The sequence below is a fragment of the Acidithiobacillus sp. genome, assembly GCF_027322205.1.
Lineage (GTDB): Bacteria > Pseudomonadota > Gammaproteobacteria > Acidithiobacillales > Acidithiobacillaceae > Acidithiobacillus.
This window is the reverse complement of record NZ_DAHVHY010000008.1, coordinates 1-51,280: the sequence shown is the minus strand read 5'-3', so window position 1 is coordinate 51,280 and position 51,280 is coordinate 1. Positions and strand designations below refer to the sequence as shown.

Annotated in this window: 50 protein-coding genes; 44 read left to right on the top strand and 6 right to left on the bottom strand. The window is 58.3% G+C overall.

The window, feature by feature from the left end:
* Positions 1–1,429: PAS domain S-box protein (locus tag M7F93_RS02710; protein ID WP_298168671.1), on the bottom strand; the 1,429-nt coding region annotated here is incomplete at its 3' end.
* 358 nt (positions 1,430–1,787) lie between these two features.
* Here M7F93_RS02710 and bufA1 (M7F93_RS02705) point away from each other — a divergent pair.
* From bufA1 (M7F93_RS02705) to tetH, 5 genes are all read left to right on the top strand, one after another.
* On the top strand, positions 1,788–2,240 hold the full coding sequence (gene bufA1 / locus M7F93_RS02705) for a BufA1 family periplasmic bufferin-type metallophore (protein WP_298168668.1): 453 nt from the start codon (positions 1,788–1,790) through the stop codon (positions 2,238–2,240).
* A 70-nt stretch (positions 2,241–2,310) separates the two neighbouring features.
* Positions 2,311–2,760, top strand: a complete 450-nt coding sequence (gene bufA1 / locus M7F93_RS02700) for a BufA1 family periplasmic bufferin-type metallophore (RefSeq protein ID WP_298168665.1) — start codon at positions 2,311–2,313, stop codon at positions 2,758–2,760.
* Positions 2,736–3,605 (top strand): MNIO family bufferin maturase, encoded by an 870-nt coding sequence (bufB, locus tag M7F93_RS02695; protein ID WP_298168663.1) that lies wholly within the window; start codon positions 2,736–2,738, stop codon positions 3,603–3,605. Before bufA1 (M7F93_RS02700) ends, bufB begins: the two co-directional genes overlap by 25 nt.
* Positions 3,596–4,390, top strand: a complete 795-nt coding sequence (locus M7F93_RS02690) for an HvfC/BufC N-terminal domain-containing protein (RefSeq protein WP_298168661.1) — start codon at positions 3,596–3,598, stop codon at positions 4,388–4,390. Before bufB ends, M7F93_RS02690 begins: the two co-directional genes overlap by 10 nt.
* A 121-nt stretch (positions 4,391–4,511) precedes the next feature.
* Entirely contained in the window at positions 4,512–5,285 is a 774-nt protein-coding gene (gene tetH, locus M7F93_RS02685) for a thiosulfate dehydrogenase (RefSeq protein WP_298168655.1), read from the top strand.
* Between the two features lie 24 nt (positions 5,286–5,309).
* On the opposite strand, the gene M7F93_RS02680 is transcribed toward tetH, so the two are convergent.
* Positions 5,310–7,799: a penicillin-binding protein 1A gene (locus M7F93_RS02680; protein WP_298168652.1), complete on the bottom strand. Its 2,490-nt coding sequence runs from the start codon at positions 7,797–7,799 to the stop codon at positions 5,310–5,312.
* Positions 7,800–7,847: 48 nt separating this feature from the next.
* On the opposite strand from M7F93_RS02680, the gene gltX reads away from it, so the two are divergent.
* Positions 7,848–9,323 (top strand): glutamate--tRNA ligase, encoded by a 1,476-nt coding sequence (gltX, locus tag M7F93_RS02675; protein ID WP_298168649.1) that lies wholly within the window; start codon positions 7,848–7,850, stop codon positions 9,321–9,323.
* 20 nt (positions 9,324–9,343) lie between these two features.
* The gene (gene cysS, locus M7F93_RS02670; protein ID WP_298168646.1) at positions 9,344–10,732 is read left to right on the top strand and encodes a cysteine--tRNA ligase; all 1,389 of its coding nucleotides are present in this window, start codon (positions 9,344–9,346) and stop codon (positions 10,730–10,732) included.
* Positions 10,733–10,773: 41 nt separating this feature from the next.
* On the opposite strand, the gene M7F93_RS02665 is transcribed toward cysS, so the two are convergent.
* Positions 10,774–13,140, bottom strand: coding sequence for an Rne/Rng family ribonuclease (locus tag M7F93_RS02665; protein ID WP_298168643.1), 2,367 nt, complete (start codon positions 13,138–13,140; stop codon positions 10,774–10,776).
* A gap of 199 nt (positions 13,141–13,339) precedes the next feature.
* On the opposite strand from M7F93_RS02665, the gene rluC reads away from it, so the two are divergent.
* From rluC to M7F93_RS02650, 3 genes are read left to right on the top strand one after another with little or no spacing between them, the layout of a single operon-like run.
* Entirely contained in the window at positions 13,340–14,293 is a 954-nt protein-coding gene (gene rluC / locus M7F93_RS02660; RefSeq protein ID WP_298168640.1) for a 23S rRNA pseudouridine(955/2504/2580) synthase RluC, read from the top strand.
* Entirely contained in the window at positions 14,290–14,973 is a 684-nt protein-coding gene (locus M7F93_RS02655; protein ID WP_298168635.1) for an HAD family hydrolase, read from the top strand. The genes rluC and M7F93_RS02655 overlap by 4 nt, the downstream gene beginning before the upstream one ends.
* A gap of 34 nt (positions 14,974–15,007) precedes the next feature.
* Positions 15,008–18,169 carry an EAL domain-containing protein gene (locus tag M7F93_RS02650; protein ID WP_298168632.1) on the top strand — a complete coding sequence of 1,054 codons (3,162 nt, stop codon included), beginning with the start codon at positions 15,008–15,010 and terminating at the stop codon, positions 18,167–18,169.
* Between the two features lie 52 nt (positions 18,170–18,221).
* On the opposite strand, the gene M7F93_RS02645 is transcribed toward M7F93_RS02650, so the two are convergent.
* Positions 18,222–19,019 (bottom strand): inositol monophosphatase family protein, encoded by a 798-nt coding sequence (locus M7F93_RS02645; protein ID WP_298168629.1) that lies wholly within the window; start codon positions 19,017–19,019, stop codon positions 18,222–18,224.
* A 54-nt stretch (positions 19,020–19,073) separates the two neighbouring features.
* Between M7F93_RS02645 and M7F93_RS02640 the strand changes: the two genes are divergently transcribed.
* The 11 genes from M7F93_RS02640 to mnmA are packed head-to-tail and all read left to right on the top strand — an operon-like array spanning position 19,074 to position 27,391.
* A complete protein-coding gene (locus tag M7F93_RS02640; protein WP_298168626.1) occupies positions 19,074–19,865 on the top strand; it encodes an RNA methyltransferase in 792 nt (263 codons plus the stop codon).
* Between the two features lie 50 nt (positions 19,866–19,915).
* Positions 19,916–20,665 (top strand): serine O-acetyltransferase, encoded by a 750-nt coding sequence (gene cysE / locus M7F93_RS02635; RefSeq protein WP_298168624.1) that lies wholly within the window; start codon positions 19,916–19,918, stop codon positions 20,663–20,665.
* A gap of 46 nt (positions 20,666–20,711) precedes the next feature.
* A complete protein-coding gene (locus tag M7F93_RS02630) occupies positions 20,712–21,200 on the top strand; it encodes an Rrf2 family transcriptional regulator (RefSeq protein ID WP_298168620.1) in 489 nt (162 codons plus the stop codon).
* Positions 21,201–21,218: 18 nt separating this feature from the next.
* Entirely contained in the window at positions 21,219–22,484 is a 1,266-nt protein-coding gene (locus tag M7F93_RS02625; protein ID WP_298168617.1) for an IscS subfamily cysteine desulfurase, read from the top strand.
* A gap of 24 nt (positions 22,485–22,508) precedes the next feature.
* Entirely contained in the window at positions 22,509–22,940 is a 432-nt protein-coding gene (gene iscU, locus M7F93_RS02620) for a Fe-S cluster assembly scaffold IscU (protein ID WP_298168614.1), read from the top strand.
* Positions 22,941–22,949: 9 nt separating this feature from the next.
* The gene (gene iscA / locus M7F93_RS02615; RefSeq protein WP_298168611.1) at positions 22,950–23,273 is read left to right on the top strand and encodes an iron-sulfur cluster assembly protein IscA; all 324 of its coding nucleotides are present in this window, start codon (positions 22,950–22,952) and stop codon (positions 23,271–23,273) included.
* A complete protein-coding gene (hscB, locus tag M7F93_RS02610; RefSeq protein WP_298168609.1) occupies positions 23,273–23,890 on the top strand; it encodes a Fe-S protein assembly co-chaperone HscB in 618 nt (205 codons plus the stop codon). The genes iscA and hscB overlap by 1 nt, the downstream gene beginning before the upstream one ends.
* A gap of 33 nt (positions 23,891–23,923) precedes the next feature.
* The gene (gene hscA, locus M7F93_RS02605) at positions 23,924–25,786 is read left to right on the top strand and encodes a Fe-S protein assembly chaperone HscA (protein WP_298168607.1); all 1,863 of its coding nucleotides are present in this window, start codon (positions 23,924–23,926) and stop codon (positions 25,784–25,786) included.
* Positions 25,787–26,125, top strand: a complete 339-nt coding sequence (gene fdx / locus M7F93_RS02600; RefSeq protein WP_298168604.1) for an ISC system 2Fe-2S type ferredoxin — start codon at positions 25,787–25,789, stop codon at positions 26,123–26,125.
* Complete coding sequence (gene iscX / locus M7F93_RS02595; protein WP_298168601.1) at positions 26,125–26,319, top strand: Fe-S cluster assembly protein IscX; 195 nt, start codon at positions 26,125–26,127, stop codon at positions 26,317–26,319. The genes fdx and iscX overlap by 1 nt, the downstream gene beginning before the upstream one ends.
* A gap of 13 nt (positions 26,320–26,332) precedes the next feature.
* Positions 26,333–27,391, top strand: a complete 1,059-nt coding sequence (gene mnmA / locus M7F93_RS02590; RefSeq protein ID WP_298168598.1) for a tRNA 2-thiouridine(34) synthase MnmA — start codon at positions 26,333–26,335, stop codon at positions 27,389–27,391.
* 18 nt (positions 27,392–27,409) lie between these two features.
* On the opposite strand, the gene M7F93_RS02585 is transcribed toward mnmA, so the two are convergent.
* Both M7F93_RS02585 and M7F93_RS02580 read right to left on the bottom strand, forming a co-directional pair.
* The gene (locus M7F93_RS02585; RefSeq protein ID WP_298168595.1) at positions 27,410–28,309 is read right to left on the bottom strand and encodes a patatin-like phospholipase family protein; all 900 of its coding nucleotides are present in this window, start codon (positions 28,307–28,309) and stop codon (positions 27,410–27,412) included.
* A 128-nt stretch (positions 28,310–28,437) separates the two neighbouring features.
* Complete coding sequence (locus M7F93_RS02580; protein ID WP_298168592.1) at positions 28,438–28,710, bottom strand: hypothetical protein; 273 nt, start codon at positions 28,708–28,710, stop codon at positions 28,438–28,440.
* Positions 28,711–29,005: 295 nt separating this feature from the next.
* Between M7F93_RS02580 and M7F93_RS02575 the strand changes: the two genes are divergently transcribed.
* From M7F93_RS02575 to M7F93_RS02465, 23 genes are all read left to right on the top strand, one after another.
* Positions 29,006–29,182, top strand: coding sequence for a hypothetical protein (locus M7F93_RS02575; protein ID WP_298168589.1), 177 nt, complete (start codon positions 29,006–29,008; stop codon positions 29,180–29,182).
* A 375-nt stretch (positions 29,183–29,557) separates the two neighbouring features.
* Positions 29,558–30,811 (top strand): DEAD/DEAH box helicase, encoded by a 1,254-nt coding sequence (locus M7F93_RS02570; protein WP_298168586.1) that lies wholly within the window; start codon positions 29,558–29,560, stop codon positions 30,809–30,811.
* Positions 30,812–30,909: 98 nt separating this feature from the next.
* Positions 30,910–31,662 (top strand): phosphate regulon transcriptional regulator PhoB, encoded by a 753-nt coding sequence (gene phoB, locus M7F93_RS02565; protein ID WP_298168583.1) that lies wholly within the window; start codon positions 30,910–30,912, stop codon positions 31,660–31,662.
* 28 nt (positions 31,663–31,690) lie between these two features.
* Positions 31,691–33,052, top strand: a complete 1,362-nt coding sequence (gene phoR, locus M7F93_RS02560) for a phosphate regulon sensor histidine kinase PhoR (protein ID WP_298168580.1) — start codon at positions 31,691–31,693, stop codon at positions 33,050–33,052.
* Between the two features lie 293 nt (positions 33,053–33,345).
* Positions 33,346–34,113 (top strand): phosphate ABC transporter ATP-binding protein PstB, encoded by a 768-nt coding sequence (pstB, locus tag M7F93_RS02555; RefSeq protein WP_298168576.1) that lies wholly within the window; start codon positions 33,346–33,348, stop codon positions 34,111–34,113.
* An 11-nt stretch (positions 34,114–34,124) separates the two neighbouring features.
* Entirely contained in the window at positions 34,125–34,838 is a 714-nt protein-coding gene (gene phoU, locus M7F93_RS02550; protein WP_298168573.1) for a phosphate signaling complex protein PhoU, read from the top strand.
* A 2-nt stretch (positions 34,839–34,840) separates the two neighbouring features.
* The gene (locus M7F93_RS02545) at positions 34,841–36,352 is read left to right on the top strand and encodes a Ppx/GppA phosphatase family protein (protein ID WP_298168570.1); all 1,512 of its coding nucleotides are present in this window, start codon (positions 34,841–34,843) and stop codon (positions 36,350–36,352) included.
* Between the two features lie 230 nt (positions 36,353–36,582).
* Positions 36,583–37,182, top strand: coding sequence for a DedA family protein (locus M7F93_RS02540; protein WP_298168567.1), 600 nt, complete (start codon positions 36,583–36,585; stop codon positions 37,180–37,182).
* Positions 37,183–37,393: 211 nt separating this feature from the next.
* Positions 37,394–38,146 carry a 30S ribosomal protein S2 gene (gene rpsB, locus M7F93_RS02535; protein WP_298168562.1) on the top strand — a complete coding sequence of 251 codons (753 nt, stop codon included), beginning with the start codon at positions 37,394–37,396 and terminating at the stop codon, positions 38,144–38,146.
* A 28-nt stretch (positions 38,147–38,174) separates the two neighbouring features.
* Entirely contained in the window at positions 38,175–39,053 is an 879-nt protein-coding gene (gene tsf, locus M7F93_RS02530) for a translation elongation factor Ts (RefSeq protein ID WP_298168558.1), read from the top strand.
* On the top strand, positions 39,054–39,779 hold the full coding sequence (gene pyrH / locus M7F93_RS02525) for a UMP kinase (protein ID WP_298168555.1): 726 nt from the start codon (positions 39,054–39,056) through the stop codon (positions 39,777–39,779). It abuts the gene before it with no gap.
* Positions 39,776–40,336: a ribosome recycling factor gene (gene frr, locus M7F93_RS02520; protein WP_298168552.1), complete on the top strand. Its 561-nt coding sequence runs from the start codon at positions 39,776–39,778 to the stop codon at positions 40,334–40,336. The genes pyrH and frr overlap by 4 nt, the downstream gene beginning before the upstream one ends.
* 3 nt (positions 40,337–40,339) lie before the next feature.
* The gene (gene uppS / locus M7F93_RS02515) at positions 40,340–41,101 is read left to right on the top strand and encodes a polyprenyl diphosphate synthase (RefSeq protein WP_298168549.1); all 762 of its coding nucleotides are present in this window, start codon (positions 40,340–40,342) and stop codon (positions 41,099–41,101) included.
* Entirely contained in the window at positions 41,083–41,895 is an 813-nt protein-coding gene (locus M7F93_RS02510) for a phosphatidate cytidylyltransferase (RefSeq protein ID WP_298168546.1), read from the top strand. The genes uppS and M7F93_RS02510 overlap by 19 nt, the downstream gene beginning before the upstream one ends.
* Complete coding sequence (gene ispC / locus M7F93_RS02505) at positions 41,892–43,067, top strand: 1-deoxy-D-xylulose-5-phosphate reductoisomerase (protein ID WP_298168543.1); 1,176 nt, start codon at positions 41,892–41,894, stop codon at positions 43,065–43,067. Before M7F93_RS02510 ends, ispC begins: the two co-directional genes overlap by 4 nt.
* A gap of 15 nt (positions 43,068–43,082) precedes the next feature.
* A complete protein-coding gene (gene rseP, locus M7F93_RS02500) occupies positions 43,083–44,441 on the top strand; it encodes an RIP metalloprotease RseP (RefSeq protein WP_298168540.1) in 1,359 nt (452 codons plus the stop codon).
* A complete protein-coding gene (bamA, locus tag M7F93_RS02495) occupies positions 44,438–46,783 on the top strand; it encodes an outer membrane protein assembly factor BamA (RefSeq protein WP_298168538.1) in 2,346 nt (781 codons plus the stop codon). Before rseP ends, bamA begins: the two co-directional genes overlap by 4 nt.
* 17 nt (positions 46,784–46,800) lie before the next feature.
* A complete protein-coding gene (locus M7F93_RS02490; RefSeq protein ID WP_298168535.1) occupies positions 46,801–47,349 on the top strand; it encodes an OmpH/Skp family outer membrane protein in 549 nt (182 codons plus the stop codon).
* 1 nt (position 47,350) lies between these two features.
* Positions 47,351–48,412: a UDP-3-O-(3-hydroxymyristoyl)glucosamine N-acyltransferase gene (lpxD, locus tag M7F93_RS02485; protein ID WP_298168529.1), complete on the top strand. Its 1,062-nt coding sequence runs from the start codon at positions 47,351–47,353 to the stop codon at positions 48,410–48,412.
* Positions 48,405–48,851 carry a 3-hydroxyacyl-ACP dehydratase FabZ gene (fabZ, locus tag M7F93_RS02480; RefSeq protein WP_298168526.1) on the top strand — a complete coding sequence of 149 codons (447 nt, stop codon included), beginning with the start codon at positions 48,405–48,407 and terminating at the stop codon, positions 48,849–48,851. Before lpxD ends, fabZ begins: the two co-directional genes overlap by 8 nt.
* Positions 48,848–49,630 carry an acyl-ACP--UDP-N-acetylglucosamine O-acyltransferase gene (lpxA, locus tag M7F93_RS02475; protein ID WP_298168523.1) on the top strand — a complete coding sequence of 261 codons (783 nt, stop codon included), beginning with the start codon at positions 48,848–48,850 and terminating at the stop codon, positions 49,628–49,630. The genes fabZ and lpxA overlap by 4 nt, the downstream gene beginning before the upstream one ends.
* Positions 49,627–50,568, top strand: a complete 942-nt coding sequence (locus M7F93_RS02470) for a Gfo/Idh/MocA family protein (protein ID WP_298168520.1) — start codon at positions 49,627–49,629, stop codon at positions 50,566–50,568. The genes lpxA and M7F93_RS02470 overlap by 4 nt, the downstream gene beginning before the upstream one ends.
* A gap of 44 nt (positions 50,569–50,612) precedes the next feature.
* On the top strand, positions 50,613–51,280 hold a 668-nt coding region (locus M7F93_RS02465), incomplete at its 3' end, for a DegT/DnrJ/EryC1/StrS family aminotransferase (protein WP_298168517.1).

The following is a 51,280-nucleotide window of genomic DNA, read 5'->3' as shown; positions in this document are numbered from 1 at the left end:
CGGAGAGCGATTGCCGCGCAAGCTCGCACATCAATCGATGCCGCTCCGTCACGTCCACAAGGGTGCCAAGTATGCGCTGCACGCCATCCGTGCCGTCCATCCGTTGAACGGAAAGATCCATGTATATGATCTCTCCATCCAGACGGCGATAAGGCACATCTTTGAGTGCCGCGTGGCCTTCGCTGAGGCTCTTCTGCTTCGCCATGGTGACCTGATCGTAGGTTTCTTCATTGAGGTAGAACTCCCGTACCGGGTGCCCGAGAATCTCCTCCTGGGAAGAGGCCCCTAACATTTCCAGCATCCGCCCGTTCACCCGCTCGACAATCATTTCTGGAAAGCGTGTAACGGTGATGCCGGACGACTGCGTGTTCAGCAACGCCTCGTTGAAGGCGTTGCCTTCCCGCTCCCTTTGCAGACTTTCCTGGCGAGCCAAGTCATCACCGAGGATGCGTCGATAAGCCGCTAGGCTGAACCCCAAAGCGATGATCAGAAAGACCAGAGGGTATTGGATATGCCGTCGCCACCAGGCGGCCAGCCATTGATTCCTGGGGATGGAAACGAAGGCGGCTAATGGGTAATGGTTCAGACGCGTAAAGGCCCCAAAGCGATAGGTCTGTCCCACCGTGACGAAGCCCGCATAATATCCTTGACGTGCATGGGGGTTCTTCTGCAGGGCATGCAGCAAGGCGCCCGCGCGTGGGGGATGGGAAAGTATCCCGGAGAGATTACCCTGGGGTATGGGCCAGCGTCCCTCAATGTAAAGGTCACTCCGGATCAGACCGACAGCTGTTTCCGGGCGCAAGGGCAGGTGGCTCAGGAAGTCTTCAATACCACGAAAGCGCAGCGGTGTGGCTATAACAAACAAGGGTTTCCCCGTCGAGGAAAACACCGTATGACTCAGGCGGATGACCCAATGACCCACCAATGGCCCTTGGAGCGGGTGGTAGACCCGCATGCCTGGGGTCTGTAAGACTTTCTGAAAACCGGGCCAGATGGCCGGATCATTACGAAAATCCGGCAGCGGCTGCCCCGCCGGTACCGCCGTGGAGGCGATGACCTGCCCACTCGGGGCGATAAGATTCGCGCTGGCGATCTCCGAAGTGGCCTTCTGATAGTCCAGCAGGAGCGTCCGGGCGCGGCGGGGATGATGCAGTGCGTCTGCCCGCTGTAATTGCACCCCCAAAAACTGGAGCCCGGAGGCGTGGCCGTCCAGCAGTTTCTGCGCGATGGTCGCGACCATGTCGGATTCCAGCGTCAGACGATACTGGCTGTTTTGTTCATAACGATGCCAGGAAAGCCAGGCATACCCCCCGGAAAAAGCCAACACCCCTACTAACGTCCCCCAAAAGACCAGAAACATGGTCCACCGGTAGGGCGGCATAGTGATGGGACGGGTGAGAGATGCAGGAATTTTCAGGGTGGTTTTCAAATTCAATCGTCCCCGCAAGCCGCTTTGTTGGGAAACATGCGTTGGAACTCCGGTAACGAACGTGGAAACCGCGCATCGCTTCAGTCAGGCACGTCGCTAACCATGATCGCCTCACGCGGATGCTCAATATACTACCGGTACCGGCTTGGGGAGACAACTGGATTGATTAAAAGCGGTGACATTAGTCAGCGATCTTAAATTTTAGGACCTACAATATATTACTTTTATATAATTTTCTCACATAACTGATGTATTCATCTTGTTGGAAACAATTGTTGAAGAATATTGCAGTGCTGTGGTATTTATGAAACCATCCTGGGTGGTTGGTTGATGCTTGACATGAGGGCGGAGAACATAAATGAGCAATATACAGCAGCCAAGAAACTGGTTCCGGATGGCCGGCGGATTGGCCCTGGCCGGGGTATTGGCCCACTCCACGGCAGAGCGTACAGCGCAGGCCGCCACCGCAGCGCAGGCATGGCACCAGGGTTGGGTGCGCTGCTGGGGTGTCAATGCCGCGTACAAGAATGATTGCCTGACCGGTACGACATCGTGCATTGGCCACGATCCCAAGGCGCATGATCCTGATGCCTACGTGCTGATGCCTGTGGGTGTGTGCAAGGAGATAGGCGGCAGTGCCATCCCTGGTTTGAGTGCTGACTCGGCGCTGCAAACGGTGATGCAAATGACTCCGGAAAAACGGCATAAAACGCTGGCCGACATATCCATACACAATGCCCGGCTCTATTACCAATCCACGGCGGAGTATTTTTCAGAGGCGGTAAAAGGGGCAAAACAAAGCCACCATTAGCCGCTGTTGTTCATGGATGCAGCGTCGTGGTTTGGGCGCGGATTCACCGGAAATAGAAGGAGTAACGATCATGATGGAACAACCACTCTCTCTCAGTTGGGTAAAACGGGCAGCGGTGTTTGCACTCACCGGCGGTGCCGGCCTGGTAATTGGCAATGCGGCGCAGGCCGCCACGGCGACTCAGGCCTGGCATCAGGGCTGGGTGCGTTGTTGGGGCGTCAATGCGGTACATAAGAACGACTGCCTGACCGCGACGGGCTCTTGCGCTGGAACGGCACCGCAGGCGCACGATCCCGACGCTTATGTCTGGATGCCGGCGGGGGTCTGTACGGAAGTCGGAGGGACGGCTATACCTGGGGCCGCGGCGGCGGCGCACATCAAAAAGATCATGGCGCTTCCGGCCGCCAGGCGGGCCGCCATCAAAGCCGTGCCTATGCTGCGGGAAGCGGAGATCTATAACCGGTCCGCCGCTGAATATTTTGCCGGAGCAGCCAAGTGGATCAAAGAACGTGCGCAGTAAACGATGCCAATGCTCCTGATCGAACGCGTATTGGCATTGGGCTGCGGGTAGCCCAGCATGAGGTGTGGAGGTTACTCCGGCCGTCTGTGGATTTTATTGAAATACATGCCGAAAATTACTTTAACGCGGGGAGTCCTGCCCGTGCAGATCTGGATCTCCTGCGTCAGGACTATGCGGTAAGTATTCATGGAGTAGGGCTTGGCCTTGGTAATGACACGTTGGACGACCGGCATGTCCGTTCCCTGCAGGAGCTTGTCGTGCATTCAGAACCTTTCGTGGTTTCTGAACATGTCTGTTGGACGGGGCTTCAGGGGGCGCATTTTAACCACTTGCTCCCCATGCCCTTCACTTGGGAAACGCTGATACGGGTGTCTGATCACATAGAACAAGTGCAAAGCGTCCTCGGTCGCACGATACTCATCGAGCCCATTGCCGCTTATCTGCGCTATAAAGAGGACCAGATCAACGAGGCCGACCTGCTGAATGCCTTGGTGGATCGCACCGGTTGCGGGATACTCCTGGATGTCACCAATCTCTATGTCAACAGCAGAAATCATGGCGAGGATCCGCAAATTTTCCTGGATACAATCCGTTTCTCGGCGGTGGAGGAAATCCATCTGGCCGGATGCCACCTCAACCAATTCCGGGACGGTAGTGTCTGGATTGACAGCCATGACCGCTCCGTCTCAGACGATGTCTGGGCGCTGTATCGTCGCATTCTGGACCGCGCGGGACCCCGTCCCACCCTCATCGAGCGGGATGCCAATCTCCCGGCGCTCCAGCAGTTGGTCGATGAGGCGCAACGTGCCCGGTTATTCATGCAGGAAGGCCCCTCGTGTCGCTAAAGCTATCGCAGGAACAGTTTGCGCGTGCCCTGACACAGTCTGATTTTTCAGGGGCATCGTCCTGGGTTCGCGATGACGCTCTGGCCGCCGAGCGTCATCTGTGGATTTACCACAATCAGGTCCATCTCGCGTGGCGCGATGCACTCGAGACAACCTATCCTGCGGTGGGCGCACTGGTGGGCATTCGCTATTTTCGGAACCTGGCCTTGCGTTATGGCCGATGTCATCCATCATCCAGTGGTAATCTGCAAGAGTATGGCGAAGAGCTTCCACACTTTTTGGAAAGCCGTCCGGAGATCGGTCAATATCCTTATCTGGCAGATGTCGCGCGATTGGAGTGGGCACGGGGTGTTGCCCTGTCGAGCGCTAAGGAAGACACGGCGTTGCCAGCCGCTCTGGGCGAGATCGGTTTGGAACAGTGGCCGAATTTGCGGATCCGGTTCGCACCGTCGCTGCAACTGCTGATTTCCGCCTATCCCGTCGCAAAGCTCTGGGTCGCCGCTCAGGGGACTCCCGAGGAAAAACTGAATGCCAAATCGGCCTTGACGCATGGTGAGGCCGCGGCAGTGGCCATTTATCGGGATCAGCACCAGGTAACTGTTGAAACCATATCGCCCGTTCTGTGGCGCTGGCTTTTTGCCTTGCGGGAAAAGGCGGTGCTTTCCGAGGCGGTGGATGTTGCTGTGCAAGTCGGATCGCTCGTCAACGAATCATTCGATTTGCAAAGCGCGATGGATTGGGCGTTTACTCGAGGTCTGATTACAGGGATTCAAGCCGCGGCCTGATGGGGTACCCTTTGTCATTTTATCCTTTGGCGCCCGCGCCATTTTATGTGCAGTTCCGTCTGATATTAAGGGGAGAAAGCAAGTGAAACCTGAAAATGTATATATAGGGCGTAGAGATGCGATGAAACGTACGCTACTGGGGGTTGGTATCGGCGCGGTGGCCATGGGGGCCAGTTCTACCGGATTGGCCGCCACGATGCGTGGCGCGGCTGCTCCACTTTTGGTCGGCGGCGCGACCACCCTCCAGGATCTCAGCGATCGTTTGGCCGCAGCCCCCCGGCGACGTGACTTCAAGACGGTGCCGATGATCCTGACCAGCCCTGACCAATGGGATAGCGAGGCCCTCGATGAGGTGTTGCGCTATTCCGGTGCACCGAAACAGGTGTGGGACAATACGGCCTTGGAGAGCCCCTGGCTGAATCTCATGCGCAATGCCATGAACACCCAGATCTGGTCATTCCGGCATCCCAATTTCCTGGCGGTGTCCGCGACCCATGGCAGCGCGCATCTCGCACTGTACGACGACTATATCTGGGAGAAGTACCGCTTTGCTAAACTGACCAAGGGCAAACAGAAGACCAATGCCTTCATCCTGGAGACTGCAGACGCCCAGGCAAATCCCATGGACTTCAATGATCCCGATGGCGTTTTTTCTCCCCATGACAACAGTATCGTTGTCCTGCAGAAACGTGGTGCCGTCTTTCTGGCCTGTCACAATGAGGTTTGGGAGTTGACCATGGGTCTCCACGCCAAAGGCGATAATCCCGACCATCTCACGCATTCGCAGATGGCGGCTGAGTTCACCAACCACCTTATTCCCGGCGTCATCCTCACGCCCGGCATTGTCGGTACGTTGCCGGAACTCGAAATGGCGGGGTTCCAGTACGCGAAATAACACCACCTTCCGATTTCGACGGTATCAAAAAAGGTTCTTGATGGTGTTCAAGAGTTTGTCGCCAAGGTCCATTCCTGCGCCACTTTCTGCAGAAGCGGTAGGTGCAGCAATGGGTGGGTAGCCCGCCAGATAATCACTGACGCCAATGACATCACTCCCGTCGCTGATGGTGGGGCCGGTCACGGAGGGTGGCCGGAAGAAGCCGGTAGCAGGGCTGCCCGCCATGGCGGTCCGCATGAAGTGAATCCAGATGGGCAGTGCCTCACGTGCCCCCGCAGCCCAGCGACCCATGGTGCGGTTGTCATCGTAACCCACCCAGACACTGGTGGTGATATGCGGGCTAAACCCGTTAAACCAGGCATTATTTTCGTGATTGGTCGTGCCGGTTTTGCCCGCAATGTCATTGCGCCCCAGGCTCTGGGCCGCGACGCCGGTCCCGATCTTGATCACCTGCTGCATCATCTCGGTCAGCAAATAGGCAACACCCGGCGGAATGGCGGTTTGTTGCGCGGGTGGTACATAACCCATGGGACAGTTGAGCAGGGAGATTTGCGTGCCGCGACTATTCACGATTTTGGTGATGAGATAGGGATTGGGCAGAAAGCCGCCGCTAGAGAAGACCGCATAGGCGCGGGCCAACTGTAAGGGGCTGTAATCTCCCGCGCCGAGCACCATGGAAGGGACTTGCGGTACCTGACTGGCCGGAAAACCAAAGCGTTGCACATACTGCGCTGCATAAGGGATGCCGATGTCCATGAGAATGCGAACACTGGGTACGTTATGAGAGTAAGCCAGGTTCGACCACACCGGGATCGGGGTATTGGAGAACTGGTTGCTGTAGTTGGTCGGCGCATAGACCTGTCCTGTCGGCAGGGTGATGGACAGGGGGGTATCCGGAATCGGCGTTTGTGGCGTCATATAACTGTTCCTGCCTGATGCCAGCAGCGCTGGCGCATCCATGGCGGCGGCGTAGACAAAGGGCTTGAAGCCGGAGCCCGGTTGCCGGTAGGCAAAAACGGCGCGATCAAAATGGCTGAGTTCATAGCTGAAGCCACCCACCAGGGCGTGGATAGCCCCGGTGCGGCTGTCCAAACTTACCAGAGCACCTTGTACGTGGGGGATCTGTGAGAGCTGCCAGCCGCCATTTTTGCCCGCGGAGGACCAGACATTGGCACCCCATTCCTGACCTGCCCCCGCCGTAACCGAATGTACATAAGGGCGCAGCCAGACCAAGTCACCGCTGTGCAGAACCGCATTCACCAAACGCGGCCTGGGAGCGCCATAGCGGGGGCGTGCCCAACTGACGTCGCGCAGGGTCAGGGTGACATTCTTCCTGCCTTCCAGAGCCACTGTGGCGCTTTTGGCGTCGGCACTGACCACGACGCCCCATTTGAGGTTGGCCGGGTCATGGGGCGGCAACGCATCAGGCCGCTTGCCCGCAAGGGCCGTCTCCAGCGCCCTCCCGCTGAGGCGCGCGATGGGGCCGCGGTAGCTTTTGGGGTCCATACTGGAGAGCCCCATGGCGTAATTTTCCAGGCCCACGGCCACCGCCTGATTGGCTGCCTCCTGATCCCGTGGGAGGATGGTGGTGTATACCTTGAGCCCGGAACGGTAGGTGAAATCGCTACCAAATTGCTGGGTGAGCCAGTTGGCGATCCAGTCGGTGACATAGGGGGCGCCATGGCTGGCCGCCGCATGATAGCGCGACCGAATAGGTTCGGCGTTGGCCTTTGCCTCTTCGTTTTTAGAAATATACCCACGATTTTCCAGACGCTTGAGCACATAAGCCCGGCGCCTTTTGGCGAGATCAGGATTGACCACGGGGTTCAACACGGACGGTGCCGGGGGAAGCCCCGCAATAGTGGCCATCTCTCCCAGGGTAAGATGGCTGACGCCTTTTCCGAAGTAGGTCCGGGCTGCTGCCTGCACGCCGTAGGCACCTTGCCCGAGATAAATCTTGTTCAGATAAAGCTCAAGAATCTGTCGATGGGTAAAGTGGTCGGCGAGCTTGTAGGCCAGCAGGATTTCCGCGATCTTACGGGAGATGGTTTTTTGCGGGGTCAGGTAAAAGTTGCGGGCCACCTGCTCGGGGATGGTGCTGGCACCCTGCACCGGTGCCATGTGAATTAAATCAACGAGCGCGGCACGGAGGATCCCCGGATAGCTGACCGGATAATACAGCGGGTTGTCGCTGAAGAAGCGTGCATTTTCTGCGGAGATGAAAGCCTCCTGCAACTTGACCGGAATCTGATCCAGGGGCAGGGCATAGCGCATCTGTGGACCCACTTCCTGCAGCAGTGTGCCATTGGCGGCGTAAATCCGCAGAGGCTCGTCAGGATGCCATTCACTGAGTTCATGAACGGGGGGCAGGGTCTGCCAGATGCGATAGACGTAAATGCTGATGCCGATCCCGATATTAATCAGGATCAACAGGATGATCAGTACAATCCAGCGGCCATAGTGGTGGCGCTTGGGCTGCTTGGCGCGCACACCGGGGGTCTTAGCTTGAGCCATGCCGTTTCTTTCCGTATTTTAAGAGTATTTCGCAAAATGCAGGCTGACATGCACCTTGCGAAATACGTCTGTTCCGGCTTTTGCATTGCGACGCAGCCGATGGCGCAATACTATACCACCATGAATCTCAAGAGTCGCTTCGCGCCCAGCCCCACCGGTTACCTGCACCTTGGCAACGCCCGCACCGCCCTTTTTGCCTGGCTGGCGGCGCGTAGCGTGGGTGGTACATTCATTTTACGTCTGGAAGATACCGATCAGGATCGCTCCCCCGAGATCTACGAGCAGGCCTTGCTGGAAGACCTGCAATGGTTTGGCCTTGACTGGGACGAAGGCCCGGACCGGGGCGGCGATCACGGCCCTTACCGGCAGATGGAACGTCTGGCCCTCTATGATACGTACTATGCCCGCTTACAGGCGACCGGACAGGCTTACCCCTGCTATTGCAGCGCCGATGAGCTGGCCGCCGAGCGCGCCGTGCAGCGCTCGGCGGGGAAAGCACCACGTTATGGAGGACGCTGTCGGCATCTCAGCGCCGAGGCGCGGGCCGAGCGGGAGGCGGCGGGCATGCGACCCACGCTGCGCTTCCATATTCCCGACCAAGGCATCCTCAGCGTGCCCGATCTGGTTTGGGGCGAGCGTCAGTATGCGTTGGCTGATCTGGGGGACTTTGTCATCCGCCGCAGTGATGGCAGTCCGGCATTTTTCTTTGCCAATGCCGTCGACGATGCTCTGATGGGGGTGACTCTGGTCCTGCGCGGTGAGGACCATCTCACCAATACCCCTCGGCAAATCCTGATCATGCGGGCGCTGGGTTTGCCGGTGCCGGACTACGGCCACCTGCCCTTATTGCTGGGTGCCGACGGCCAGCCCCTGTCCAAGCGCCACGGGGCCACCAGCCTGCGCGATCTGCAGCATCACGGCTATTTGCCAGCGGCGGTACGCAACTACTTGGCGCGCCTTGGTCACCACTACACCGCGACGGATTTTCTGGACAATACGGCGTTGGCCCAGGGTTTTGCGCTGACCCAGATCAGCAAGGCACCCGGCCATTTTGATGCGGTGCAGTTGCAGCATTGGCAGCACGAAGCGGTACAGTCGCTGGACGATGCCGCCGTCTGGAACTGGTTGGCACCCCATCTGCAGGACAAAGTGCCGACGGGGCGGGAAATGCCTTTTGTCGCCGCGGTGCGCGCCAATATCGTGCTGCCCGCCGATGCCCTGGATTGGGCCGAGCGCTGTTTTGCCACCCCCACAATGGACGTAGAAGCCGCTGAGGCTATCACCGATGTTGGTCCTGAATTCTGGTCCGTCGCCCAGACGACGCTGCAGGTCGCAGGTGGCGACTACCGGCTCTGGACCAAGGCCCTGCAGCAAGCAAGCGGGCAGCGCGGTAAGTCGCTGTTCATGCCCCTGCGTGCCGCGCTAACCGGACGCACCCACGGACCGGAATTGGCGGCGCTCCTCCCCCTCATCGGCGCAGCGCGTGCGCTGGATCGCCTGCGCGCCGCTGCCCAATGCTCCTGAACCTCGAGGCTGAAAAAAAGATGACCACCCTGCCGGTATTGACCCTCTATGATACCCTGCGCCGCGGTAAAACTCCGCTGGAGGTGCTGCGCCCTAATCATGTGGGACTGTATGTCTGCGGGATGACGGTGTACGACTTCTGTCATCTTGGCCACGCCCGGGTCATGGTCACCTTTGACACGGTGGTGCGCTATCTGCGCGAGCGCGGTTACGAGGTGACTTACGTCCGCAATATCACCGATATCGACGACAAAATCATTCGCCGGGCCTGGGAGCGTGGCGAGTCGATCCAGTCGCTCACGGCGCGTTTCATTGACGCCATGCACGAAGATGAGGCGGCGTTGCTCTGCCAGCACCCTGATCTGGAACCGCGGGCGACGGAGCATGTGGGCGCCATGCAACACCTCATCAGCACACTGATTGCTAAAGGACACGCCTACGCCGCAGCCAACGGGGATGTGTACTACGCGGTGCGTAGCTTCCCGGAGTATGGGCGCCTGTCTGGCAAATCCATTGACGAACTGACGGCGGGCGCGCGGGTGGATATTGGCGAGGACAAACGCGATCCTCTGGACTTTGTCCTGTGGAAGGCGGTTAAGCCCGGCGAGCCGTCCTGGCCCTCTCCTTGGGGTGAGGGGCGGCCGGGCTGGCATATCGAGTGTTCGGCGATGTCCGCCGATGCCTTGGGTTGTGTTTTTGATATCCATGGCGGCGGTGCGGACCTGCAGTTCCCCCATCACGAGAATGAGATTGCCCAGTCACAGGGCGCGGGCTGTGCTTTTGCCCATTACTGGATGCACAACGGCTTTGTCCGCATCAACGACGAGAAAATGTCCAAGTCGCTGAATAATTTCTTCACGGTACGAGAACTTTTGCCCCGCTATTCGGGCGAGGTGTTGCGCTTTTTCATCCTGTCCAGCCATTACCGCAGCCCGCTGAACTATGGGGAAGAGGCGCTGGAGCAGGCCAGGGCGGGTATCACCCGGCTCTATACCGCCCTGCGCGGGGTGCCTGGGCGCAAGATCGTGGCGGAGTTGGGTGCCGAGTGGCGGGAGCGTTTTCATAGCGCCATGAGTGATGACTTCCATACGCCAGCGGCTCTGGCCGTGCTCTTTGACCTGACCCGCGAGATTAATCGCCTGCGGGATGAGGGCAGCGAAGTTGCTGCACCGCTGGCTGCTTTATTGCGTGAGCTGGCGGGCGTACTGGGTTTGCTGCAACAAGAGGCAGAGGTTTTTCTCCGTGGCGATGAGACGAATACCCACTGGATTGAGGAGCGTATCGCGGCGCGCGCCGCAGCGCGGCAGGCCCGCGATTTTGCCGGTGCCGATGGGATCCGGCGGGAATTGGCAGCCGCCGGAGTCATCCTCGAAGATGGTCCCGGAGGCACGACATGGCGGCGGGAATGAGGGCACTACCACCCCGCCCGATCCGGGCACTGATTAGTTTCTCAGTCTTCGTCCAGCGGGAAAGACTGCTGTTCGGCTTCATCGGGAACGGCAACTGGCACGGCTTTCTGATGTTCTGTCGCCGCCACAGCCAGTAAGTCGCCCTGCACGGGTTCTTGTTGCGCTGTAATCGGTATGAATTCCTGCATTGCCTTGTTGACCGGTTCCTGAACGTGCTCGTGTTCTGGTGCGGGCTGATTTTTTGCCTTCTGCACCAGTCGCCGTCCGGTATCGTGGGTGGGGGGCTCCGGTATCGGATCACTGTCGCTGAGCTGTTCTGTGACTGGGGCCTGTGTCGTCGCTGGGACCAGCATCCGATGCCAGTCGGTGGCGGCGGGTACGGTGCCGGGGTAGACCAGTTCTTCCGGAACGTGTGGATCTTCGTCAGCATCCGGCGACAGCGTGTTATTCTGATCCGGAACGTGCGCTTCCTCATGGGTCTCTCCGGGACCCGGAGCGGAGGGCTCTGCGCCATTTTCTACGCCCTGGGCGGAGCGTCGGGCACGCGCACGGCGTCCACCACGGCGTCGGCGCCGACTGTTGCGGTCTTCGCTGCCGGTTTCTTGGGCATCGGCGCTCGTCTCGCTGGCCTGCTCCATACCCGCAGGCAGCTCAGCGCCGCTGGTCTCTGCCAGGAACGTTGCCGCGTCAACCGGTACATAGCGGGATACCAGCGCCCGCACCAGTCGGGCCAGAATACCTTCTTCCGGCGGAACGACTTTAGCAGTCGCTTTGGCCTTCGGGCTACTGGGCGCTGGTGGCGTGCGCAAAGGGGGTAATATGTCCGGCGGCGGTGGCGCGGTCAACGGGCTCAACGCCGCTGATTCATTGGTCGGGCGGCTGGGGCGTGCGGGCAGGGTGTTGTTGTCACTACTGACCACTGGTGCTGGCCGGGCGCTGCTCCCTTCCACGCGGGTCCGCTGGATCTGATAATGGGGCGTGACCATATCCGGCGTGGGGATGATCAGGATGCGAGTGTCGGTCTTGGCTTCCAGTTCCAGAATCGGGCGGCGTTTTTCGTTGAGCAGATACACGGCCACATCCACCGGCACCTGACACTCTACCTCGGCGGCACCGGCTTTCATGCATTCTTCATACAGCAAGCGCAGAACGTGCATGCTGGTGGCTTCACAACCGCGAATCTGACCGGTACCGTTACAGCGCGGGCAGGGCTCAGAGGAAGCTTCTTCGAGACTCGCGCCGAGACGCTGCCGGGACATTTCCATGAGACCAAAGCGGGAGATGCGCCCCAACTGCACCCTGGCCCGATCCAGCTTGAGGGCTTCCTTGAGATTGTTTTCCACTTCGCGCTGGTGCTTGGGGGATTCCATATCGATGAAGTCGACCACGATGAGCCCGCCCAGATCACGCAGGCGAATCTGCCGGGCGATCTCCTCAGCGGCTTCCAGATTGGTCTGGAAAGCGGTCTCCGCAATATCCTGACCCTTGGTGGCGCGGCCCGAGTTCACATCGACGGCCACCAGCGCTTCGGTATGGTCGATGACGATGGCGCCCCCCGACTCCAGACGCACTTCGCGACTGAAGGCCGATTCAATTTGCTGTTCAATCTGATAGCGGGAGAAGAGGGGCACGTCGTTGTCGTAATGCTTCAGGCGATGCACCATCTTCGGCATCATGGAGCCCATGAATTGCACCGCAGCGTTGTAGGCCCCTTCCTCGTCGATCAACACCTCCCCGAAATCTTCGGAGAAATGATCGCGCAGGGCGCGGACCACGACGTTACCCTCCTGATAGATCAGGAAGGGGGCGGTACGCGGTGCCGCTGTATCGACGATGGCCTGCCAGATTTGTTTGAGATATTCGAGATCGCGCTGCAAGGCCTCCAGTTCCTGACCAATCCCCGCCGTGCGGGCGATGACCCCCATGTTTTCGGGGATGTTCAGGAGTTGCAGGTGCTGGCGGATCTGGGTGCGGTCGTCGCCCTCGATGCGCCGGGAGACGCCGCCGGCACGCGGGTTATTGGGCATGAGCACCAGGTAACGTCCGGCCAGGCTGACGAAGGTGGTGAGTGCCGCGCCTTTGCTGGAGCGTTCTTCCTTGTCTACCTGAACAATGACTTCCTGGCCTTCCCGCACCAGATCCTGAATGCGTTTGCGACCTGGTTCCTGCTGCAGGAAATATTCCCGGGCGATTTCTTTCAGGGGCAGAAAACCGTGCCGTTCGGCGCCGTAGTCCACAAAGGCGGCTTCGAGACTAGGTTCGACGCGGGTGATGCGGCCCTTGTAAATATTGCTTTTTTTCTGTTCCCGGTAGGCGCGTTCAATGTCCAGATCGAGGAGTTTTTGACCATCTACCAAAGCCACCCGCAACTCCTCTGCGTGGGTAGCATTAATCAACATCCGTTTCATAAGTTCTTCTTTCTCCGGCGCTCAACCCGCAAGCCCGGAAGGGTCCGTCAGGGAGCGCAGCGTTTGTAATTGGGACCGGCGGGGGTTGCCCGGCGGTGCTAAAATTGGGGTCGCGCTCCGAGAAGCGCAGCATCCCAAGTCGAAATATAAGCCATAAAAGAATAGAATCGCAAATGAAAAGCGCAGCGGCAGGGTAAACATGGCAGAAAACGGGGTGCGGCAATGGCTGGTAAGCGATGCGGAAGCGGGGCAAAGGCTGGATAACTTCCTCCTGCGGGTGATGAAAGGCGTGCCGCGCTCCCACATCTACAAAATCCTGCGCAGTGGTGAAGTGCGGGTGAATAAGGGACGGGTGCGACCGCACTACCATCTGGCTGAGGGCGACGTACTGCGTTTGCCGCCGGTGCGGATGGCGGAGCCCAGCGATCCTGCCGTACTGCCCACCTACCTGCAGGGTCAGTTGGAAGCCGCTGTCCGGTACGAAGATGCCCATCTGCTGGTGCTGGACAAGCCCAGCGGGCTGGCCGTGCACGGGGGATCGGGCCTGAGTTGGGGCGTCATCGAGGCGTTGCGCCAGTTGCGGCCCGATGCCCGTGAACTGGAACTGGTGCATCGCCTGGACCGCGACACCTCCGGTTGTCTGATACTGAGTAAAAAACGTTCGGCGCTGCGCGCCCTCCACGAAGCCTTGCGGGAAGGCCTCATGGAGAAGCGTTACCTGACGCTGGCGGCCGGTGACTGGCAGGGGAAGGCGCGTTCCGTGCGGCTGGCCCTGCGCAAGAACACCCTACAGTCCGGCGAGCGCATGGTGCGGATAGACCCTGTGGGGGGTAAGGCCGCACATACGCGTTTTCTGCCACTGGAGCATTTCCCGGGTGCGGTGTTGCTGCAGGCGGATCTGGATACCGGGCGCACGCACCAGATTCGCGTCCACCTGCAAGCCGTCGGGCATTCAGTGGCGGGCGACGAGAAATACGGCGATGCGGCCTTCAACCAGCGTCTGCGGTCCCTGGGCCTGCGGCGACTTTTTCTGCACGCCGCACTGATCGCTTTCAGCCACCCGCAGGACGGTCGGCCCATGCACATCGAGGCCCCGCTGCCGGCTGATCTGCAAGCCATTCTGAGCCAATTGCGTAAGGAATCTGCCAGATGATTCTGCCCCCTGATGATTGCCGACTGATCATTTTCGATTGGGACGGCACCCTCATGGATAGCATCTCTACCATCTGCGGTTGTCTGGCCCATGCTTTTGCCTATGCAGGACTGGCGGATCGTGGTGAACTGCAGTACCAGGAAATCATCGGATTGGGGCTGGAAGACGCCCTGGCGGCCCTCGCCCCCGATGCCGATAAGCCTACCCGGGAACGGATTCTGAGGGGTTACCGGGAGTGCTTTTTCGGCACGCCGGTCCGCGAAATGCCCCTCTTTCCGGGGGTGGAAGACACGCTGGTGCAACTTGCCGATGTCGGCTATGAAATCGCCGTGGCCACCGGCAAGGCCCGCCGCGGCCTGGATCGGGTGCTGGACGAGCACCCCCGTCTCGCCGCCTGCATCAGCGCCAGTCGTTGTGCCGATGAAAGCCGCTCCAAACCCGATCCCCTGATGCTCCGCGAACTGCTGCAGCACTACAACTTGCCATCCGCCGCCGCCATCATGGTGGGCGACACCGTGCATGACATGGAAATGGCCGTGGCCGCCGGGGTCTTGCCGGTGGGTGTGCTTTGCGGCGTACACAGCGCGGAACGCCTGGGTGCCAGCGGTGCTGCGGCTTGTTTTGCAGACCCCACCGCGCTGGCAGGGTGGCTCATCCCCGCGCGCGCCGCCGCGCTCTAAATTATTGTAGGACTTCGCCTCATTGGGGGACTTCATGAATCAACAAGCCCTTTCCACCGACCCTCTTGCCAGTTATTACCAGTTCCTGGCGACAGGTGTCGAAGCCTTCATTGTGGCCTTTTATAGGACGCTGGAGGCTATTCCCGAGCGTGCGCAGGTGTTGAACCGGCTTTCCCCGGAACGTTATCAACACTTGCGCGCGGCGCAAGCGCGCCATCTGCGTCTGCTTCTGGATCCGGAGATGGAGACATCCTGGCGCGAGAACGCCCATCTGGCAGGCCGGACCCATTATCGTCACGGTGTGTTGCCATCCTGGGTGGCTGACAGCTACACCTTGTATTGGCGCCATCTTCTGGAGCAGGTAGATCGGCCCGAAATTGCCGCAAGGGATCGCCATCCCCTGCGCGCTTTGTTGGTGGGACGCCTGCTGCAGGATCTGGCCTGGCAGCTTGAGGGCTATGCCGAGGGCTCCAGTAGTGTCCGGAATCTACTCCTGCACCTGGATTATCTGATGGTCGGCGCGGACTCCGAAGCAACGATGATCCCGCAGATCATGGACTTCCTCATTCGGGAAGGTGGTGTAGACGGCGCTTGGTTCGGGTGTCCGGACAGCACTGGCAAGATGGTCATTACGGCGACTGCCGGAGCAGGTATGGCCGAGTATGTCGCGACCGTTACGATCACCGTCGATGACACGCCCCAAGGCCAGGGTCCTGCCGGGCGCGCATGGCGAACAGAGAAGGTGCAGGTCACTCCGGACTGGGTCGACGACGCTTCCATGCGGCCCTGGCGGGAACCGGCCCGGCCCTTTGGCTGGAATTCCAATGCCGCCATCCCCCTGGTTGACTCCGGCGGACGGAGTCGGAGCGTTCTCGCGCTGTTGAGCCGGGAGCGGGGCTTTTTTGGGCACCCCGATCAGCAGATGATTCTTGCGCATCTCGCTGCGGTCTTGGGGCTCGCGATGGAGCGGCTGCATCTTATCGCGGAAGAAATTGGCCATCGGGAAGCCCTCGAACGGCTCAACGCTCTGTATCACGCCCTCATGGCGGAGGGGGATATCCTGCTGCGCGCGCATAACCAGCGGGACCTTCTCAGGGAAACCTGCCGACGTCTTGCCATCAGCCATCTCTTCACCGCTGCCTGGGTTGGCCATCCCAACGAAGAAGGGGTCATGAAGTATCTCGTTACGGCAGGACGCGGTGCCCAGACTATCGACTCCATCCATCTGACCGTGGCGGATACACCGGAGGGTCAGAGCCTTGCCGCCCGTGCCTGGCGTAGCGGGCGTCTGCACTATAGCAACGATTATCTGGCGGATCCCTCTCTGGCATTGTTGCACGATCAGTTTTTACGGCACCACTGGCGGGCTTCCGCTGCCATTCCGATCTATCGCCAGGGGGTGATCTGGGGTGTCCTCGTGATCATTGCCGATCGCCCCGGGGTTTTCGATGAAGCAATTCTGGCGCTACTGGCGCGAATTGCCCGGCTCCTCAGCCATGGCCTCGACGAACTCGATCTCCGGGCGCACCTCGATGCCGAGCATAGCCGACAGGCTTGGCTCGCCTACCATGATCTCCTGACCGGATTGCCCAACCGTGCCGCCCTGTCCCCGCGCATGGCGGATGCCATGGCCCGTACGCTCCGCCATGAGCGAATACTGGCCGTCGGCATGCTGGATCTCGATGACTTCAAACCCATCAATGACCAATACGGCCATGCCGCCGGCGACATTCTGCTGACCACGCTCGCCGACCGTCTCCAGAAGGCCCTGCGGCAGACCGATTTCGCGGTACGCCTCGGCGGTGACGAGTTCGTCCTCGTTTTTGAAGACCTGAGAAGCGTGGACGACCTGGAGCTGGTCCTCGCCCGGGTCCAATGGGCCATCGAGACGCCTTTTGTTCTTCCTGGCGGGGATAGCGTGACCGTGCGCGGCAGCCTGGGGCTGACCTTCTATCCCTTCGACGACTGCGATCCCGACTTGCTGCTGCGCCATGCGGACCATGCCCTCTACACCATCAAGGAAGCGAAGAGGCATCGGCAGCGATTCTGGGCGTATTATCACGCCGATACGGACGTGGACGTGACTGTCCTTCGGCAAAGTATGAGCACCCTGTTTGCCGCGGGAGGCTTGCGCGTTCATTACCAACCCATCATTGATCTCGAAAGTGGCCAAGTAGTGGGCGTGGAGGCGTTGGCGCGCCTGATGGACGGCGTTGGTGAAATCCTTGCCCCCGCCCATTTCCTGACTTTCCTTTCTATAGACGAGCGTCGCGCACTTACCCAGGCTGTTCTCGCCCAAGCGCTGCAGGATGTGGCCGCCTGGGAAAAAGAGGGGTTTCCTCTCGCGGTGTCCGTCAATGCGGAACCGGAACTCCTCACCCATGACGCCTGTTTGCATTGTCTGGCGGAAACCGTCGGGCCGAGCGGGATCGATCCTGCCCGTATCACGCTGGAGATACTGGAATACGGGGACTTTTTATCTATCACCGGTGCCCGGCAAAAGCTATTGGAAATCAAGGCTACCGGCGTGCGTCTCGCCCTTGACGACGTTGGCAGTGCTTACTCCTCTTTGCTGCGGCTCAAGGAACTACCGATCGACATGGTCAAGCTCGACCAGAGCTTCGTGCGGGAATTGGCGCAACGGCCGGACAATCTGCATTTCGTGCATAGCGTCTTGGGTCTCGCTCAGGGCTTGGGAGTGGATTTCGTGGCGGAGGGCGCGGAGACGCCGGAAATTCTGGATGCCCTGAGTGCCCTCGGCGTACCACAGGCGCAGGGATACGCCATCGCGCGGCCCATGCCCGCTACGGAAATGCTGTCCTGGCTCCAGGCGTACACCCCGACGCCCTATCATGGACCGCAATCGCCGCTCGGACTCTACGCCTGTCATTTGCGTTTCAGCGATACCGTGAATCTGCTTCTGATGCAGGTCCCCGGAGTTTCCGAATCCATACTTTCAGAGATTGCCGCCATCAGCCCGGTAACCAGCCATGTCTCCCGCCTGGGTTTGGGCACGACCCCCATAGCCCAAGCCTATCTTCGCTACCAGGAGGCGATGGCTGCCATTCCTATCGATGGGGTCTCGAAAAAACCCAACCTGACTATGATCAATAGGGCCTCGGCGTTGTTTCTGGAGTGCATCCGGGGGTCCCTTGGGCATGACCAGGGCTATGGCAAGACAGCACGAACACCCTGATACTGATCTGTACGAGCAGGACCTTACTCGTCTGATGACGAGTGATCTAGGATCAAGAAGCCGGCTGGTTAATCTCCTGACTGATGATATGCAGCATCTGGGCGTGAATCCGTAAATTACCGGCGACGATATTGCCATTCTGGAGATAACCCTGATCGCCCTTGAAGTCGGTGGCGACGCCGCCCGCCTCCTGCACTAACAGGGCACCGGCCGCGATGTCCCAGGGCTTGAGGTTGAATTCCCAGAAGCCGTCATAACGTCCGGCCGCAACATAGGCGAGGTCCAGCGCCGCCGAGCCGGGTCGGCGAATGCCCGCTGTCTTCAGCATGAAGGCCCTGAAAGTGGCGAGATAGGTGTCCAGGTAGGAAAAGTCGCGGAAGGGGAAACCGGTGCCGAGCAGGGTCCCGTCCAAATCTTTACGCTGGGCAACGCGCAGGCGGCGGTCGTTGAGGTGGGCGCCGCCGCCGCGGCTGGCGGTAAAGAGTTCGTCATGCACCGGGTTATAAACGACGGCGTGCTCCAGGCGATCGAAATGACGGACGCCAATGGAGACGCAGAGCTGCGGCATGCCGTGGATGAAGTTGGTGGTGCCGTCCAGGGGATCGATGATCCACTCGAAGTCTTTATCGGAGATGCGGCTGCCTTCTTCGGCGAGAATTCCATGATCGGGATAGGCGCGGCGCACGATTTCGACGATGGCGGCCTCGGCGCGCTGATCGACATCCGTGACAAAGTCATTGTGCGCCTTGGCGGTGACGCTGATTTCATTGACCCGGTCGAAGCTGCGGTTGATGATATCGCCAGCTTTGCGGGCCGCACGAATGGCGGTAACGAGAATAGGATGCTGCATGGGAACCTTGTGCGAGGATGAGTCGGAATTGGACCAGTATAAAGGAGAATGGCCGTGGCCGCACGGACGAGGGCTACGGACATGATCAGGAGGTCTTTGCAGGGTTTACGTGTTGTTCTCGTCGAACCCAGTCATCCCGGCAATATCGGTGCGGCGGCGCGGGCCATGAAAGTGATGGGGCTACGTCAACTGGTGCTCGTCAAACCGCGCTTTTTCCCCGACCCGGAGGCTACGGCCCTCGCTTCCGGAGCGGAAGATATTCTGGCGTCTGCGCAAGTCTGCGCTGATCTGGATACGGCTTTGCAGGGTTGCCACAAGGTTTATGGCACCAGCGCCCGCGATCGCCGTATCCATTGGCCAGTCAGCACCGCGCGGGAGGCGGCGGGGGAAATTTTGGCTGATCTGGGCAACGGGGACTGTGCCTTGCTCTTCGGTCGGGAGCGGACGGGTCTGACTAATGCCGAGCTGGATCGTTGTCAAGTGCTGGTGCATATCCCGACGGCGGAAGAATATCACTCCCTGAATCTGGGGCAGGCGGTGCAGGTCCTGGCTTATGAGCTCCATCTGGCGGCGCTGGTCTTGCGCCCCCCGCAGACCGCCCCGGTGGTGCGTGAAAAGCCCGCCCCCGCAGAGGAGATGGAGGGATTTTACGGCCACTTGCAGCAGGTGCTGCGCTGTACGGGTTTTTTCCAACCCGTGCGCGAAACTCGCCTGATGCGCCGCCTGCGCCGCCTTTTTGATCGCGCCGCGCCCAGTCAGAATGAAGTGAACATTCTGCGTGGCATGCTCACGGAAATGACACGCTGGGCTACTAAAGTGGACAAAAAGGATCAGGATAGTCTTTAATGCGGGGCGGGGCGGGGCAGTGGTCAAGGCAGCAATAAGGGAGGGAGACTATGGGCGGACGCTGGCGGAGTGACCTCGACGCGGTCTTTGCGCGCGATCCTGCGGCGCGTACCCGCCTGGAGGTTCTGCTCACCTATCCCGGTGTTCACGCCCTGTTCCTGCATCGGATTGCCCATGCCCTCTGGCGTCACCACTGGCGGTTGTCGGCGCGCAGTCTGGCGGCCCTTTCCCGTTTCTGGACGGGCATCGAGATCCACCCAGGCGCGCAGATCGGCGAACGCTTCTTCATTGATCATGGTATGGGCGTAGTGATTGGCGAGACGGCGGAGATTGGTGACAATTGTACGCTCTATCATGGTGTCACTTTGGGTGGCACCTCCTGGCAACCGGGCAAGCGCCATCCGACTTTGGGTCATGGCGTCATTGTCGGCGCTGGTGCCAAGGTGCTGGGACCCATCACCATCGGCAATAATGCACGGATTGGCTCCAACGCCGTGGTGGTCAAATCGGTGCCGGAGGGGGCCACAGTGGTGGGTATCCCTGGGCGGGTCGTCAATAAGGGTGAGCATACGGACAACTTCGAGGCCTATGGCTTGACCGGGCAGATGCCGGATCCCGTGGCGCGCGCGGTGGAGTGCATGCTGGAACACATGCATCGCCAGGATGCGGAGATCGCACAACTGCGGGATGGTTTGCAGCGCCTGCAGCCGCTAGAGACCATGATGCCCGTGGAGGAGATCGTCTGTGTGCTGGATGATGATGCACCAGAAAGCGATGGAACTCGTCCGGGTAATACTTGACTAATTTAGTATAGATAGTAGGATGTGGCACAGAGGAGCACCGGACATGAAACTGACGACGAAAGGACGCTACGCGGTGACCGCCATGCTGGATCTGGCGCTCAATCAGCGCGGTGGCGTGGTAACGGTAGCCGACATTTCGCAGCGTCAGCAGATTTCTGTAGCTTATTTAGAGCAGCTCTTTGGACGATTGCGGCGTTATGGACTGGTGGAAAGCGTACGCGGACCGGGCGGCGGTTACCGGCTGGCCATGCCGGACTCAGAAATTCCTTTGACGCAGATCGTTCAGGCCGTCAATGAGTCCATCACCACGACCCACTGTGGTGGTGATCCGCAGCAGTGTTGTAAGGGCGACGGGCAGCAGTGTCTGACTCATGACCTGTGGGAAGAGTTAGGAGATCGTATCGTTGAGTTTCTCGGAGGAATAACCCTCGGGGAACTGGTGGCGAAGCAGTTGCACAAGGAGTCGATGCTAAACGCACCGATCCGAATGACCGACCGAACATCTATGCGTACAACGCATAAAACCGCTTAAGACCGTGAGGTGCAGGAAATGAATCAATCCAAGATCATTGAACTGAACAGCAAGCAGCCGTTGCTGATCAATCCGGATCGTCCCATTTATCTGGATTATCAGGCGACGACGCCGGTGGATCCGCTGGTTCTGGAACAGATGCTGCCTTTTCTGACCCATGATTTCGGTAATGCGGCCAGCCGTTCCCATCCCTACGGCTGGACGGCGGAAAAAGCGGTGGAAAAGGCGCGCCAGCAGGTGGCCGATGCTATTCATGCCGATCCCCGTGAGATTGTTTGGACTTCAGGCGCGACGGAGGCAACCAATCTGGCCCTCAAGGGTGCGGCGCATTTCTATTCCGGCAAAGGCAAGCATCTCATCACCTTGCGCACGGAGCACAAGGCGACTCTGGATACCTGCCGCCAGTTGGAGCGTGAAGGCTTTGAAATCACTTATCTGGAAGTGCAGGAAGACGGTCTGGTCGATCTGCAGGCTTTTGCGGCGGCGATTCGTCCGGATACCATCATTGCTTCCGTGCTGTATGTGAACAACGAAATCGGCGTCATCCAGCCCATGGAAGCCATCGGCAAGATGCTGCGCGCGCACAAGGTCTTGTTCCATGTGGACGCCGTGCAGGCCCTGGGCAAGATTCCGGTCGATGTGGAAGCCATCCAGGCAGACATGATGAGCCTGTCTGGGCATAAGATTTATGGTCCCAAGGGTATCGGTGCCCTCTATGTGCGGCGTAAGCCCCGGGTGCGGGTCGAGGCCCAGGTGCATGGTGGCGGCCACGAGCGCGGCATGCGTTCCGGGACTTTGCCTACCCACCAGATTGTCGGCATGGGTGCGGCAGCCGAACTGGCCGTACAGTCGATGGAGAGCGATGCCAAGCGTATCCGCCAGTTGCGCGACCGTTTGCTCCAAGGTATTCAGGAACGGGTGGAAGAAACTTATATTAATGGCAATATGGAACACCGGGTGCCGCACAACCTCAATATCAGTTTTGCCTTTGTGGAAGGCGAGTCGCTGATTATGGCGCTGAAGGAAATTGCTGTATCCAGCGGGTCGGCCTGTACTTCGGCCAGCCTGGAGCCTTCTTATGTGCTCCGCGCTTTGGGGAAATCGGATGAGTTGGCCCACAGTTCCATCCGCTTTGGTATTGGTCGTTACACGACGGAAGAGGAAATCGATGCCACCATCGAACTGATCGCCGGCAAGGTGGATAAGTTACGGGAGTTGTCTCCCCTCTGGGAGATGCATCAGGAAGGTATTGATCTCAATAGTATTCAGTGGGCTGCGCATTAAGGCCCTTACAAAAGGAGCATAGTCATGGCATACAGCGAAAAAGTAATTGATCATTATGAAAATCCCCGCAACGTGGGGGCGATGGACAAGGATGACCGTGGTGTCGGTACCGGTATGGTCGGCGCACCAGCTTGCGGCGATGTGATGCGTCTGCAGATCAAGGTCAATGAGCAGGGCATTATCGAAGATGCCAAATTCAAAACCTATGGCTGTGGTTCGGCTATTGCTTCCAGTTCGCTGGTGACGGAGTGGGTCAAGGGCAAAACCCTCGACGAGGCGATGACCATCAAGAACAGCCATATCGCCGAAGAGCTGGAGTTGCCTCCGGTCAAGATCCATTGCTCCGTGCTGGCGGAAGACGCCATCAAGGCCGCGGTGGAGGATTACCGCCAAAAGCAAGGTGGCGCGCAGGTGGTGGTGCAGCCGGTAATGGCCAGTGCCCAGACGGCACACTAGGATACCGTCATGGCTTTGACTTTATCGGAAAGTGCGGCGCAGCAGGTACGCAAAAGTATCGCCAAACGGGGCAAGGGACTGGGCATCCGCATTGGTGTAAAAACCAGCGGTTGCTCCGGGTTGTCTTACGTCATGGAGTTTGTGGATGCCCCCAATCCGGAAGATATGGTGTTTCCCCATGATGACGTGAGTCTTTTCGTGGACCCCAAAAGTCTCATTTATCTGGATGGCACTGAGCTGGATTTCACCCGCGAGGGCTTGAACGAAGGGTTTCGTTTTAACAATCCCAACGTCAAGGATGCCTGCGGTTGCGGCGAGAGCTTTACGACCTGATGACTGATTCCTGCTTCCAGTGCGGGGCGGTGCTCGGCGCTCCCCCCGCACTTTGTGCTGCTTGCGGGGCGGTGCAGCCTTTTCGTGCGGACCTGTCGCTCTTCGCGGTGGCAGACCTGCCAGAAACCTATGATCTGGACGTGCAAGCGTTGCGTACGCAGGTGTTTGCGTTGCAAAAAGGCCTGCATCCCGATCGCTTCGCCCATGCGGAGCCGACGGCAAGACGCCATTCCCTGGAATGGAGCACCCGCCTCAACGAGGCCTTGGCCATATTGCGGGACCCCCTGCGGCGTGCTGATTATCTCTTGCGGCGGCAGGGCGTGGACGCGCTGGGTGAGCAGGTGAAGGTGGCCGATCCCACGCTGCTGATGACGCAGATGATCTATCGCGAACGTCTGGAAGAGCTCGTGGCGGCGCGCGATGTGACGGGCATGGAGGCTTTGCGTCAGGAAGTGGATACGGCAGGAGTACACGTGGTGCAGCGTCTCCACAGATTGCTCGCGACCTTACCCTGTGCCGAGCCGGAAGCTGCCGGATCGGCGGTGCGCGAACTGCAGTTTCTCGATAAACTCCTCGGCGAGATAGGCCGCAGCGCGGAGTCTTTGCAGAATGCCTGAGCGGCGGAACCTCTACAATCAGGGCGATATATCATGGCGTTAATGCAAATTGCAGAACCGGGCATGGCCGCTGATCCTCATCAGCGGCGGCTGGCTATCGGCATCGACCTGGGAACCACCCATTCGTTGGTGGCGTCCGTATTGTCAGCGGTGCCCACCGTCATGCGCGATCATGAAGGTAAGCATCTGCTGCCTTCGGTGGTGCGCTACCTCTGTGACGGTGATATTCATGTCGGCTATCCCGCGGTCGCCGCCGCCGGACAGGACCCGCACAATACCATTGCCTCAGTGAAACGCCTGATGGGGCGAGGCCATGGCGATGTGCAGACCCTCGCCGGACACCTGCCTTACGACCTTGTTCCTGGAGAAGGTATGGTGCGCCTGCGCACGGTGGCCGGTGAAAAATCCCCCGTAGAGGTGTCTGCCGAAATATTGCGGGTGCTCAAAGAGCGGGCAGTGGAAACCCTGGGTGGCGAACCGGAGGGTGTGGTGATCACGGTGCCCGCTTATTTCGATGAGGCCCAGCGTCAGGCCACCAAAGATGCGGCCCGCCTGGCGGGGCTGAATGTATTGCGCCTGCTGGCCGAGCCGACCGCTGCGGCGGTGGCCTATGGTCTGGACAAGGGTAGTGAAGGCATTTTCGCCATCTACGATCTGGGCGGCGGAACCTTCGACATCTCCATATTGCGCCTGCAGGCGGGGGTTTTTGAGGTGCTGGCCACCGCCGGCGACTCTGCCCTGGGCGGCGACGACATGGATCATGCGCTGGCCGAATGGCTGATGCGGGAGGGTGGGGATGCGTCCGATCCCCTCTGGCGGCGGCAGGTGCTCCAGCAGGCGCGCACCGCCAAAGAGGCGCTCAGTGCTGTCGACGAAACGCTTATAGTGCTGGCGCCGTCCGGCCGCGCGGCGCACGAGATAAAACTGTCCCGTAGTCAGTTGGAGTCACTGATTCAGCCGGTTATTCAGCGGACCCTCCCGGCCTGCCGGCGGGCGCTGCGGGATGCCGGTTTAAAGCTGGATGAAATTGACGGCGTGGTGCTGGTGGGCGGTGCCACCCGTGTCCCCGCCGTGCGCGCGCTGGTGGAGGCATCCTTTCAACAGGCGCCGCTGACGGATATTGACCCCGACCAAGTGGTGGCCATGGGTGCCGCCATTCAGGCGGATGCCCTGGTGGGCAATCAGCGCGAAGACTTGCTGTTGATGGACGTGTTACCCCTGTCCCTGGGTCTGGAGACCATGGGCGGACTGGTGGAGACAATTATTCCTCGCAACACCCCCATTCCAGTGGCGCGGGCGCAGGAATTCACCACCTTCAAGGACGGTCAGACGGCCATGAGCATCCATGTCTTGCAGGGCGAGCGCGATCTGGTGCAGGACTGTCGTTCGCTGGCGCGCTTCAGTCTGCGCGGCATTCCCCCCATGGTGGCCGGCGCGGCGCGGATTCTTGTAACTTTTCAGGTGGATGCCGACGGTCTGCTGGCCGTGCGTGCTGAAGAAATGAGCACAGGGGGGCGTTCGGAAGTCGTCGTCAAGCCGTCTTTCGGACTGAATGATGAAGAAATTGCCAATATGTTGCAGGACTCTTTTACGCATGGTGCGGAAGATGTCGTCAAGCGCCGCCTGTCCGAGGCCAAAGTGGAAGGCGAGCGCGTGCGTGAAGCGTTGATCACGGCACTGGCCGCGGATGCAGACCTGCTCGAGCCTGCGGAGCGAGCTGCCCTGGATAAGACCAACGCGGCACTGATCCAGGCCTTATCCGGCACGGATGCAGACGCCATCACGCACGCCGCCGAAGCGGTGGAAGCGGCCGCCGGACCTCTGGTGCAGCGGCGCATGGATAGTGCTTTGCGCCGTGCTATCGCTGGCCGTTCCATTGATGATCTGGGAGACTGAATGACCAAAATACGCGTCCTGCCCAACCCGGAAACCTGCCCCGAGGGAGCGGAGTTCGAGGCCGAGCCGGGGGAGACTATCATCGCTGCGGCGATGCGCAATGATATTCACATTGAACACGCCTGCGAGATGTCCTGCGCCTGCACGACCTGCCATGTGATTTTGCGCGAGGGCTTTGATAGCCTGGAAGCGGCGGAAGAGAAGGAAGAAGATCTCCTCGATAAGGCTTGGGGTCTGGAGCCTACCTCCCGCCTCAGTTGTCAGGCGAAGGTGACCGATACCGAACTGGTCATCGAAATCCCCAAATACACCATCAATCTGGAAAAGGAGCGGCACTGATGCGCTGGACCGACACCATGGAACTGGCTATTGCTCTGGATGAAGCCCACCCGGACGTTGATGTGACCCATCTGCGTTTCACCGATCTGCATCGCTGGATTACCGACCTGCCGGATTTTGCCGATGATCCGCAAAAGTCCAGCGAAGGTATCCTCGAAGCCATCCAGATGGCCTGGCTGGCGGAGAAGGACTGAGTCAGGCGGCGCCATGGCGGATCCAAAAGCCCTTATTGCGCTCTCCGGCGGCGTCGACTCTGCCGTTGCGGCCATTCTCATGCAGGAGCAGGGCTACGAACTCACCGGCGTGACTCTGCGCCTGTGGCCGAAAAGCCGCTGCTGCGATGAAAAAGATATCGAAGACGCCGCCGATGTCTGTGCCCGTCTGGATATTCCCTACACGGTGCTGGATTATCGTGAAGCCTTCCGGCGTCAGGTGGTCGATGTGTTCGTCGCCGAATATCAGGCCGGGCGTACCCCCAACCCCTGTGCACGCTGTAACCAATTTCTCAAATTTGATGCCCTGCTGACGGAAGGTGAGAAGCTGGGCGCCTCGCTGCTAGCGACAGGCCATTATGCGCGTCTGGTGGAAACCCCCTCGGGTGCCGCCCTGCTGCGTGGCCGTGACGATGCCAAAGATCAATCCTATTTTCTTTTCGCCATCGGCGCGACGCTTTTGCCCCGCCTGCGCTTTCCCGTGGGTGGCATGAATAAGGACGAGGTGCGCGCCATGGCCCGCAAGCACGGCCTGCCCGTGGCCGCCAAGCAGGATTCTCAGGACATCTGCTTTGTACCGGACGGTGACTACCGCCGCTTTCTGGAGGATTACGCCGGATTGGACATGGCGCAGGAAGGAGAGATGGTCGACAGCAGCGGGCAGCTTATCGGCCATCATCCGGGTACCTTGCACTTTACCGTCGGCCAGCGGCGCGGTCTGGGCGGTGGCAGTGGTCAGCCGCGCTATGTCCTCGCGCTGGACCCGGCGCAGAACCGGGTGATTGTCGGCGCTGAGGATGAACTCTACCGCCGTGCGGCCAGCCTGGATGCGTGCAACTGGCTGGCGGATTTGTCGCCCGGCGAAAGCCATGCCGTGACCGTAAAATTGCGTTACCGCTCCCGCGCCGAGCCGGCCATACTGCACCTGCTCCCCGATGCCCGGGCCGAACTCCGCTTTTCCGAGCCGCAACGCGCCGTCACCCCCGGTCAGGCCGCCGTCTGTTACCAAGGTGAGCGCCTGCTGGGTGGGGGCTGGATTCGTAACACGGAATAGTCTGCGTGCGCGCGTTCGTTAAGGCATCCCCAATATATGCTGTATTTCCGGCAACATTCTCTGCACGCATTTTTCCCCCTCCGTTATGGCTTCACCGGCACGATAAAACTCCAGTAAGCCAATATGGGACAGCTTTGGAGAAAGCAGGATATCCGGAGGATCTCCGGCCATGCGACTCCGGGTGATCCTGTCCTGCATAATATTGACCGAGCCGGCGATGGCATCAAACAGGCTGGGTGCTTGCTCTTTATCGCCTGTCGCCGGAAATACCGAGGCGGTATACGCCGAGACCAGGCCTGATATTTTTCCGGTAACGTCGGCATCCGGTGTTTCTGTGGCCAGGTTATTTTGAAGGCGTTTGCCAACGATATCATCGTTCAATGTTACTGCGATAACAACATCGGCGCCAAGCGCGCGGCAGACAGACACCGGAACGGGGTTCACCAATCCGCCATCTATAAGCCATTTGCCATCGTTTTTGACCGCCGGAAAAAGGCCGGGCAGGGAAATGGACGCAAATACGGCCTCCAGGATTGAACCCGTCATCAGCCAGATCTCGCTGCCGGTTTGCAAGTCGGTTGCGACCGAGGCATATTTTTTCGCAACGATATCTTCTATGGCCGAGGCATCATCAGCCACATACTTTTTGAGAAAATAATGCAGCCGTTCTTTGTTGACAAAACCGTTCAGTGACATGTTGATGGCAAAAAATTTGGCGGTTTCAAACTTTGTCAGTGCGCGCACCCATTCTTCCAGTTTCTCAAGATTATTGGAAACATAGGAAGCGCCGACCAGGGCGCCTATGGATGTGCCACAAACGATATCCGGTACGACTCCATGATCATTCAGCGCGCTTATCACTCCTATATGTGCCCACCCGCGAGCGGCGCCACTGCCAAGAGCCAGGCCAATAGTCATGGTGATCCTCACCCTCCATGCGTTTTTGATGTCACAAGACCCAGACTGCACTGTAGCGCGCCCGCGAAGTTCGCGATAGGGCAGGAGCGGGCGATGTCGGCTCTTTCGCAGCTGCCGGGTGGGGGTCTTTACTGCTTCAAGGCGCTGGCTACTGCAGGGACTCCGCGGAAACTGGCCTCGTCGATTTCGCCCCGTATGTACCTGTAGTAGTGTTTGACGTCATTGGTGCCGCGAAGGCGCCTGAACACTGCCCTGAGCGTCAACGTTCGATGTGCAACAGCATCCTTCTCAATGGAAAGCCCGATCTCGAAGAATGGTTGCAGCTTGTGATCCTTCAGAGAGGCAAATCCCTCCCCGAGCCCTCCAGGACCGGCAAAGAGATCGATTATGGGAACTGGCATGCCTCACCCCTTCTGGATGTCCGTTGTTGAGCACAGAGTCCGCACCTCCGTCTCGCGAAAATTTACTCCTACTCCATCCTTGGCTGCAGATCCATCTCGTTCAGCCGATTGCATTCATCGAATATTTGAACGGAAAGGCAGGACGCAAGGGCGCGTTACCCCTGCATGGCCATCTGAACTTCTCGCCCGTCAGACAGCCTCATCCGGATCTGGATGGAGATATTCATCGGAGTTTCGATCGACCGAAAAGCATGACGACCCACTTTATAACGAAACATGAGGTAGCCTGACAATAGTGGACATAGACCGGCTGCTGGTCGACAAGCAGCCCGAGGTGCTGACGTGGGAACAGAAGCTCAACCGCATCCACAATCTGCTGCGGCAGCTTGCGGAAGCCAAAGCCATCGTCAATGCCGGCAGCAGGCGGTGGCCTAAGTGGGTACTATCAAAGCCCAATGACCAGTTGCTATAACTCGAACCTGTGAACACTCGAGGTATCCGAGCACGGATCAGCCGCTTTTGTGGGGATGGACGACCAAATGAACACCGCCACCATCGTCCAGAAGCTCTGGAACTATGCAGTAACCTCCTTCGCCTGCACAAACCGGTTGTGGAGCAGCCACAATATCATCTTTTTCATCGGTATAAGACCAGAGTGTGCAGACTGAGCGCCGCAGCTATTCCTGTCATCATTTATTACTCGCAATAATTAGTATGTTCTGTTAAGGTGCACTCGCCGTCATGCCTCAGTCTGCATGATGCGCGTCGCACTGGTCCCCACCTTGATGAAGCGTCTGCCATAGACTGGCGCCCCTGTGGCGAGGCCGGTGTTTTCGGAGTAAAAAATATGTCATCTTTTGAATCCCTTGGGCTTTCTGAGCCCATTTGGCGTGCAGCTGCCGAGCGTGGTTATACCACCCCCACCCCCATTCAGGAACAGGCCATCCCGGTGGTCATGTCCGGCGTCGATCTGTTGGCCGGCGCGCAGACAGGTACCGGCAAGACCGCCGCCTTTGCCATGCCCATTCTGCACAAACTGTCCGCTACCGCAGATACCGTGGCGCGTGGTCCTTCCAGTGTGCGTGCGCTGATTCTGGTCCCCACCCGTGAACTGGCGGCGCAGGTAGAGGAGAGCGTGCAGTTGTACGGGCGCTATCTTTCCCTGCGTTCGCTGGTGCTCATCGGTGGTGTCAAGATCAATCCGCAGATGCAGAAGTTGCGTCGCAGTGTAGACGTATTGGTCGCTACCCCTGGTCGCCTGCTGGATCACATCCAGCAGCGCAGCGTCGACCTCTCTCATGTCGAAATTCTGGTGCTCGACGAAGCCGATCGCATGCTCGACATGGGCTTTATCCGTGATATCCGGCGCATCCTTGCGGTATTGCCCAAAAAGCGCCAGAACCTGCTGTTCTCGGCGACGTTTTCACCGGAAATCCGCAGTCTGGCCGATGGCCTGCTGAACAACCCGACCAGCGTCGAAGTCGCAGCGCGCAATGCCACTGCCGACAATGTCGCCCAGCGGGTTTTCGCTGTCGATCAGGATCGCAAGCGCGAACTCCTCGCGCACCTGATTGAAGAACACCAATGGGGGCAGGTGCTGGTCTTCACCCGCACCAAGCATGGTGCCGATCGCCTCGCCAAGCACTTATCCCAGGACGGTGTGCAGGCCATGGCTATCCACGGCGACAAGAGTCAGGGTGCCCGCACCCGCGCTCTGGCGGAGTTCAAGGAAGGCAAAGTGCGGGTCTTGGTCGCGACGGACATCGCTGCCCGTGGTATTGATATCAGCGAGTTGCCCCACGTAGTCAATTTTGAACTCCCCCATGTGCCCGAGGATTATGTCCATCGCATCGGACGGACCGGGCGCGCTGGCAACAACGGTCAGGCCGTATCGCTGGTGAGCAGCGAGGAGCGTAAGCAGTTGCATGATGTGGAAAAGCTGCTGCGCCGCTCCTTCGACCGGGAGATCGTCGTCGGTTTCGAGCCGCGCCAATCCTTCTCCAGCCATGTGCCGTCATCGGCTCCGCGCCGTCCTCAAGCCGCAGGGCGAGGTCGACCCGGTTCAGGGGCGGCGCCTTCGGGCCGTGCCCGCCGTGCCTAAGGGGTTGATCCTTCCCATCCTGCACTGACCGGGTTATCTTTGTTCGCAATGTCTTGGCATCCCGCCAGGGCTTGCGCCACAATAAGCGGATGATGAGCGTGTCCGAGCGAAGGGCAGGTATGGACGAAGACAAGACATCCTCCCGCGTCCTGGTGGTGGAGGATGAGGAAGGTATTCAGGAACTCCTGCGCGTCACCCTGCAGCGTCAAGGCTTTGAGGTGCATTGTGAGGGGAGCGTCGAATCTGCAGAAGCGGTACTCTTGACCTGGGGGCCGCAGTTGCTCGTGCTTGACTGGATGCTTCCTGGCGAGAATGGGCTGGCATGGTGCCGTACCCTGCGCCGCCGTGAAGAGACCCGGAAGCTGCCCATCATTTTGCTTACCGCGCGCGGTGACGAGGGCGACCGGGTGCATGGTCTTGAATCGGGTGCGGACGATTATCTGGCCAAACCTTTTTCTCCGCGGGAGTTGGTGGCACGGGTCAATGCCCTGCTGCGGCGCAGTTATGGCGGTACGACGGCCAGTCGGGTACGGCTCGGTGCGCTGCAGGTGGACCTGCGCGCGCATCGGGTGTACGCCGGTGAGGTACAAATCCATCTCGGCCCTACCGAGTTTCGTCTTTTGCGTCTCTTTGTGACCAATCCAGAACGGGTCTTTTCGCGGGATACGCTACTCGATCAGATCTGGGGGCGGCAGAGCTTTATCGAAGAGCGGACGGTCGATGTTCACATTCGCCGCTTACGGCGGGAGTTGGACCACCATGGTTACGCTCATATCATCGAAACAGTAAGGGGCGAAGGCTATCGCTGTAGTGCCTTGGGTTCCCAGCGAGAAGCGATGGACGGGCGATGACTGGCACGGCGGCTTTTGGGCATTCAGCATGCGGTCGCGCACGTCGCTGTCCTTTTCCGGCGTGAAATACTTCCGTGCCTGGTTTTACCCCATAGCACTCTGGGCGTTGGTTCCGATTTTTCTGGCCGCCGATGATCTGCGTGCCTGGTCCTACCTCCCGTCGGTGGTCATCGCGCTCTTACTGGCGCTTTGGGTTGGCTGGCATCGTCAGCAATCCCAGAGTTTCAGCGCTTGGTTCCGCAACCCGGACACCTCGCTGCCACCGCTGGCGGGGGGGATGTGGGAGGAGACTTTTGCCGAGGGTTACCACTGGCGGCGTGATCAGGAGGCACAGCACCGCCTGTTGAGTGCCCAGATTGTCCAATTGCGCGACGCCTTGCAGGCCATGCCTGATGTCGTGGTGCTCATGGATGAGCGCGGCCAGCTACTTTGGGTGAATCCTTCCGGTATTCGCTTGCTGCAGTTGCAATGGCCGGAGGACGCTGGCAAGCCGTTGGCGTTCTGGCTGAGAACCCCTAATTTGCGCGCCTTTTTGGCCGGTGAAGGACCGCCCAGTCTGCAACTCCCCGCCCCGGCGGATGCCCAGCAGATACTGGAAGGTATGCGCTATCCCCTTGCCGATGCAGGTGCTTTGGTTATCTTCCGGGACGTGACCCGTATCCGCCAACTCGAACAGGTCCGTCAGGACTTCGTGGCTAATGTCTCCCACGAGTTGCGCAGCCCGCTGACGGTGGTGCGCGGTTTCTTGGAAAATATGCTGGACAGTCCCATCGCCGCCGACGATGAGGTGGGCAGTCAACTCCGTCTCATGGAACAGCAGACGCTGCGCATGCAGTCTTTGGTCGAAGACCTGCTGTCTCTGGCGCGCATGGAAGCCGCCGAAGCGAACCCGGAACACTGTGAAACCCTGATGCTCGCGGATATGATACACAGCACGCTGGATACTCTGGCGCCGACGATAGCGCAAAAACGTTTGCAGATCGACACGGCGCTGGATAGCGACCTGGGCTTTTTCGCAGAAACCATAGATCTGACCAGTATCATTCGAAATTTGTTAGAAAACGCCATCAAATATACCCCGGCAGACCGCACTGTCAGCGTACGCTGGGAGCGCCGCCTCGGTGAACTGCTTTTTGTGGTGCAGGATACCGGCGAGGGTATCGCTACCGAGCATTTGCAGCGTATCACCGAGCGTTTTTACCGGGTGGATAAAGGTCGCTCCCGGCGTATGGGTGGTACAGGGTTGGGACTGGCCATTGTCCGTCACGCCGTCGAGCGTTATCAGGGGCATCTGGAAGTAGCCAGTGAAGTGGGTAGAGGGACCACTTTTACTGCACATTTTCCCCTCCACCTCGCCCGTAGTGTTGTGACTGATTCCGCAGTGTCATAAAACGGTAATAGAATCCTGCTATAGTCTCTGGTGCAGACTTGAGCTAAAGCTGTTGGGCGTGCGTGGTCTCCAACACTATGCGTGAGGCAGCCCTGACTTTAAGGGCGCCTCGCTGAAAGATGATGAACCAGCCTACCGCCAATGTCGCCGTCGTCATTTTTCAATGTGCCATGAGTCCTTGATTATTCGGAATGGCAGTATCTGGCCTGGGCGGGCGCGTTGATAGCTGCCATGGCTGTGCTAGTCTTGAGCCTTGTTTCCCACTTCCTTATCAAAGACAGGAGCCCGCGTTAATGTCGGAACCCCAGAAAACCAAAATATCCGTCCGCCACCTGGATTTTTTTTACGGGAGCAACAAGGCCCTCATAGATATCAACCTGGAAATGCCCGAGAATCAGGTGACCGCGTTCATCGGACCGTCGGGTTGCGGCAAGTCGACACTTCTGCGGGTGTTTAATCGCATGTATTCTCTGTACCCTGGGCAGCGGGCGACCGGCGAGGTGCTGCTGGATGGAGAAAATGTGCTGGCCCCCGGCATGGATGTGAATATGCTGCGCGCTAAAATCGGTATGGTATTTCAGAAGCCAACGCCTTTCCCCATGTCCATCTATGACAATATTGCCTTTGGTATCAAGCTCTATGGAAAATTACGCAAGGTGGAGATGGATGAGCGGGTAGAGCAGGCGTTGCGCCAGGCGGCTCTCTGGGAAGAGGTCAAGGATAAGCTCAAGACGAGTGGGCTGGGATTGTCCGGTGGCCAGCAACAACGCCTGTGTATCGCGCGCGCAGTAGCAGTGCAGCCAGAGGTGATCTTGCTGGATGAACCGACTTCGGCACTGGATCCCATTGCTACTCTCAAGATTGAAGAGTTGGTGAGTGAACTGCGGAATCAGTTTACGATTCTGATCGTCACCCACAATATGCAGCAGGCGGCGCGCGTCTCTGATTACACGGCATTTATGTATATCGGCGAGATGGTGGAATTTGGGCCTACCAATCAGTTGTTCACCAATCCCGGTAAAAAACAGACAGAAGATTACATCACGGGTCGTTACGGTTAAGGAGCGCAGCTATGGACAAAGAACCACATATTTCCCGGCGTTTTGAGGATGAACTCCATGAGGTCCACGCCTTAGTGCTCGCCATGGGCGGTGTGGTGGAGGAGCAGGTCACGAATGCCGTCAGGGCACTGCAGGAGTCAGATGCCGAATTGGCCCGTGAGGTGATTGGTCGTGATCATGAGGTGAATGGTTATGAGGTGCGTATTGAAGAGGAATGCATCAATATTCTGGCTATGCGTCAGCCTGCCGCCAGTGATCTGCGTTTGGTGATGACCCTGATCAAAACTATCGCGGATCTGGAGCGTATGGGCGACAAGGCCAGCAAAATTGCCGACATGGCCCTGGCCATGGGGCATGGCGCGCGTAACGCCAATCCGGCTTTTCTCAGGGACGTGAGTGTCATGGCCGACTATGCCTTGAATATGTTGCGCCGCGCCATGGATGCTCTGGCCCGTGCGGATGCGGAGGAAGCCATTGCCGTTGCCAAAGGCGATGAAGTGCTCAATCAGGAATACCGCTCTGCCCTGCGCCGTCTGATTACTTACATGATGGAAGATCCGCGCACCATCACCCCGGCCATTGATGCTCTTTTTATCGCCAAGGCGATTGAGCGTATTGGTGATCATGCCCGGAACATCTGCGAATATGTTATTTATCTTGCTAAAGGAAAAAATGTCCGGCATCTTCCGCTAGACGAGGTAGAACAAAGCATCCAGAGGAAATAGCCATGGCGGAATCCACAGCCACAGCAGAACTCAAAAACTTTCTGGCGGCAGTGGACCTGGGTTCCAACTCCTTTCATATGGTGGTTGCAGAGGAAATTGGCTCTAATATCCGTTTGCATGATCGTTTGCGTGAAGGCGTTCGTTTGGCGGAAGGGTTGCGCGACGACGGTAGCCTCGATCCTGCGATAGAGCAGCGCGCACTGGACTGTCTGGCGCGCTTCGGGCAGCGCCTGCGCGGTATTCGCCCGGAGCGGGTGCGGGTGATCGGCACGAATACCTTGCGCCATGCGAGTGCTGCAGAAGGCTTTGTGCGCGCCATTGAAGAAACACTCGGTTACCCGGTGGAAATCGTGGCCGGTCGTGAAGAAGCGCGTTTGGTTTACCTTGGCGTGGCGCACAGCCTGGCGGTAGACGCGCGTGAACGACGTCTGGTTGCGGATATCGGAGGGGGCAGTACCGAGTTGATTACAGGCCAGGGTTTCACCCCCAATCTGCGGGAGAGCCTGCATTTTGGCTGTGTAGCGTCTACCCGTGCGTATTTCCCCGATGAACTGATTACGGTGGCTGCCTGTGAGCGGCTCGAAAAGCGAGTGCGTGTGGCGCTGGAATCCATGCTCGATGATTTTTTCCACCACGGCTGGGATCAGGCGGTGGGATCTTCGGGTACCATCAAGGCGATAGCCCGCGTCCTCGCAGAAAACGGTCAGGGTTCGCGCATTACCCATGCCGGTATGCACTGGCTGCGTGAGCAAATGATACGTTTAGGTTCAGTGCGTGCGCTGACCCAACTTAAGGGTCTGAAGGCGGATCGTGCCGCCGTTTTTCCGGGCGGATTCATCATTCTTTTCGCGCTCTTCGAGTCCTTGCGTCTGCAGGAAATGCGTTTTTCTGAGGGCGCTTTGCGCGAGGGGGCCATTTATGACCTGCTTGGGCGTATCCACCAGGAAGACACCCGGGAGATGAGTATCCGTGGCCTGCAGGAACGCTTTCATAGCCAGGTACAGCGTAATCAGGGCATAGCAGAGTGGGCAGAACACTTTTTCATGATGGCAGCCGCGTCATGGCCGCTCCACGGCGGTCATCAGCAATGGTTGCGTTGGGCAGCCCTGACCCATGATATCGGCCTCGATATCGCCCATTCGGGATTTCACAAACATGGTGAATATGTCTGGCGGAATGCCGATATTGCGGGATTCTCCCGTCGTGAGCAGGGCGTCGTTGCCGCGCTCGTGCGCACTCAGCGTAAGCGCCTGCCGGGCCTTGCTCAGTTACGTGCTCTGGGTATCGCGGCTGAAGACGTAGTGGTGTTGCAGCAGTTGGCGATCCTGCTACGCCTGGCTATCCTTTTTCATCGCGGCGCGGCGCCGTTGACGGCACCTCCGGGTTTGACCGTGTCTGGTAAAAAGCTGGTGCTGACATTACCGCCGAAATGGCTGACAGCAATGCCGCTGATGGCTGCCGATCTGGAGCAGGAGCAGGAGTGGATCACGCCAGATTTTTGCCTGCAATGGTAATCCCCTAGACCCTTTGTTTTACCGACGCGAGGCGCGGGTCACGCGGGTCAGAGGGGTTTGCCCACTTGGCCCTTATCACGGAAACCTATCCGCCAGCGGCGGTTATCGGGTCACCCACCGTGTTATGCCCGCCGTCTTTACCTTAAAAACCAATTTGCGTCTGCCGACACCTTTGCTATTGTTGCGCATGCCGGAGACGCTCCTGGCAGAAAGAGGGTGCAATCATTGATGTGATCAACGAGGTGCTGAGCTGGTTGCATCTTCAACCCATCACGTTGGCGGTGATTATCGCTTTCCTACGCCAGTATGGTTACTGGATCCTCTTTATTGGCACCCTGTTGGAAGGGGAAGCGGTGGTAATTGTTGCCGGTGCCTTGGCGCATGCCGGCGTCCTGGATCTTCCCATGGTGATATTCGTCTCCTGGCTGGGCAGCACCCTCAACGATCAGGTGCTGTACCAACTCGGTCATCGTTATGGTGAACGCCTACTGAATATTCTGCCGCGCTTTCTGCGCCGCCATGTGAATCAGGCCGAGGGCTTGATCCGCCGCTTTGGTGACTGGGTGACATTGCTGTTCCGGTTCATTTATGGCACGCGTACCATCACTCCCATCCTCCTGGGAGTGCACCGCTACCCGGCACGCCGCTATTTGTGGATGAATCCGATGGCGGCCGCGGTGTGGGCTGCCGCCATTGCCGGGATCGGTTATGTCCTGGGTGCCTCGCTACAGAGCCTGTTGCAAAGCGTTCAGCATGTGCAGATCGCGCTTCTGCTGCTGCTGATTGTGGGGGCGGGGGCGTACTGGTGGTGGCATCGGCATGGTGAATAATGCGCTGTGGCCGCCTCATGGAGGGCAGACCAGCACCTCGAGACCATCTGAACCTCACGGTGATTTGCCAGAGAGCCCGATTTTATGCTAAAACGCGCTGGGCTTCGGCCCAAATACTCACACGCACCGATACAGGTCAGCCGGGTGTCCGCGAGGATGGCTGCCTGGGGTGCGTGGCGGATCATAACCCTTGAAAACTGGAGAAACCCTTATGAGCAGCAATGTAACCATGCGCGCCCTGCTGGAAGCTGGCGTCCACTTTGGTCATCAATCCCGTTACTGGCATCCGAAGATGGCGCCATATCTCTTTGGTGAGCGTAATCGTATTCATATCATCAACCTTGAGCACACCCTGCCGATGCTGCGCACCGCGCTGAGCTTTATCGAGCAGATTTCCCGCAAGCATGGCCGTATCCTTTTTGTCGGTACCAAACGCCAGGCACGCGAGGCGGTCGAGCAGGAAGCCCGTCGCAGCAGCGCCTTCTTCGTCAATCAGCGCTGGTTGGGCGGTACGCTGACGAACTTTAAGACTATCCGTCAATCCATTCGCCGTCTTGACGAGCTGGATCAGATGACAGCCGACGGCACCATGGAAAAGCTGACGAAGAAAGAAGTGCTCACCCTGACCCGCGAGCGCGACAAGCTGGAGCGCAGCCTCGGCGGTATCAAAGACATGAACGGTCTGCCGGACGCCATCTTCGTGATTGACGTCGGCCATGAAAATATTGCCGTGATGGAAGCTCGCAAGTTGGGTATCCCGGTGATCGGCGTGGTGGACAGCAACTGTGATCCGTTGCTCATCGACTATCCCATCCCCGGTAATGATGACGCCACCCGCGCCATTCGTCTGTACGCCTCGCTGGTGGCCGATGCCATTCTCGATGGCCGTCAGGGTGGGGAGTCTGCGCTGCTCGACGAATTCGTCGAGGTGGATGAAGAAACGATAGAAATTGATGCCGACTAAAAGCATTCACCAGAACCAAGGAGCATTCATGGCTATCAGTGCACAACAGGTCAAAGAACTGCGCGAGCGCACCGGCGCCGGCATGATGGAATGTAAAACGGTACTGACCGAAGCCGATGGTGATTTGGAGGCCGCTATCGACCTCCTGCGCGCGCGCGGTCTGGCCAAGGCCGACAAAAAGGCGAGTCGGGTCGCTGCGGAGGGGGTCATTGTTACGGCACTCAGTGGTGACCAGAAGCGGGGCGTCGTGCTTGAGGTGAACTGCGAAACCGATTTTGTGGCCAAAAATGAAGATTTTCTGGCCTTGGCGAAGGACTGTGTTGAGCAGGCTCTGACGCAGGGTTTCAAAGAAGCGGGCGCTTTACTGGCCGATGCGGGTGTGGAAGAACGCCGCAAGGGATTGGTCAGCAAGCTTGGCGAGAACATCAGTTTGCGCCGTCTGCAGCATCTGCAGGTCAAGGAAGGTGTGATCGGTGCCTATATTCATGGTGGCCGCATCGGTGTGCTCGTGGCCTTGGAAGGTCAGGCAGCTACTGGCGAACTCGGTCGTGATGTGGCCATGCATGTGGCGGCGGCGCGTCCCGAGGTGATCCATCCCGGTCAGGTTTCTCCTGAGCGTCTGGCCCGTGAGAAGGACATCCTCATTGCTCAGGCGGCAGACAGTGGTAAGGCCGCCGACATCATTGAGAAGATGATTTCCGGACGTCTGAACAAGCTGCTCAATGAAATCGCTCTCACCGGGCAGCCTTTCGTCAAAGACCCCGACCGCAGTGTCGGTCAACTGGTGCAGGGCTTTCCTGGTGTCGAAGTGCTGGAGTTTGTGCGTTTCGAGGTGGGTGAAGGGATTGAGAAGGCTCCCGCCGCGGATTTTGCCACCGAGGTCATGGCGCAAGTCCGGGGGTCCTGAATGACCGTGCCCTTGTACTCCCGCATTCTCCTCAAACTGAGCGGGGAGGCACTCATGGGCGACGGTCAGTATGGTGTGGACCGTGAGGTTGTGCAGCGTATGGCACGGGAAATCAAGGATGTTTCTGATACCGGAGTACAGGTTGCCATCGTGATCGGTGGTGGTAATATTTTCCGGGGTATGGCCAAAGCTGCTGAAGGTATGGACCGCGCTACTGCCGACTATATGGGTATGCTGGCGACGGTCATGAATGCGCTCGCCGTGCAGGATGCCCTGGAACATCTGGGTTTGCCAACCCGAGTGTTGTCGGCGCTGCACATTGAGCAAGTGGCGGAGCCCTATATCCGGCGGCGGGCTATCCGTCATCTGGAGAAGGGGCGGGTCGTGATTTTTGGTGCCGGTACCGGTAATCCTTTTTTCACTACGGACACGGCGGCCAGTCTGCGCGCTGTGGAAATCAATGCCGAGGTGGTGCTCAAGGGAACCAAGGTCGATGGCGTTTACACCGATGATCCGGTTACCCACCCTGAGGCCATGCGCTACCGGGAACTGTCTTATAGTCAGGTGTTGGAGCAGAATCTGCAGGTCATGGATGCAACGGCCATCACCCTTTGCCGTGATAATGACATGCCGATCATCGTTTTTTCCATCAATAAATCCGGCGCGTTGATGCGGGTGATGCTGGGTGAAGAGGAAGGCACCTCGGTGCGCAGAGAGATTACATGAGTATTCAAGAGATTAAAAAAGATTCCGAAACCCGGATGAAGAAAAGTATCGAGTCCCTGAAGGGGGAACTCACCCGACTGCGAACGGGCCGGGCCAGTGCCGGCCTGCTTGACCATGTGCAATTGGATTATTATGGGTCTCTGACACCCTTGGCGCAGGTTGCTTCGGTTTCGGTCGCCGATGCCCGGTCGCTGCTGGTCACGCCGTGGGAAAAGAATCTGATTCCCAAGATCGATAAAGCGATCCGCGATGCCGGCCTGGGGCTGAACCCAGTGGCGGGTTCGGATAATGTGCGGGTTCCGCTGCCAGCACTCTCCGAAGAACGCCGCAAGGAAATGGTTAAAGTGGTCCGGCAGGAGGGTGAGGGGGCACGTGTAGCTATTCGCAACATCCGTCGTGACAGCATTTCTCAGGTCAAAGATCTGCGCAAGCAGAAAACCATCTCGGAAGATGAAGAGCGGCGTGCCGAGGAAGAATTTCAGAAGCTGACGGACCGCTTTATTGACGAAGTGGATGCGGTGGTGGAGGCCAAGGAATCTGACCTCATGGAGGTCTGACTCATGTCTGTTGCTGACGAAGGCTTGCCTGCTACGCCACGTCACATTGCCGTCATTATGGATGGCAATGGCCGTTGGGCGTACCGCCAGCGCTTGCCGCGGGTGGCTGGCCATCGGCGTGGTGCGGAAGTGGTGCGCGAAATGGTGCAGTCCTGCGTGGATCTCGGCATTCCCTACCTGACGCTTTTTGCCTTCAGTACCGAAAATTGGCGGCGTCCGGCCCTCGAAGTGCGTTTGTTGATGAATCTCTTCCGCCTTTTGTTACGACGGGAAGTTCGTAAACTCCATGAGAATGGCGTTCGCCTGTGCGTCATCGGCGATCGCAGCGCATTGGATTGCGATATAAGGCAACTCGTCGAAGAGGCTGAGGCACTCACTCGTAACAATAAGCGACTCCAGCTCAATCTTGCGGTGAATTATGGCGGACGTTGGGATATTGCGCAGGCAGCATGTGCAGCCATAGCGGCAGCGCAGGCGGGAGAGTTCGCCCTTGAGGACTTTTCTGAGGCACACATTGCCCGGTATCTCTGCCTGGCAGACATCCCTGAGCCCGACCTGCTGATTCGTACTGGTGGCGAGGAGCGCATCAGTAATTTCCTGGTTTGGCAGTTGGCTTACACCGAGTTTTATTTCAGTGATGCGCTTTGGCCGGATTTTGACCGTACGGCTTTGGAGCATGCCCTGCATTCTTTCGCACATCGGCAACGACGTTTTGGACGGACGGGTGATCAGGTGCTGGAGGACGATTGCTCCGTCAGCGACTGATCACCGCCGCTTTGTTGTTTTTGCTGGTTCTTGTGCTGATTTTTTTGGCACCTTTCTGGGTTTTTCTCCTTTTCCTCATGCTGCTGGCGTTCCTGGCGGGACAGGAGTGGGCTCACCTCAGTCTGCTAGCCTGCCCAAACGGGTTGGCCCTGGTATTGGCAGCGCTGCTTCCGGTGTCCATTCTCGCGCAGCATCTGCCCTGGTCCGCGCTGGCACAGGGCAGCGTGATCTGGTGGGCGCTGTTCGCGGCATTGCTGATATGGATACCGCCCTCTTTATTACGCGAAGCAGCGGCCTGGCAGCGCCCGGTGAGCGCCATGGCGGTTTTTCCTGTGCTTTTACCTGCTTTGCTGTTCAGTCTGTCTTTGCAGCAGCGTGCCCCACAGTTTTTGTTATGGGTGATTTTGGTCATCAGTGCGGATGATGTGGGTGCGATGACTTTTGGTAAGATCTGGGGGCGTCATCGATTGGTGCCCCGCCTCAGCCCTGGCAAGACTTGGGAGGGCTTGCTGGGTGGCTTGCTTGCCAGCGCTATTATGGGCACACTGGGGGCTTGGATGTGGATAGGTGCGGCAGCCCCGACCCTCTTTTGCGGAGCCGTGTTGGGGTTGATTACGGGCGCCTTCGCGGTCTTGGGCGATCTTTCCGAGAGCTTTCTAAAACGCCGCGCCGATTGCAAGGATAGTGGCCAGTTGTTGCCAGGGCATGGTGGCCTGCTGGATCGCTTGGATAGCATGAGTGCGGGCATTCCGGCGTTTGTAGCCGGGCTTTATTATCTGGGTTGGTGGAAATGACACGAGGCATCTGCATACTCGGGGCTACAGGCTCCATCGGCAAGAGCACCCTGGATGTGGTGTCGCGTCACCCCGATCAATTCCGGATCGTTGCGCTCACCGGCAATCACCGCGTCGCAGAGATGCAGGCATTGTGTGAGCAACATCACCCTGAATTGGTGGTGATGGCCGCTCCAGAGGCCGCGCAGCAGTTGCGCGTTATCCTGCGTGATATGGGTCTGAAGCATATCCGTGTGGAAAGTGGCCCGGGGGCGCTGGCAGAAGCGGCACGTATGGATGGCGTGGACGAAGTGATGGCCGCTATCGTTGGTGCTGCGGGACTGTTACCGACCCTGGCTGCCGTAGAATCAGGGAAAAAGGTTTATCTCGCCAACAAAGAATGTCTGGTGATGGCGGGTAGCCTGTTCATGGAGCGGGTGCGGCATCATCAGGTGATACTGCTCCCCATCGACAGTGAGCACAATGCCGTATTCCAGTGCTTTGCTGAAGGCAAGGGCGTGCGCCGTGTTCTGCTGACCGCTTCCGGGGGGCCTTTCCGGACCTGGCCCATGGAGCGCCTGGCGGCCGTAACGCCGGATCAGGCCTGTGCCCATCCCAACTGGGTCATGGGCCGGAAAATCTCCGTAGACTCCGCGACCATGATGAACAAGGGTCTGGAGGTCATCGAAGCGCATTGGCTCTTTAATCTCCCCGCATCCCGGATTGATGTGCTGATCCACCCGCAGAGCATCATCCATTCCATGGTGGAGTACGTGGATGGCTCCGTGCTGGCGCAACTGGGTAACCCCGATATGCGCACTCCTATTGCCCATGCCCTGGCCTACCCGGAGCGCATGGAAAGCGGGGTTTCATCGCTGGATCTGGCGCGTGGGCCGGATCTGCAGTTCGAAGCGCCGGACCTACAGCGTTTTCCTTGTTTGGCCTTGGCCTTCAGCGCGCTGAGGGCTGGAGGTGCCGCCGCGACCGTGCTCAATGCGGCTAATGAGATGGCGGTGCAGGCCTTCCTGGATGGTGCCCTGCCATTCTCCCGTATCGCGGCCGTCGTTGAAGACACGCTTACCGAATTACAGCCTGCCGCTCCGGATCATCTGGATGCTGTGCTGGCCGTCGATCAGCTCGCACGGGAAACTGCAGTCCGCCATCTTTGTCGGTACAGATCGGGTATGCAGTGACCTTCCCGAGAGCAAATGCAGATTCTTGAGACCATAGGAGCCTTTATTCTGGCTATCGGCATCCTCGTGCTGATCCACGAATCTGGTCATTTCGCGGTCGCCAAATTGATGGGCGTCAAGGTGCTCAGGTTTAGTGTAGGCTTTGGGCCAGCCCTGATCAGCCGCCGTTGGGGGCGGGATCAGACGGAGTATGTGCTTGCCGCGCTACCCTTGGGCGGCTATGTCAAAATGCTCGGCGAACAGGGCAGTGAGCCAGTCTCGGCCGAAGACCGTAAACGGGCCTTTGATAATCTCGTGCCCGGCAAACGCTTTTTGATTGCCTTGGCGGGACCGATGGCTAACCTTCTGTTTGCCATCGTGGCCTATGCTGGGGTGGCATGGCTCGGCATTCCGGGATTGGCACCCATCGTCGGTCTGGTACAGGATCATTCCCTTGCAGCTCAGGCGCAATTGCAGCCGGGGGAACGTATCACGAGGCTCGACGGGCAGCCTGTCTATACTTGGGAGGATCTGCGTATGGGGCTCCTCTCAGCGGCCATTGCACGCACTCCGGTGACCCTGCAGACGACGCGCCGTGATGGCGCCCAGGTGACCCATGTGCTGCCTCTGCAGACGCTTACCGCCGATGCTGTGGGGCCGGACCTTATCAGTAAAGTCATCGGGATGGAGCCCTACCTGCCCGCCGTCATCGGTACCGTAGAGCCGCATAGCCCGGCACAACTGGCCGGGTTGCGAGCAGGAGACCGCGTGGACGCCATCGATGGGCATAGGATTTCCAGTTGGGAGAGCCTGGCCCGGCATGTCGAGTCGCACCCCGACAAAGTGATCCGGCTGCGTTATGTGACGGCGCAAGGCCTTGCAAAAGCCGTAAGTCTCACTCCGCAGATGTTTCTCGACAAGGCCGGAAAGCCGGTAGGCCGTATCGGCATCATCATGGCACCTCTCCCCCAAAATCTGATTGTCCTGCGCGAGCGAGGGCCTCTGGAGGGCCTGGTCTATGGGGCACGAACGACTTGGCGGATGTCGCTCATGACCGTCGAGATGATCGTACGGATGGTGCAGGGTTTTGTATCTCCGGACAATATCAGTGGTCCGATTGCCATCGCGGAATTTGCCGGGCAATCGGCACAAGCCGGTCTGGCGCCATTTTTGTCTTTTCTCGGGCTGATCAGTATCAGTCTGGGGGTGCTTAATCTTCTGCCCATTCCGATTCTGGATGGGGGGCATCTGGTGTTTTACGCCGTGGAGATGGTGCGTGGTAAAGCACTCCCTGCGGTGGTGGTGCAAAAAGCGCAGCAGATCGGTATAGTGCTGCTTCTGATGCTCATGTCCTTCGCCTTCTACAATGATATTATGAGATTGCTGACACCGTGAAAAAATTCAGCCTCAGTTCGGCCTCTCCCATCCTTTTCGCTGCCGGTGTGGCTTGTGTTGCCGCCGCTTGGGCGGCGCCAGCCTGGGCATTTACGCCCTTTACCGTCAAGAATATAGAAATTCGTGGCCTGGAGCACATCGCGCCCGGCACAGTCTACAACTACCTGCCCATCCATATTGGCGAGCAGGTGGATGACCAGAAGGCGCAGCAGGCCATCAAGGATCTCTATTCCACGGGATTCTTCAAGGATGTGACCATCGCCCGCTCTGACGGCAATCTGCTGGTCATCGTGCAGGAGCGGCCCATCATCTCCAGTATCAAGATGACGGGCGTCAAGGCTTTTTCCAAAAGCGAGGTGAATGGCACGCTCAAGGGTGTCGGCCTGGTGGACAGGCACATCTTTAATCGTTCGATCCTGGATCAGGTGGTGCATGGTCTGCAGGAGCAGTACGAAGGCATGGGCTATTACAATGCCAAGATTCATGCGCGAGTGGAAAAGTTGCCACGTAACCGGGTGGCCATCCATATTGACGCGAAGGAAGGCGAACAGGCGACCATCAAGCAGGTGACCATTGTGGGTAATCATGCCTTCAGTGAAAGCCGTCTGCGCGGCCTTTTCAGTATCGGCACACCGGATGCATTTTCCTTCTTCACTAAAAATGATCGTTATTCCCGTGCAAAGCTTATGAAAGGCCTGGAGAAACTCCATAATTATTATCTGGACCGGGGTTATCTGAATTTTGATGTCGAATCGAGTCAGGTGCAGGTAACGCCGGATCGACGCTTTGTATATATCACCGTCAATGTGCACGAAGGGAGTCTCTATCATATCCAATCAGTGGGTCTGAGTGGTAATTTAGTCGTGCCGAAGCCGGAACTGGAAAAGCTGGTGGAGATCAAACCGGGCGAAGTATTTTCCCGAGCCAAGATCAACGACACCAATAGTGCCATTGCGAATAAGCTGGGAAATTTGGGCTATGCTTTTGCCAATACCACGCCGGTGCCCAAAGTGAATGCGAAAACCCACGAAGTGGCTCTGAACTTTGAGGTGGACCCGGGTCGTAAGGTCTATATTCGCCGTATCGAGATCACCGGTAATGACAAAAGCCGGGACTATGTGGTACGGCGTCAATTCCGGCAGATGGAAGGCGCCCTTTATGATGGTGCGCTGATCCGACGTTCCAAGATGCGTCTGCAGCAGACGGGTTTTTACGACAAGATTGATACCAAAACCATACCGGTTCCCGGGCATCCTGATCAACTGGATCTGGACGTCCATGTGAGCGAAAGACCGACCGGCAGTTTCAGTATCGGTGTTGGTTATTCCAATGCCTACGGTATCATGTTCAACGGCTCTATCAGCCAGAACAACTTCATGGGGACCGGTAATGCCTTAGCGTTCTCGGCGAATGTGAGTGGTCTGGGGACGGCGTATAACCTTTCCTTTACAGACCCGTATTTTACGCCGGACGGTATCAGTCTCGGCTTTAGTCTGTATCGGAACAACACCAATCTTTCCATTCTATCTGTAGCCCCTTATCAGGAAATTGATTACGGCGGAACTACCACGCTGGGTATTCCGGTGATGCAGTATGTCTATGATTATATGTCACTGGGGTTCAGTAATACGACGATTAACCTGTTTGCTAATCCGCCGCTAATTTACCAGAATTATGTCAGTACCTTTGGTAATACCGCCACGGCATTGACCGTGGGTAATGACCTGATCTATGACAGCCGGAATTCACCCATTTTCCCCACCAAAGGGTTTTATGGAAGTCTGTCGCTGAAGGCGGCGGTGCCCCCTGCAACATTGCGTTGGTACAAGGCGGAGATTAAAGCGGACTACTACCATCCCATTAATTCCTGGTTGACGGCTGGGTTAAGTGGCCGTTACGGGGTTATTAACGGCTATGGGGGCAAGCAGGTCCCGTTCTTTAATAACTACTATATGGGTGGCCCGACTACCCTGCCGGGTTATCAGACCTACTCATTAGGACCACTGGTGGGTGGCTATCCCGTAGGTGGTACCCGCGAGTTATTGTTTAATGCCAGCCTGTATTTCCCGCTACCGGGCCTCGCAAACAATAACAATTTCCGAATGTCACTGTTTTTGGCCAGTGGGTGGGTTTATGGTGTCAACGCGGACCCTAGCGGCAATCAGTACACTTACAACAACAGTTACTTCCCGAGTCTGGGTCAAATGCGGACGACGGCGGGTGTCGGCTTCCTGTGGATCAGCCCGATGGGACCCTTGCGCCTGTCTCTCGCTGTACCGCTCAACAAGCAGCCGGGCGATTTGACCCAGCCCTTGCAGTTCACTGTGGGTAATAACTTTTGATGGTGCGGTGTTAGGATATGAACCGACAGTTGCGCATTGGGGTCGTTCTCATTGGGGTCGTTCTCCTGTTGATGTTGGCTTCGGCGGTGGCGTGGGCAGACCCGCTGAAGATCGGCTTTGTGGATCTCGACCGTGCATTGCGCGAATTGCCTGAGGCGCAGGCTGGCGCGACCAGCCTCAACAAACAGATAGCGGCGAAGCAGAAGGAAATCGAGGCCAAGCGCCAACAGGTCGACGCCTTTCAAAAGACCCTGGAAAAAGATTTTCCGCATCTGACCAATGCGCAAAGGCAGGAACGAGAGGCGCAACTGCAGAGTATGATTCTCAATTTGCAGCAGTTCCAGCGGCAGGCCCAGGATGGTTTGAACTATCAACGTAATCAGATTCTGAAAAACATACAGGATCAATTGGTCAAAGTGGTGAGCAGAATTGGGCGCGCCGGGCATTATACGGTTATCCTCAATGATAAGTCTGTGCTTTATGTCAATGGCGCCATTGATATTACCTCGCAGGTGGTGGCAGCGATGGCGGCCAAACCTGCTTCCAAAGTGAACGGTAGTAAATAGGGTGGCGCATGGCCTGTATCTCCTCGGTGATCTTGCGCAAGTGGCTGGCGCTCAAGTGCGTGGCGATGCTGGGTATCAGATCAGTGGCGTGGCGCCTCTCAATATGGCCGGCAGTGCGGACCTCGCTTTTTATCGGGACCCGCGTTTGCGAAATCTGCTAAAAGCGAGCAAGGCCGGAGCTGTGGTTATTACTCCGCAGGATGCGGAGAAGTTTGCCGGCAACTGCCTGTTGACGGACGATCCCTACGCGGCGTTTGCGCGGATTATGCAGTACCTCTATCCGCAGGGCACCCTTCAGCCTGGACTGCATCATACGGCACAACTGGCGCGAGACGCGCAGGTGGATCCCGGTGCCCGCATTGATGCCTATGTGCAGATAGCGGCCGGAGCGGTGATCGCGGCAGATGTTTGGCTGGAGGCCGGTACCTTTATTGGTGCGGGCGTGACGGTGGGGCGCGGGTCACATCTTTATCCCGGCGTTAAAATTTATGCGGGCTGCAAACTGGGTGCCGATTGCATCCTCCACGCGGGCGCGGTGATCGGTGCCGATGGTTTTGGTTTTGCCGAGGCCGATGGCCGGTTTCTGAAGATACCGCAGGTGGGTCGTGTGCTCATTGGAAATGGCGTGGAGATTGGTGCCAACTCCTGCATTGACCGAGGTGCGCTGGCCGACACGGTGATTGAAGATGGGGTAAAGATAGACAATCTGGTGCAGATCGGGCACAACGTCCAGATCGGCGCGCATACGGTTGTCGCCGGACAGACAGGTATTGCAGGAAGTACGCGGGTTGGTCGTCATTGCCATATCGGTGGTCAGGTGGGAATTACCGGCCACATAGAAATTGCCGATGGCTGTGTGATCGCCGGACAGAGCGCGGTGACGCATTCTTTGCATCGTCCCGGTATTTATTCAGGGGTGATCCCTGCACAGGAAGTGAACCGTTGGCGACGCATCGTAGCGCGTCTTAACGGGCTGGACGCACTGTTCCGCCGGATGAAGCGAATCGAACGTGAAGTCGGGCAGGATTTATCTACAAACGGAGAGTCGTCTGATCGTGAATGAGCTGAATATTCAGGATATTCTTAAACGCTTGCCACACCGCTATCCATTTTTGCTGGTGGATCGGGTGATTGAAATAGAGATAGGGAAGCGTTTACGTGCTTTGAAAAATGTCACCATGAACGAGCCATATTTTCAGGGGCATTTCCCGGGATTTCCGGTTATGCCGGGGGTGCTCATCATTGAAGCGCTCGCCCAGGCGGCGGCCCTCCTCGCCTTTGTTTCCGAAGACAAGTATGGCGATAATGCAGCGGTTTATTTTGCCGGGATCGATAAGGCACGTTTCCGCAAGCCGGTGACGCCCGGTGATCAGTTGGAACTCATCGCCAATGTAAGCCGCCGGCGTTCCGGTATGTGGCAGATGGAAACGGTGGCGCTGGTCAATGGTGCGGAAGTCGCTTCGGCGCTGTTATTGGCCACATTGCGCGAGCATGTCCAATGACCGCGCAAATTCATCCGCAGGCTATCGTCGATCCCTTGGCACGGATCGGCGAGGGTTGCGTAATCGGGCCTTTCGCGGTTATCGGCGCAGGAGTGGAAATCGGCGACCACTGCCAGATCGGTGCGCATACGGTGATTGAAGGCCCTAGCCGCTTGGGGACCCATAACCATATCTTTCAGTTTGCGTCTGTTGGTACTGCTCCGCAGGATCTTGGCTACACCGGCGAACCTACTGCACTCGAAGTCGGCTCACACAATACGATACGCGAGTTTGTGACCATCAATCGTGGCACCGTGAAAGGTGGTGGGATCACGCGAATCGGTAATCACAACCTTCTCATGGCCTACTGTCATGTGGCCCATGACTGTTGTATCGGCGATCAGGTGGTGATGGCCAATGCGGCCACACTTGCCGGTCATGTCAGTGTCGAAGATCACGCCATCCTCGGCGGATTGTCGGCAGTACATCAGTATGCGCGGGTAGGGGCACATGCGATTCTCGGCGGCGGTACCATGGCTCCACTGGATATTCCGCCTTTTATGATGGCGGCGGGTAACCATGCCAGGCTACACGGGATTAACGTTCGCGGCCTGGCGCGGCGCGGTATTTCCCGGGAGACTATCTTACAGATTAAGCGGGCTTATCGCCTGCTCTTCCGTTCGGGGCAACGTTTGGATGGTGCCATGGACGAAGTTTTGGAACATGGTTTGAATGCGCCTGAAGTGGCCTATCTCTTGGACTTTATTCGCAGCAGCAAGCGAGGGATTACCCGGCCATGAAAAACATGAGAACTGGCGTCATAGGGGTGGGTCATCTGGGGCGTTTCCATGCTCAGAAATATGCAGCACTTTCGCAGCTCGTGGGTATTTTCGATCAACATGCCGAGCGCGCAACGGTGGTGGCGGCAGAGTTGGGCTGCAGGGCTTTTTCCAGTGTTGGTGCGTTGCTGGCTGAAGTGGACGCGGTGTCCATTGCCACCCCCACCTCCACCCACTTCGCGGTGGCAGAAGCGGCCATGCAGGTCGGTGTGCACTGTCTGGTCGAAAAGCCCTTTACCCTGGATACCGAAGAAGCGGATGCACTGATCGGCATGGCGCAGGAACGTCACCTGACGCTGGCAGTCGGCCATATCAAACGGGTGCATCCGGCGATTCAGCACTTGCGGCAGGCTGGCTACGGAGCGCCCCGTTATCTCGAAGCGGAACGTCTGGCGCCTTTCAAGCCGCGCTCGCTGGATATCGATGTGATCATGGATCTGATGATTCACGATCTGGATCTGACTTTGCTGCTGACCGGTGCTGAGCCGGTAGACGTGCGCGCCGTAGGGGTCGCGGCAGTGACGGACAAGGCCGACATGGCCAATGCCTGGATGACGCTGAACAATGGGACGGTAGCCAATCTGGCGGCCTCCCGGGTAGTGCGGGAGCCTGCGCGGCGCATGCGTATCTTTTGGCAGGATCGTTATGCCTCCGTGGATTTTCTCAACAATACCCTGCATATCTACCATCGCGGCGCGGGAGCGGTGCCAGGCATTCCCGGTGTGCGTGATGAGGCCGTGGAGTTACCTAAAAGGGATGCCCTGGCGGCGGAGATTGAGGATTTCCTGAATGCCATCGTAATGCACCAGCCGGTGTTTTGCGATGGCATCGCGGGTCGGCGAGTGCTGGCAGCGGCGCTGCAGGTGCGGGTGGCCGTGGAGGCTTTTTTACAGCACTGAGCCATGTGTTCGTGTTGGTCTTGACGTTTTTTGGACGGTGATACATGACTCAAAATACAGCAATTCCCATGGTTGATTTGCGCGCGCACTTTGCGCCGCTGCGCGAAGAGATTCTGACGGGGATGGGGAAAATTCTGGACGATGCCAGCTTTATCCTGGGAAATCAGGGGCGTGCGCTGGAGGCGGAGGTGGCAGGCCTCGCCGGTGTTGCGCACGGTGTGGGCTGCGCTTCCGGGACGGATGCCCTGATGCTGGCCTTGCGCGCTTTGGAGATCGGTCCCGGTGATGAGGTGATCGTCCCCACCTTTACTTTCATCGCGACGGCAGAAGCCGTGCTTTATGTGGGCGCCACGCCGGTTTTTGTCGATGTGGATGAGCGTTTTTATGCCATGACCGTTGCCGGCATTGAGTCAGCTATTACGCCACAAACCAAAGCGATCATCCCTGTACATCTTTACGGCTTACCTGCGGATATGCCCGCCATCATGGCGCTCGCTCAAAAGCATGGTTTACGGGTCGTTGAGGATTGTGCCCAAGCCATTGGTGCCGACATTAACGGACAACGGGTAGGCAGCTTTGGCGACCTCGGCTGTTTTTCTTTCTTCCCCAGCAAAAATCTCGGTGGTGCCGGGGATGGTGGAATGGTGGTGACCGCGGATGCGGAGCTGGAACGTAAACTGCGCGGACTGCGCAACCATGGTTCCTGGCAAAC

Excerpts from the sequence above, each read along its gene's own strand:
- bufA1 (WP_298168668.1), top strand. The coding sequence starts at position 1,788 with ATGAGCAATATACAGCAGCCAAGAAACTGGTTCCGGATGGCCGGCGGA.
- bufA1 (WP_298168665.1), top strand. The coding sequence starts at position 2,311 with ATGATGGAACAACCACTCTCTCTCAGTTGGGTAAAACGGGCAGCGGTG.
- tetH (WP_298168655.1), top strand. The coding sequence starts at position 4,512 with ATGAAACGTACGCTACTGGGGGTTGGTATCGGCGCGGTGGCCATGGGG.
- M7F93_RS02680 (WP_298168652.1), bottom strand. The coding sequence starts at position 7,799 with ATGGCTCAAGCTAAGACCCCCGGTGTGCGCGCCAAGCAGCCCAAGCGC.
- gltX (WP_298168649.1), top strand. The coding sequence starts at position 7,848 with ATGCACCTTGCGAAATACGTCTGTTCCGGCTTTTGCATTGCGACGCAG.
- cysS (WP_298168646.1), top strand. The coding sequence starts at position 9,344 with ATGACCACCCTGCCGGTATTGACCCTCTATGATACCCTGCGCCGCGGT.
- M7F93_RS02665 (WP_298168643.1), bottom strand. The coding sequence starts at position 13,140 with ATGAAACGGATGTTGATTAATGCTACCCACGCAGAGGAGTTGCGGGTG.
- rluC (WP_298168640.1), top strand. The coding sequence starts at position 13,340 with ATGGCAGAAAACGGGGTGCGGCAATGGCTGGTAAGCGATGCGGAAGCG.
- M7F93_RS02655 (WP_298168635.1), top strand. The coding sequence starts at position 14,290 with ATGATTCTGCCCCCTGATGATTGCCGACTGATCATTTTCGATTGGGAC.
- M7F93_RS02650 (WP_298168632.1), top strand. The coding sequence starts at position 15,008 with ATGAATCAACAAGCCCTTTCCACCGACCCTCTTGCCAGTTATTACCAG.
- M7F93_RS02645 (WP_298168629.1), bottom strand. The coding sequence starts at position 19,019 with ATGCAGCATCCTATTCTCGTTACCGCCATTCGTGCGGCCCGCAAAGCT.
- cysE (WP_298168624.1), top strand. The coding sequence starts at position 19,916 with ATGGGCGGACGCTGGCGGAGTGACCTCGACGCGGTCTTTGCGCGCGAT.
- M7F93_RS02630 (WP_298168620.1), top strand. The coding sequence starts at position 20,712 with ATGAAACTGACGACGAAAGGACGCTACGCGGTGACCGCCATGCTGGAT.
- M7F93_RS02625 (WP_298168617.1), top strand. The coding sequence starts at position 21,219 with ATGAATCAATCCAAGATCATTGAACTGAACAGCAAGCAGCCGTTGCTG.
- iscU (WP_298168614.1), top strand. The coding sequence starts at position 22,509 with ATGGCATACAGCGAAAAAGTAATTGATCATTATGAAAATCCCCGCAAC.
- iscA (WP_298168611.1), top strand. The coding sequence starts at position 22,950 with ATGGCTTTGACTTTATCGGAAAGTGCGGCGCAGCAGGTACGCAAAAGT.
- hscB (WP_298168609.1), top strand. The coding sequence starts at position 23,273 with ATGACTGATTCCTGCTTCCAGTGCGGGGCGGTGCTCGGCGCTCCCCCC.
- hscA (WP_298168607.1), top strand. The coding sequence starts at position 23,924 with ATGGCGTTAATGCAAATTGCAGAACCGGGCATGGCCGCTGATCCTCAT.
- fdx (WP_298168604.1), top strand. The coding sequence starts at position 25,787 with ATGACCAAAATACGCGTCCTGCCCAACCCGGAAACCTGCCCCGAGGGA.
- iscX (WP_298168601.1), top strand. The coding sequence starts at position 26,125 with ATGCGCTGGACCGACACCATGGAACTGGCTATTGCTCTGGATGAAGCC.
- mnmA (WP_298168598.1), top strand. The coding sequence starts at position 26,333 with ATGGCGGATCCAAAAGCCCTTATTGCGCTCTCCGGCGGCGTCGACTCT.
- M7F93_RS02585 (WP_298168595.1), bottom strand. The coding sequence starts at position 28,309 with ATGACTATTGGCCTGGCTCTTGGCAGTGGCGCCGCTCGCGGGTGGGCA.
- M7F93_RS02580 (WP_298168592.1), bottom strand. The coding sequence starts at position 28,710 with ATGCCAGTTCCCATAATCGATCTCTTTGCCGGTCCTGGAGGGCTCGGG.
- M7F93_RS02570 (WP_298168586.1), top strand. The coding sequence starts at position 29,558 with ATGTCATCTTTTGAATCCCTTGGGCTTTCTGAGCCCATTTGGCGTGCA.
- phoR (WP_298168580.1), top strand. The coding sequence starts at position 31,691 with ATGCGGTCGCGCACGTCGCTGTCCTTTTCCGGCGTGAAATACTTCCGT.
- pstB (WP_298168576.1), top strand. The coding sequence starts at position 33,346 with ATGTCGGAACCCCAGAAAACCAAAATATCCGTCCGCCACCTGGATTTT.
- phoU (WP_298168573.1), top strand. The coding sequence starts at position 34,125 with ATGGACAAAGAACCACATATTTCCCGGCGTTTTGAGGATGAACTCCAT.
- M7F93_RS02545 (WP_298168570.1), top strand. The coding sequence starts at position 34,841 with ATGGCGGAATCCACAGCCACAGCAGAACTCAAAAACTTTCTGGCGGCA.
- rpsB (WP_298168562.1), top strand. The coding sequence starts at position 37,394 with ATGAGCAGCAATGTAACCATGCGCGCCCTGCTGGAAGCTGGCGTCCAC.
- tsf (WP_298168558.1), top strand. The coding sequence starts at position 38,175 with ATGGCTATCAGTGCACAACAGGTCAAAGAACTGCGCGAGCGCACCGGC.
- pyrH (WP_298168555.1), top strand. The coding sequence starts at position 39,054 with ATGACCGTGCCCTTGTACTCCCGCATTCTCCTCAAACTGAGCGGGGAG.
- frr (WP_298168552.1), top strand. The coding sequence starts at position 39,776 with ATGAGTATTCAAGAGATTAAAAAAGATTCCGAAACCCGGATGAAGAAA.
- uppS (WP_298168549.1), top strand. The coding sequence starts at position 40,340 with ATGTCTGTTGCTGACGAAGGCTTGCCTGCTACGCCACGTCACATTGCC.
- ispC (WP_298168543.1), top strand. The coding sequence starts at position 41,892 with ATGACACGAGGCATCTGCATACTCGGGGCTACAGGCTCCATCGGCAAG.
- rseP (WP_298168540.1), top strand. The coding sequence starts at position 43,083 with ATGCAGATTCTTGAGACCATAGGAGCCTTTATTCTGGCTATCGGCATC.
- M7F93_RS02490 (WP_298168535.1), top strand. The coding sequence starts at position 46,801 with ATGAACCGACAGTTGCGCATTGGGGTCGTTCTCATTGGGGTCGTTCTC.
- lpxA (WP_298168523.1), top strand. The coding sequence starts at position 48,848 with ATGACCGCGCAAATTCATCCGCAGGCTATCGTCGATCCCTTGGCACGG.
- M7F93_RS02470 (WP_298168520.1), top strand. The coding sequence starts at position 49,627 with ATGAAAAACATGAGAACTGGCGTCATAGGGGTGGGTCATCTGGGGCGT.